Origin of the sequence: Campylobacter sp. BCW_6877, from assembly GCF_001762445.1 — a bacterium.
Taxonomy (GTDB): Bacteria; Campylobacterota; Campylobacteria; order Campylobacterales; family Campylobacteraceae; genus Campylobacter_D; species Campylobacter_D jejuni.
Window position 1 is genome coordinate 282,303 of the sequence record NZ_MJWW01000059.1, and the last position, 57,434, is coordinate 339,736.

The window sequence follows — 57,434 nt, forward strand, 5'->3', positions numbered from 1 at the left end:
CTTTATAAATAAGCTCATCAAAACTCAAAGCCCCTAAACTCACCAAACTTAAACCAAGCAATAAAATAATTTTTTTCATTATTTACCTTTAAAAATTTTTATTTTATTATAATGCGTTTTTATTTTTTATAAGGAACTTAAAATGCAAAATTACAAAAAAGCTCTTTTTGCACTAGCTCTTAGTGCTTTTTGTATGGGTGTAACCGAATTTGTTATGGCAGGAGTTTTGGTTGATGTTGAAGCGTATTTTAGCGTAGATGCAAAAACTGCGGGCTATCTTACAACCTTATATGCTATAGGTGTTGTTATAGGCGCTCCTCTTATTACTATACCTTTAAGTCGTTTTCACAGACATACACAACTTTTAATCAATCTTGGAATTTTTGCTTTAGCAAATTTCATTATCTTTTTTAGCCAAAATTTCTATCTTACAGCATTTGCGCGTTTTGTAGCAGGAACACAACATGGAGTATTTTTTGTCATTGCTACCTTAGCTGTAAGTGCTATAACCCCAGATGATAAAAAATCAAGCGCTCTGGCTATAATGGTCACAGGACTTACTGTAGCCTTGGTTACTGGAGTGCCGCTTGGAACTTTCATAGGGCATTATTTTGGCTTTAAATTTATCTTTTTACTTATTTTTATCATTACAAGCTTAGCATTTTTTGGAGTATGGCATATGATGCCCAAAAATTTACATCCTAGTCCAACAAGTCTTAAAAATTTAATCCCTGCTTTTTCACATCAAAATTTGTTAAAAACTTATACTATAACCATTTGTAGTTGTGGGGCTCAATTTGTTCTTTATACTTATTTGCAAAAATTACTTGTAGAAATAAGCGGTTTTAAAGTCCAAGATACAGCTTATATCTTACTTTTATATGGAATTTGTGCAATTTGTGGGAATTTATGGGGCGGAAAAATAGTAGATAAAAAAGGTGCTATTTTTTCCTTGCGTCTTATTTTAAGCATACAAGTTCTAGTATTTTTAAGCGTATTTCTCACCATGTATTCTAAAATTTTAATCATTTTTAGCATAGCCTTGATAGGATTTTTTGCCTTTTCAACCATACCTGCACTAAAAATGCTTAGCATTGCCAAAGCTAAACGCCATACTTATAAAGTCATAGACAGCACAGTAAGTGTAAATGAAGCAGCTTTTAATGTAGGCATAGCCTTAGCAAGTTTTTTAGGTGGGATTGTTTTAGCAGGATTGGGTATAGAATTTAATGCTTTATTTTCAGCACTTTTTGTAAGCCCTGCTTTGATTTTTGCCTTACTTTTTGCCAAAGATAAATTAAATTATAAAAAATTTCAAAGAAAAAGTTTTAAAAAGGTATAAATTGGAATAGAAATTGCTTGTTTGTTTAATGTAAAGTTAAATAAAGGAGGAGAAAATGGTAGTAGATATCACTCAAAAAACATCAAATGCTATCTTTAGCACCACAACTAAAGTTAAAGAGAAAAATACTTCGGCAGATGAATTTCAAGCCACATTAAATGAAGTAAAAAACAAAGAAGAAAAGGAAGAGAAAAAAACAAACTCAAGCAAATTTACTAATGAAGACATTGATCTTGGTGCTGTTAGAGAAGATTTTAGATCTTATGCTTGGCAAAAAATGAGAGAAGATCAATACAAAAAAAATGAGGAGACTTTGCTAAATAAGCTTTTTGCTACAATTGACGCAGGAAATGCTGCAAACAATACAAAGGCTTAATATACAAATCAAAACTCAAACTACACAAACGAGAATTCCAATAATTCTCGTAAATTTTCTAATAACTCCAGATAAAATGAAAAAATTTATTATTTCCTCCATATGAAGAAAATATAGAAAAATTGACCAATTTAATTTATCAAATTCTGTTATAATTTTGCTAAAAACAAAGGAAAATAATGATTTTTATTGATGCTTGCTTTAAAAAACCTACACCCTACACCCCTATTTGGATGATGCGTCAAGCAGGAAGATATTTGCCAGAATATATGGAAGTAAGAAAACAAGCGGGTGATTTTCTCTCTTTATGCAAAGACTATAAAAAAGCTTCTGAAGTTTCTTTACAGCCTATTGATATTTTAGATGTAGATGCAGCAATCATTTTTTCAGATATCTTAGTTGTTCCTCTTGAAATGGGTATGAATTTACGTTTTGAAAAAGGAGAAGGGCCTGTTTTTGATAATCCTATTTCAACCCTAGAAGACTTAGAAAAACTTGACGATCAAAATGCGCATAAAAAATTAAATTATGTCTATGATGCCTTAAAGCTTACAAGAGAAAAATTATCTCAAAACAAGGCTTTAATAGGATTTTGCGGAAGCCCTTGGACTATAGCTACCTATATGATAGAAGGAAGTGGAAGTAAAAATTATGCAAAGTGTAAAAAAATGCTTTATCAAAACCCAGAACTTTTACATAAAATTCTAAATAAACTAACTCAAGTTTTAAAACTTTATTTAGAAGAGCAAATTAAAGCAGGTGCTAATGCTATACAAATTTTTGATAGCTGGGCAAGTGCTTTAGAATACGATAAATTTTTTGAATTCTCTTTTAATTATATGCTTGAAATTTCAAATTTTATCAAAAGCAAATACCCAAATATACCTGTAATTTTATTCCCTAAAGGCATTAGCGGTTATTTGGATAGAATCGATGGTAATTTTGATGTTTTTGGGGTTGATTGGAGTACTCCGCTTGATTTAGCACGCGATAAACTATCACACAAATACACTCTTCAAGGCAACATGGAGCCTTGCAGACTTTATGATAAAAATGCCATCAAAGAAGGAGTGGAAAAAATACTAAAAACCATGCAAAATAAAGCTCATATTTTCAACTTAGGACATGGGATCTTGCCTGATATTCCTGTTGAAAATGCAAAATATTTTATCAAGCTTGTACAAGAAAGCTCAGCTAAATGAAAATACTCTTTGGTCCTGTTAGCTCAAGGCGTTTTGGAAGATCTTTGGGTATAGATTTAAGCCCTAGTAAAAAACAATGCAATTTTGATTGTGTTTATTGCGAGCTTGATCCAAAAAAAGCCCAAGAAAAACAAGATGAAATTATCAGCATAGATAAAATTATCTCCGAAGTTAAAGCTATGCTTGAAAAAAATGTTGAATTTGATTTTCTTACCCTTACTGCCAACGGGGAGCCTAGTCTTTATCCTTATTTAAATGAGCTTATTTTATCTTTACGCAGCATTGCTAAAGATAAAAAATTACTTATTTTAAGCAATGGTACAGCTGTATTAGATGAAGACAAATTTAATGCTTTGCTAAAACTAGATGTGGTCAAATTTAGCCTAGATAGCGCAGTTGCTAAAACTTTTTATCGTATTGATAGAGCTTTAAAAAACATTGACTTAGAAAAAATGATAGAAAAAATGGCAGATTTTAGAGCTAGGTTTAATGGAGATTTGATTATGGAAATTCTAGTTGTTAAAGATCTTAATGACAACGAAGAAGAATTTAAAGCACTCAATCAAGCTTTAAAAAAAATCATGCCTTTAAGAGTTGATCTAAGTACCATAGATAGACCTCCTGCTTATGCTGTTAAAAAAGTAAGCGAAGAAAAACTTTTAAAACTTTCTAAACTTATAGATTCTACTCCCGTACTCTTAGCCAAAAGGCATTACGAAGGTGAAAAACTAGGCTTCAATAAAGAAGAATTATTAAAAATGCTTCATTTACGCTCACAAAGCGAAATAGACATAGAAGCGAAATTTGATGAACAATCTAAAACTCTCTTAAGTCAACTTATCAAAGAAAAAAAGGTAAAAATTCTCGATTTAGCTGGAGTTAAATTTTATAAAGTTTAGGCCTTTGGCAAATACTTCCTAAGTAAAGTTATAAGATCATTTCTACTTACATCACTTAAAACTTCACTCACACAATCAAAATCCCTAACTTTTTCCTTTGAAAAAAAGATGATATGGCTTTGCGGATGCTGTTTTTTATAAGCACTTAGCAAATTTCTCATTTGCTCAAGATCAAATTTAATTAATTCATAATCAAGCAAAATCAAACGATAAGTCTCCTTGCTTAATTCTTGTTTTAATTGACTAAAAGAATTTATACATATATTTTTATCGCATTGTTTTTCTATTATATTAAAAAATAAGGTTGCATCAAAATCATTTTGTTTAAAAAGCAATACATTATTTTGATAAGGGGTTTTAAATTTTAAAGTGCAAACCTTATCAAGCTTGTTTTGCAAAATATTTTCAAGATCTTTTTTTTCAAAAGGTAAAGTTAAAAAATACTCATAATGTGTATTTTTATGCCGACCCATCACTATAAAATTATAGTTTTTCTTTACATTTTCATTTAAAATTTTATCCTTGATAAAAATCAAATGAAAGTCATTAACATCAAAACTTAAATTTTTAAAACAAGTACTTTCTATGCCAAAATACGAAAGTAAATTTGCAAGTAAAAAATTTTCAAGCTCATCATTATTAACTATAGCCACACTTGCTTCAAACTGCAAAACCTTTCCGTGAGATGTCCCTATAATGCTTTTATGATGCTCTAAAGCCTCATTTAATTCTAATCTAATTTGATCTTTTTGAGAATTTAAGGCATTTAAAATCAAAGAATTAATTTCTTTATTATACCCTTCATTTAAACAACGCATTGCATTAGATATATTTCCAAGCTGATATAAATTTTCTTCTAATAAATGCAAATATCTGTCTTTTTCATGGGATATTTTAGTTAAATTTTGTCCCGTAGTTTCAAATTTTTCCTTTAACAAATCAAGCGCACTATCAACATCAATCTTTTTTTGAAAATTTAAAAAATCATTTTGCATACAAAAAATTTTTTGATATATTTTGTTTATATTTCTATTTTGTCTAAAAGCAAAAATAAAAAGTGTTAAAGATAAAACAAAAATGCTAGAAAACATACCTATTTTCAGTTGTTCAGTAACACTATCAAGCTTTAAGATATCAATACTTAAATACGCTAAAATTAGATTAAAAATAAAAATTATCCCCGCTAATATCAAATCAATTTTCCTTTATCTTTTGCGCCGCTTTCTTGCCCACAAGCATTGCAAGATCTTTAAAATCAGCCTTATATATAGATTCAAAATTTCCATAATACGCTAAAAGTTTTTGTATAACCCCTGAACTAAGTCCTAAATTTACAAGCTTAGAACTTTTCAAGTCCTGTTTTTTCTTAGTATTTTGATGAAAGCTGATAGCAAAACGGTGCGCTTCATCTCTTAATTTCTGTAAGAATTGTAGTTTTTTATCGTTAATACTTAAGCTAAATTCTCCTTTTAAGGAATGAATTTTATCCTTAGCACCTCCTTTAGCCCTATGTGCTTTTGCATCGATTTTTTCTTTTGAAATAGCTAAAATATCGATATTAGCTCCACTACTTACAATGATTTCTTTAGCCAAATCAAGCAAAGCCTTTCCTCCATCTATAAGCCATAAATCAGGAGGGGGTATTTTATCAAAGTCCAAAGCCCTACGCGTTAAGACTTCACGCATTTGTTCGTAGTCATTTTTATGTTTTAAATGAAATTTTCGATATTTTGACTTATCCCAAGAATTCATTCTATAAGTTACCATAGCTCCAACATTTGCCACACCTTGCAAATGAGAATTATCAAAAATTTCTATATCATTTGGTAAATTTTCAAGTTCAAAATAAGACTTTAATTCTTTTTGCATAGTAAAATCATGATTTTTTTGCTCTTTTTCTATATTTAAAAGTGCATTTTGAAAAGCCAAATCACAAATTTTTCTTTTTTCTCCTATTTTAGGGATTTTAATACTAATTTTTTTATCAAACCTTTGGCTTAAAATTTCTTCCAAAAGCACTCTATCTTCAAATTCTTCATAAACATAAATAACATTTGCAAGCAAAGGAATGTCCATACTAAAATTTTCTAAAATCAATTGCTTATAAATTTCATTTTTATCCCATTGTATATCATTTTTTATAGGAGTAATCTTAGAATTTACACTGATAATTTTTCCATTTTGCACTACAAAACGCAAGGTTGAAAGCATAGAATCTTCAAAAGCTAAAGCAAACACTTCAAAATCTTCTAATTTTGCAATATCTATTTCAACTCTAACTTCCAAATCTTTAATCGTTGCAATCTGATCCCTTACTTTAGCTGCTTCTTCGTAATTTTCATTCTGTGCTAAAACAAGCATTTGTTTTTCTAAATTTTTTATTAAAATACTAGGATTTAAAAGTGCGTGCATAGCCTCATCTAAAATTTTAAGGTATTTTTCCCTGCTGATGCGTTTATCACAAGGTGCAAGACAACGAGAAATTTGATAAAAAATACAAGGGGATTTACAACTTGCTTTTTGCTTTAAAGGATAGTATAAATAAAGTGCATCTAAAAGCTCTCTAGCACCTTTAAAAAAAGGGCCAAAATATTTGATTTTGCTTTTTTTTACCAATTTTCTAGTAATCTCAAAACGTGGAAATTCTTCTTCAAAATCCACATAAATATAAGGATAAGTTTTATCATCTCTTAGTAAAATATTATATTTTGGATGCAGTTGTTTGATAAAAGAATTTTCTAAAATCAAAGCATCAGCCTCTGAATTAGTAGTGATAAATTCCAAATGCACTGTTTCTTCAATCATTTTTTGAATTCTTAAAGAATTTCTTGGATTTGCATGTAAATTTGGAGTAAAAGCAAAATAAGATTTGACACGATTTTTAAGATTTTTAGCCTTACCTACATATAAAAGCTTTCCTTCTTGATTGAAGTATTGATAAACTCCAGCGCTATTGGGAAGAGTTTTTAACTCATTTTCCAAATTCTCTTTAGTCAAGATTAGAACCTTTTTTTATAAGTTCTCTTAAATCTTCAAATTTCTTAAATAATTTTTTATCTTTAAAGCAATTTTTAAATTCACCCTTAGAAAGCTCCAAATAAGAATTTTTAGAGAGTTTTTCATCATTTTTGTTTTTATTTACTGCATAAGTGTATTTTTGGGAAAAGATTTTTATATCTTTTATATCAACAAATCCACTTAAAGGATATTTTTGTCCATATGCTTTTATGAGAAATTTAATATAAATTTTGCTATCATCATGATTTAATTCTTGATAAGCTGCTGGATGTAAGGTTATTATATTTAAAATATGATTTTTTACATAAATTTTAGCAATCAAACGTTGCTTAGCAAGCGGAAAAGAACTTAAAAAATCTTTGCAAAAAAATAAGGTTTTTAAAGGCTTATAATGAGGTTTATCCATCAATTCATTAATAACAGCACTAGCGTTTTTAGTCATCTTGATATTATTTCTTTTTCTCATAAGATGATTTTAGCATTTCTTTTCTTAATTTTCTTCTGTGCTTGCGGATATAAAGGCAACCCTCAATACACAAGCTATGAACAAAATGGCTCGGTAAAAACCATTAAAAAATACGAACAATTACATAGGTGGTAAATAATGAAAAAAGCAGATATTTTAGTTTTAGACTTTGGCTCTCAATACACTCAGCTTATAGCAAGACGCTTAAGGGAACAAGGAGTTTATGCAGAAATTTTACCTTTTAATGTAAGCTTAGCTGATATCAAAGCAAAAGAACCAAAAGGTATTATTTTAAGTGGAGGTCCAGCAAGCGTATATGCAACTGATGCGTATTTTTGCGATAAAGGCATATTTGACTTGGGTTTACCTGTTCTTGGAATTTGTTATGGTATGCAGCTTATGGCACATCATTACAAAGCTACAGTTGCACCTGCAGGACATAAAGAATACGGTAAAGCAAACATAGAAGTTAAAAAAGATAGTGCTTTATTTAAAAATCTTCCAAAAAAACAAACCGTTTGGATGAGTCATTCTGATAAAGTAGAAAATTTACCTCAAGGTTTTGAAGTTTTAGCCACAAGTGAAAATAGTCCTTTTTGTGTTTTTGGCAACGAAGATAAGAAATTTTTTGCTCTACAATTTCACCCAGAAGTACAACACAGTGAATTTGGCAAAAATATCTTAAAAAATTTTGCTAAATACGCTTGTAATTGTGAAAGCGTTTGGAATATGGGTTCTTTTGCAAAAACTCAAGCGGAAAAAATCCGTGAAGAAGTAGGCAGTGATAAAGTGCTTTGTGCTGTAAGTGGCGGAGTAGATAGTAGTGTAGTTGCTGCACTTTTAGCCAGTGCTATAAAAGAGCAAGTTATAGTAGTTTTTGTAGATAATGGACTTTTAAGAAGCGGAGAAAAAGAACAAGTTGAATTTATGTTTAAAAATACCTTAGGTATCGATCTTATCAGCATTGATGCAAGTGAAATTTTCTTAAGTCGCTTGGCTAATGTTAGAGATCCTGAGCAAAAAAGAAAAATTATAGGAAATACCTTTATAGAAGTTTTTGAAGAAGAAGCAAAAAAACATAAAGATGTAAAATATCTCGCTCAAGGCACACTTTATACTGATATCATAGAAAGTTCTGTTGTAGGTGCAAGCAAAACCATTAAAAGCCATCATAATGTAGGGGGCTTACCTGAAAAAATGAATTTTAAACTCATAGAGCCTTTAAAAGAAATTTTCAAAGATGAAGTGCGTGCCCTAGGACTTGAGCTTGGACTTAGCAAAGAAGTGGTTTATCGCCATCCTTTCCCTGGACCAGGGCTTGCTATACGCATTATGGGAGAAGTAAATCGCCCTAGCTTAGAACTATTGCGTAAAGCTGATGTAATTTTACTTGAAGAACTTAAAAGCACAGGTTGGTATGATAAAACTTGGCAAGCATTTTGTGTGCTTTTAAATGTTAAAAGTGTTGGGGTTATGGGGGATAACCGCACTTATGATAATGCAGTTTGCATACGCGTTGTAGATGCAAGTGATGGTATGACAGCTACTTTCTCGCATTTACCTTACGAAGTTTTAGAAAACATAAGTCGCCGTATCATCAATGAAGTAGAAGGCATAAACCGCGTTGTTTATGATATCTCAAGCAAACCACCCGCAACCATAGAATGGGAATGATCCATTTTTTCTAGCTCTTATTTTTATTATAAAATTTTTATAATAAAAATAAGGCTAGAATTTATTTAAGAAATTTCAAGGAAGAAATATGCATGGAAAAATAGCTATTTATATGGATTCTACAGGACGTGGAACCGTTACAAACTCAGCAAATACCTTTTTTGACTTCAATCGCCAAATTTGGAATGATAAAAAAAGTATGCCAAGTGTTGGTATGCTTGTGGAATTTAGAACTCTTTCTAGCGAAAAAAAAGCAGAAGACGGCAAGCCCGTTCAAACAAGCAAAACCATAACGGGTATAAAACCTTCAAAATTTCAAGAATTTAAAGAAGGGGATTTTATCACTGAGCATGATTTTTGGAAAACTGATAATGATGATGAATTAGAAGACTTGCAAAACTCAAGAAGAAGTGCTTATATAACAGAACTCTATAGAACAACAGACTTTGACAGTATAGAAAAAATTCCTCTTTCTTTTACTATACCTCAAGCTATACAAAAATATTTTGCCCATGAAATTTTATCCGTAGAAACGCTTCAAGCCAATCTACAAGATGAAAAGGAAATTCCTTGCATACTTGATTATCTTATACTTAAAAGATTTTTATTTAAAGCTTATGATACTTTAATTTTTATGGATAATAGCATAGACCAAACCCAATTTAGCGCGTTAAAAAGTATCATGATGCATTTAGAGAATTCATATAAGCAAATGATAGCTGATCAAAAACCAAATATCACTAAAATTTTTAACGAAACTTTTTTATCTTTGCAGTGTCATTACCAAGCTTTAGTAGCCACCATAGATACAAGAAAAAATCGTCTAGCCTCACTTGAAGCACAAATGAAAACTTTACAATCTGAAATAAATCTTAAAAGTAATGCGGCCAATGTAGACCCTGAAAAACTTAAAGCACGACAAGAAAGATTGGCTAAGCTACAAAAAGAAGCAGAATACTACAGAACAACACTAAAAAGACTTGATGCTATAAGGGAGGATTTTTATAAGAAAAATTACAATATTTTCGAAAATGCTTTTAAGCTTTCACGAGAAAAGCTCTTTAAAAAAATTGTCACAGGTTTAAATCTATGCGCAACCATAATGGATGTTAAAATTTGGCACTTATCTTTAAAATCATCAGGGGTTAAAAATTCTTATTTTACTATGAGCAATATAGAAAATTCTTTCTGTTCTCTTTCTTTTGCAGAACATTACTTAAGTCGCTTAAATAAATCCGCTCTAAATCCTTTTGACCAAAAACTTTTAGTGTATATTCAAAAAATTACAAAAGAACAAAGAAAAAAATTTTTAGTTGTCACATCGGATTTAGATTTATTATGCAAATTAAAAATTGAAAACTTTTCACAAAATCCATATTATTTAGTAAAATACGCACCTAAAAAAGTGAATTATCAGTCTTTAATGCGTGATAACACCTTTGATATAGTCTATATTGATGAAAAACATGTTTGGGAAAATGTTGCCGATATTATTTTACAAGGAAAGCATTTTGACAAATCAGGAAAAACCAAATTTAAACTGATTTAAGACATAGAAATTTAAGCTAAATTAAGTTATAATTTCCTTGCCTAAACAGTTTGTGGTATTTAAAGTGATCCAACACATTTTTATTAACTGCGATTGTGTGATTTACCGTGTTCTGTGGCATCGTTTGAGCTTTGAAAAAAGCGAGAAGTTGCAGCCTTTAAAAATTACCTAGCGGTTTTCTTTGACTTTTTGGGGTCAATCTTTGTTAAACGGCTGTTTGGGTTTAAAAGGAGATATAAATGAAAATAATGATTTTGGGTAGTGGTGCAAGAGAATATTCTATTGCTTTAGCCTTAAGAAGAGTAGACAAAAATTTAGAGTTTTATTTTGCTCCTGGAAATGGCGCTACCGAAAGTCTTGGAACAAATTTAAACCTAAAAGATCCAGTAGTTTTAGCAACCTATGCGAAAGAAAAAGGTTTTGATCTTTGTATAGTAGGAAGTGAAAGTTTTTTAGCTGAAGGTGTTGTAGATATTTTTAAACAACAAGGACTTGCTATTTTTGGGCCAAGTAAAGCTGCTGCAATGCTTGAAACCTCAAAATCTTTTATGAAAAGCTTTCTTAAAAAATACCGTATCAAAACAGCCAAATTTTTAAACACAAATGATATTGAAAAAGCAAAAAATTTTATACATAGTTTAACCCCTCCTATAGTAGTAAAAGCCGATGGACTTTGCGCAGGAAAAGGTGTTATCATAGCTAAGACTCATGAAGAAGCCATAGAAGAAACAGCTAAAATGCTGAGCGGAGAAAGCTTTGGAGATGCTGGAAAACTCGTTGTAATTGAAGAATTTTTAGATGGTTATGAATTAAGCATTTTTGCAGTATGTGATGGCAATGATTTTGTTTTACTTCCTGTAGCACAAGATCACAAAAAATTACTCGATAATGATCAAGGGCCAAATACTGGCGGAATGGGTGCTTACGCTCCTAGCTCTTTAGCGAATGAAAGCTTGCTTAGAAAAGTTCAAAAAGATATTATTTTACCGACTTTAGCAGGCATGAAAAAAGAAGGAGCGGAATTTTGTGGTGTTTTATTTATAGGCGCTATGATCGTTGGAAATAAACCTTATGTATTAGAATTTAATGTTCGCTTTGGAGATCCTGAATGTGAAGTTTTAATGCCTTTAATCGAAAATCCTTTGGAGCTTATTTTAGCTGCTACTCAAAGACGCTTAAGACACACAAAAATCAAAATCAAAAAAGAATTTGCAGTAGGGGTTGTATGCGCGAGTGAAAACTATCCTTACAAAAGTTCACCAAAAAGTGAAATTACTGTAAATAACATTCCTGAAAACTCTCATATCTCTTATGCTGGAGTAAGCCTAGAAGATGGCAAATTAATGGCTGATGGTGGAAGAGTTTTGGTTTGCGTTGGCACAGGAAAAAGTATAGAAGAAGCCCAAAAAAATGCTTATAAACTTTGCGATAATGTAAATTTCAAAGGAAAGCAATACAGAAAAGATATCGCTCATCAGGTTCTTAAATGAAAGAAAACTTACAAGACCGCTTAGAGCGTGAAAATCTAAAAATAGCAAGTTTTGGAAAAAGAGTTCTAGCTTTTTTAATCGATGATATGGTTATTTCTTTGATTGTGTTTATCATTTTTTATGATCGTCTAATCCAAGCAAAAGATTTATTTGAAACAACTCAAATTATAGGAAATTTTTATCTTGGCTTCATCTTGCTTCATTTTAGTTATCAAGCAATTTTTACTTATCTTTATGGGGCAAGTTTGGGAAAAATATTATGCAAAATTATCATCTTGGATGAAAATCTTCTTGACAAACCCAATCTCATCCAAAGTTGCATCAGATCTGCCATAAGACAGGTTAGTGCTATGGCATTTATGCTTGGATTTGCTTGGGCTTTAAGCAATGATTTACGTAAAGCTTGGGAGGATTATCTAGCAAGGACAATAGTAGTCGATGTGGCGTAAATTTTCCTTATTGCTAGGAACTAGCATAGCTTTAAGTGCAGCACAAGTTGATATTTACGCTCTTGATGCAAAAAAAGAAGGTGATATTCTTACTGCAAACAATGATGTTATTATTTTTTCTGATTTTTATTTCATCACTGCCAATAAAGCAATTTACAATGAAAAAACCGGAGATGTTGAGCTTTTTGGCGATGTTAACATCCTAAGGGGACAAAACGAAAGATCACATTCTGATTATGCTAAAATCAACCTAAATTCCAATCAAGCCGATTTTAGTAATTTTTTCTTTTCCAATAACAATCTTGAAGTATGGTTTCAAAGCAAAACAAGCCATCTAAATGATAAAGTCTTTGAAAGTAAAATTTCAGCAGTTTCAAGCTGCAATGTTGAAGATCCTGATTGGGAAATTCGTTTTTCAAAAGGCTGGCTTAACCGGGAAACCAATTTTGTTCATCTTTACAATGCAAGATTATATGTTAAAAATACCCCGGTTTTTTATCTACCTTATTTTGGATTTAGTGCTGATACTCATAGACAAAGCGGGCTTTTAATCCCAAAAATCGTTTTAAAAAGTAGCGAAGGCTTATACTATGAACAACCTATTTATATAGCCACTCAAGAAAATTGGGATTTAGAACTTGATCCACAAATTCGAACAAACCGTGGTTTTGGACTTTATTCTACTTTAAGATTTCTTGATTCTCCATATTCAACAGGAGAATTAAATTTTGGTGCTTTTAGGGAAAATAGCTCCTATTTTCACGATGAAAATTTGAAAAACCAAACCCACTATGGAATAGAACTAAAATACTCAAGAGATGATTTAATCAAATCTTTACTCAGTGATAATTTCCAAGAAGGCCTATGGATAGATGCAACCTATCTCAACGATGTGGATTATTTAAATTTAGGAAGTAGAGATTATCGAGATCTTAACTCGCTTGTAACCTCCAAAATCAATTATTTTTTAGCCGATGAAAACAATTTTTATGGAGCTTATGCAAGATATTATATCGACACATCTAAACTTAGCAACAATACAACCTTGCAAGAATATCCAAGCTTTCAATATCATAGATTTTTAAATAACCTTTTTGATGAACGCTTGCGTTATTCATTTGATGCTTCATTTCATAATTTTTATCGACCTGCTGGTTCTTATGCAAATGAGTTAAATTTAGACTTGCCTATCTCGTATCACAATGCTTTCTTTGGAGACTTTTTACACTTTACTTTTACAGAAAGATTTTATGCTTCTTTTGTAAATTATAGCAACGATCCCGAAAGAAACCATGAGCATTATTTTAGAAACACTCATGATTTTAATCTCTACACCGATCTTTCAAAAGCTTATGAAAATTTCTTTCATACTTTAAATTTAGGAGTGAATTACATTTTACCAGGAGCAAAATCAGGTAAAATCACGCAAGATTATCTTGAAGAATACGACAAAGAAAACGAACATACAAGTCTTTATGCTGTGCAATATTTCTATAACAACGAAGGACAAAAAAAACTCAAACACAGATTTTCACTTGACTATCTCAATAAACAAAATAAATTCTATGAACTTGAAAATCTTTTAACTTATTATTTTAATGAAAACATCAATCTCAACAGCGAAGTGCTTTACTCTTATGAGCAAAGTCGCTTTACCAATGTCATCAGCCAAATAGAAGTCAATACAAATTCAAAATTTAATTGGATGTTTTCTCATGCTTATCAAAACGATGAGTATGGAAAATATAGCTTTATTGGCACAAGAGCAAATTATATTGCCACACCTAATTACAATTTATTTGGTGGAATTTGGTTTGATACTCAAAGAGCTCATGCAAACATGTGGGAACTTGGCTATACCTACCAAAGAAAATGTTGGAACTATTCTTTAATGTATAGAGAAAGAATCGATCCACAACTCACAAGTGGTGGTATCACAGCTAAAAATCAAAGCGGAGTTTATTTTATTTTCAACTTCTATCCTTTAGGAGGGGTAAAATACGATTTCTCTTTAGCAGAAAGTGAAAACAAAATTTAAAAAGGATGAAATTTGCTAAATATTTTAAAAAATTTTACGAATTTATTATCTGGTAAAAAAGGAAAAATAATGCAATACAGCATAGAAATTAACAAAAATACAGAAATATTTGATATAGATAAAGTCGCCAAACAAGCTGCTGGTGCTGTTTTAATGAGACAAGGCAAAAGCGTTGTTCTAGCTACAGTTGCAAGAGAAGAAAAACAAGTTGAAGAAGATTTTTTACCTCTAACCGTCCAATACATCGAAAAAGCTTATGCCGCAGGAAAAATCCCTGGTGGCTATGTTAAAAGAGAAACCAAGCCAAGCGATGCAGAAACCTTAACAGCACGTATTATCGATAGAAGCTTACGCCCTCTTTTTCCAAAAGGCTATGCTTATCCAACTCAAATCGTTGTGATGGTTCTCTCAGCTGATCCTAAAGTAGATTTGCAAGTAATGAGCTTAAATGCCGCAAGCGTGGCACTTTATCTTAGTGATATACCTATGAAAGCTCCAGTATGTGGTGTTCGCATAGGAAAGATAGATGGAAATTTCATACTCAATCCAAACAATGAAGAGCTTCAAAATAGCACTCTAGATCTCTATGTAGCAGGTGTAAAAGATGAGCTTTTGATGATAGAAATGAGAGCCTTACCTGATCAAAAAGAAAATGAAATTTTTATCGAAGCTCCTTATGCTGATGTTTTAACTCAAACCACTTCACAAAATATGAATGAACTTAGCGAAGATGAAATTTTAGAAGCTCTAAATTTAGCTCAAAAAGCTATATTAAATGGTTCAAATGCTTATGAAGAAGCCTTTAGCAAACACAAAAAAAATTCTCAAATCGAACTAAAAAATGAGATTGAACATCCTGAAATTTTAGCTTTTATAGAAAATAATTTCCAAAAACAAATCAAAGAAGCCATCAACCAAATGGCAAAAAGTGAAAGAGCAAGCGAACTAAATAAAATCGCTAAAGAAATTTTAAATCTTGAAATCGCTAAAGACTGGAGCGAAGAAAGTATCTTAAATACCTTAGCTAAAGTCAAACGCAAACTTATTCGTGAGCAAATTTTAAATGAAGGCAAAAGAGCTGATGGTAGAAGTTTAAACGAGGTGCGTCCTATCAGTATAGAAACCAATATCTTGCCAAACGCTCATGGCTCTTGTCTTTTCACTCGTGGACAAACTCAAGCTCTAGTGGTTGCAACCTTAGGCGGAGAAAACGATGCTCAAATGATAGACTTGCTTACAGAAAAAAATCCTATAAGCGAACGCTTTATGGTAAATTATAATTTTCCAGGTTTTTCAGTAGGCGAAGCAAGTCCTATCAAAGCTCCAGGAAGAAGAGAGCTAGGACATGGAAATTTAGCCAAAAGAGCACTTTATCCAAGCATAGATGAAAACTATCCTTATGTAATCCGCTTAGTCAGTGAAATTTTAGAAAGCAATGGCTCAAGTTCTATGGCAACGGTTTGTGGCGGATCTTTAGCCCTAAAAGCAGCAGGAGTGCCAAGCTTAAAACTTGTTGCAGGAGTAGCCATGGGGCTTATCTTTGAAGATAGCAAATTTGCTGTTTTAACAGATATCATGGGACTTGAAGATCATGATGGGGATATGGACTTTAAAGTAGCAGGAAGCAAAGACGGCGTTACTGCTCTTCAAATGGATATAAAACTAGGCGGAATCGATCAAGAAACACTAAAACAAGCTTTATACCAAGCCAAAGAAGGAAGAATTCACATCCTAAATATCATGGAAGAAGCCGCCAAAGAAATCGTAGTCAATGAAGAAGTTTTACCTAAACTTGAGCTTTTTAGCGTTGATCCTTCAAAAATCGTTGATATCATAGGGCAAGCTGGAAAAACCATCAAAGAAATCATAGAAAAATTTGGCGTTTCTATAGACTTAGATCGCGAAAAAGGTGAAGTAAAAATAGCAGGTAATCAAAACGAACAAATCAAAGCCGCAAAAGACTACATCATAAACATCACAAGCTCTCAAAAAGGAACTAAAAAAGGCTCTAAAGACAAAGATATATCAGACTTTGAACTTGGGCAAGAATTTCAAGGTATTGTTAAAAAAATCGCTCCTTTTGGAGCCTTTGTGGAACTTAAAAATGGTGTTGATGGTTTATTGCATAGTTCAAAAAGCAAGCATCTTAATTTAAGCGAAAACCAAAGCTTAAAAGTTAAAATCAGCGAAATTAAAAACGGAAAAATTTCTGTGGATTTGTGCGAGTGAGTGAATTTCTAACTCATCCTTTTGAGCCTTTTTTTGACAAGGATTCTAAAATCTTAATTTTGGGCTCTTTTCCTTCTATTAAATCAAGACAAGACGGCTTTTATTATCAACACCCAAGAAATCGTTTTTGGCCTATACTAGAAACACTTTTTGATGTAAAATTAGAAAATATCACAGAACAACAAGCCTTTTTAAGAAAAAAACATATCGCTCTTTGGGATGTACTTCAAAGTTGCAAGATAAAAAATTCAGATGATAAAACCATAAGTTATGCAAAAGCTAATGATTTAAACCTGATCCTTTCTCAAGCCAAAATCCAAGCCATTTTTACCACCGGACAAAGTGCTTATAAATTTTTTACTAAATTTCACTCTCATTTAAAAGCCGTAGCCCTACCCTCAACTTCTCCTTCAAATTTAAATTTTTCTTTTGAACAGCTTTTACAAAACTATGAAATAATCAAAAAATTTACAAAATAACAAACTAAGCATCACTCAAGCAAGAAAAGAAAAAAGCTAGTTTACATCTAGCTTTTGCGTGTTATCCTTAAATTCAAATTCCACTCTCTTAGCCCCAAAACCTTTAGCAATAGCTTCTAAAGTATCCTTAGCACTTTTATGAATTTTGCTTTCTAAATTTTGGATAAGATTTAAAGACAAGTCTTTAACCTCATCTTTGGCTTCTTTTATGAGTTTGTTTTTATCACTTTCGCTAAAATTAATTCCCGTACTATTGATAGAATCAGGCAGTAAAAAAGGTAAAAATTTAGCATTTTTTTCATCATAAAATTTCATATCTATGATGCTGTGTTTGTATCTACACTCTGGCATGATGATCTTATAAGCATCGTCCCCTAAAGGCAAAATATCAAAGTTTTTATCCCTTAAATCATACAAGAAAGTGATCTCAAATTCAAAAATCAAAGCAATCTGTCTTTCACTCAAAGACCATCCTAAAAGATTTTTCCAAATTCCATTAAAAGCACTATCTTTTTTAGTGACAATCTCTTTACTAAAAACCTGAAAAACACTTAATTCTCCTATGGATTTAAGCTGCATGATATCGCTAAAACTTTGCGTGCTTTTTTCTTCTATTTTAGGGCTTTTATACTGCCTAAAAAGCACTACAAACAAAAGCACAAGCAAAATCATCACTAAAACAAATAAAATCATTTCCATTTTAAACCTTTCTAAATTTATAAACCTTGATTTGAAAAGATATATTTTTTCTCAAACGCTAAGAAAATAAAAGCATTAATGATAAAAATCAAACACACAAAAGTAAAAACAAATTCCACGCTAAAATGCGAAGCCATAAGCCCTCCACCAAAAGCACCACAAAAATTTCCCAAAAATTGACAAGTTTGATTAAAACCAAAAATCACACTTAAATTTTTAGCACTCACGCTTTTTTTAAGCAAGGCATTCACACAAGGCAAAAGCCCTCCAAGCCCTATACCTATAAGCAAACGCACAAAAATAAGCATATAAACATTACTTGCTACAGCCTGCAAATAAAAGCAAATTCCACAAAATATCAAAGCTCCAAAAATAATCTTACTAGGCCCTATCTTATCAGCGATTTTTCCAAGTTTTGGTGCGAAAAAAAGATTGCTAATCCCACTTGCAGCCACCACTATACCCGCCCAAAGAGCTAAAGTTCCACCTTGATGAATTTGCTCAACATAAATACTTAAAATCGGCATCACTCCAAAAGTACCAAATTGTATCACAAAAGTAGTGATAAAAAGAACGATGATAAGGGTTTTGTTTTCTTTTACTTTTTGGGTATTTTTCTTCGCCTCTTTTTGAATTTTTCTTTCATGGATGAAAAAATAAATCGTCACAAAAGAACAAGCGATCAAAAAAGCCACCACATCAAAAACCGCACTAATGCTAAAAAATTCAGCCACAAAGCCACCAAACAAAGGCCCAAGCAAACTTCCACTTATAGAAGCCGTAGAAAGAGTTCCTAAAGCATAAGCGACTTTTTCTTTAGGCGCTATTACAGCGATAAACACAACAGCAGCAGAAGTAAAACCTGAAATTACTCCTGTTAAACCCCGCACAAAAACCACTTCTAAAGCACTATGAGCAAAACTGAGCCATAAGGTTAAAACCGACATCCCAAAACTTGCACGAAGAAGCATATTTTTATAACCATACTTTGCACCCAAAAAAGCCCATAAAGGCGAAAAAACAGCCATAAAAAGCGGAGTGATCCCAAAAGCAAGTCCTGAATAAAACGCTATTTCACTCGTATTAACATGTCCTAGTTCTTTGATATAAAAAGGCAAAATCGGAGCGATTTGACTAAGCCCCATACTTGTGGTAAAAACACCAAACCAACACACAAGCAAAGTTCTATTGAAATTTTCCATGGATTTATTGTATGATATTTTTTATAATTTTTAATTAAAACTCAAGGATAAAAATGAAAAAAATACTCTTTATATGCTTAGGCAATATATGCCGTTCACCTATGGCAGAATTTATCATGAAAGATCTTGTCAAAAAAGCAAATTTAGAAAAAGAATTTTTTATAAGCAGTGCTGGAACTTCAGGAGAACACGATGGAGAAGGTATGCACTATGGTACCAAAAACAAGCTTGCCCAACTTAACATAGAACACAAAAATTTCATAAGCAAAAAACTCACTCAAAAGCTTTGCGATGAAAGCGATTTTTTAATCACTATGGACAATTCCAACTTCAAAAATGTTTTAAAAAACTTCACCAACACCCAAAACAAAGTTTTAAAAATCACTGATTTTAGTCCTAGTCTAAACTATAATGAAGTCCCTGATCCTTGGTATAGTGGGAATTTTGATGAAACTTATAAAATTTTATCCCTAGCTTGTAAAAATTTACTTGTTTTTTTATCAAAATAATTTAAAACAACTATATATTACTTCTCGTTTACTTTTTAGACTTATACTTCTAAACGAACCGAAAAACATTCATAAGAAAAACTCCTTAAAATTACACGCCTAGCTTAAATCCCTTTAGCTAGGCTTTTCTTTAGATGTTTTTATCCTTCAGATTTAAAATTTTTACTATTTTAAGTGCTTCTTAAGAAAAAACTCCAAATTTATGTGCTACAATTACGATGTTTTATTAATTTTTGACAAGGAGAATTCTCATGAAACTAGTTAAACTTAGTTTAGTTGCAGCTCTTGCTGCAGGTGCTTTTTCAGCAGCTAACGCTACTCCACTTGAAGAAGCAATCAAAGATGTTGATGTATCAGGTGTATTAAGATACAGATACGATACAGGTAATTTTGATAAAAATTTCCTTAACAACTCAAATTTAAATAACAGCAAACAAGATCACAAATATAGAGCACAAGTTAACTTCAGTGCTGCTATAGCTGATAACTTCAAAGCTTTTGTTCAATTTGACTATAATGCTGCTGATGGTGGTTATGGTGCTAATGGAATAAAAAATGATCAAAAAGGACTTTTTGTTCGTCAATTGTACTTAACTTATACAAACGAAGATGTTGCTACAAGCGTAATCGCTGGTAAACAACAACTAAACACTATCTGGACAGACAATGGTATCGATGGTTTAGTTGGAACAGGTGTTAAAGTAGTAAATAACAGCATCGATGGTTTAACTCTAGCTGCTTTTGCTGTAGATAGCTTCATGGCTGAAGAACAAGGTGCAGATTTATTAGGACACAGCAATGTTTCATCTGCTAATAATTCAGCTCCTTTTAAATTAGACTCAATTGGAAATCTTTACGGTGCTGCTGCTGTAGGTTCTTATGATCTTGCTGGCGGACAATTCAACCCACAATTATGGTTAGCTTACTGGGATCAAGTAGCATTCTTTTATGCTGTAGATGCAGCTTATAGCACAACTATCTTTGATGGAATCAACTGGACACTTGAAGGTGCTTACTTAGGAAATAGCCTTGATAGCGAACTTGATGATAAAGCACATGCTAATGGCAATTTATTTGCTTTAAAAGGTAGCATTGAAGTAAATGGTTGGGATGCTAGCCTTGGTGGTTTATACTACGGTGATAAAGAAAAAGCTTCTACAGTTGTAATCGAAGATCAAGGTAATCTTGGCTCTTTACTTGCAGGTGAGGAAATTTTCTATACTACTGGTTCAAGACTAAATGGTGACACTGGTAGAAATATCTTCGGTTATGTAACTGGTGGATATACTTTCAACGAAACAGTTCGCGTTGGTGCTGACTTCGTATACGGTGGAACAAAAACAGAAGCTGCTGGTCATTTAGGTGGTGGCAAAAAGCTTGAAGCTGTTGCAAGAGTAGATTACAAATACTCTCCAAAACTTAACTTCTCAGCGTTCTATTCTTATGTGAACCTAGATGAAGGTGTAAACGCTAAAGAAAATGCTGATCATAGCACTGTAAGACTTCAAGCTCTTTACAAATTCTAAGAAGCTTTTAAGTCTAACTTCAAGGCGGGGTTTTACTCCGCCTTTTTTTATGCATTATTTTTAAAACTTAAATTTATATAAAAGATTTTCCCAAGCTAAAAGCTTTAGGAAAATTAAGACTTAAACCAATTAGCGATTTTTTCAAAAAGCCCTTTTTGCTCTTGATGCATACCATCTTTGATACCAAAACTTTCACTTAGTTTTTCTAAAAGTTCTTTTTGTTCATCGTTTAAAGAAGTTGGGAATTTGATAGAAATTTGAACGATTTGATTTCCTATGCGAGAACTATGAACATCTTTTACTCCTTCTTTTTCAAGAACAAATCTTTGCCCATCTTTAGCACCCTTTGGTAAATTTAAGGTCGCTTCACCGCGTATGGTAGGTACTTTTATACTCTCTCCTAAGATAGCTTGAGTAAAAAACACTGGAAATTCTATATATATATCATCATCATCTCTGATAAAAGTATCATCTTCAGCAGCGATGATCTTAACATACATATCCCCTCTAGTGCCATTTTTTAAGATATTACCTTTAGCATTGACACGAAGTTTCATACCTGTATCTACACCTTCTGGGATATTAAGCTCGACACTATCTTTGCTTTCATTATAACCTAAACCTTTACAATCGCTACATTTTTCACTAGCTTTTTCTCCACTTCCTTGACAATCAGGGCAAGTTTGTGCAAAAGTGATAAAACCTTGAGAAATTCCAACTTGTCCTCTACCTTGACACTTTGGACAAGTTTGAAGTTTTCCATCTTTAGCCCCTGTTCCATTGCAAGTTTTACAAGAACATTTATAAGTAAAGTCTATATTTTTCTTGCAACCAAAAATCGCTTCTTTAAAACTTAATTTTAAATTAACGATAAAATCGGAAGGGATTTTCTCATCACTTGAACTCTTTCTACGACGCGATGATGAGCCAAAGCCTTCTCCAAAAAAACTAGAAAATATATCTCCTAAATCCTCAAAACCACCAAAACCTGAGCTATTAGAACCAAATCCACCGCCTTTTAAAGCATCTTTTCCATATCTATCATAAATAGCTCGCTTTTCATCATTACTTAAAACCTCATAGGCTTCATTAACAAGCTTAAATTTCTCTTCTGCTTCTTTATCGCCTTGGTTTCTATCGGGATGGTATTTTAAAGCCATTTTTCTATAGGCTTTTTTTATGGTTTCTTTATCAGCATTTTGCGTGATTTCAAGAATTTCATAATAACTTATTTCCACATTATTCCTTTAAAAAATTTAAAATTTTGCTAGAATTTTAATCTTAAAAATTCAAAAATCTAATTTTAGCAAAAATAAAATCAATAATTTATCAAATTTTAAATAAAATTATGCAAATATTATAAATCTTAGATAAAATTTAAAGGATACCAAAATGATTAATGTGTTGATGATAGAAGATGATCCTGATTTTGCGCAATTATTATCTGAGTATTTAGCGCAGTTTAATATTAAAATCACAAATTTTGAAAATCCTAAAAGTGCCTTAAATGTAGGCGTTCAAGGCTATGATTGTCTAATCTTGGATTTAACTTTACCAGGAATTGATGGTCTTGAAGTTTGTAGAGAAATCAGACAAAAAAGCAATATTCCCATTATCATCTCATCAGCTAGAGGCGACTTAAGCGATAAGGTTGTAGGGCTTCAAATTGGTGCTGATGATTACCTACCAAAGCCTTACGATCCAAAAGAAATGTATGCAAGGATTATGAGTCTTATTCGTCGCACAAAAAGAGTTGAACACGCAAATAATGAAAATATTAATTCCGCTTTCAAAATTGATGAGAGAAGGCATGAGATCACCTATGAAGATAAGGTTTTAACACTTACTCCTGCTGAGTTTGAAATTTTAGAATACCTTATCCAGCAGCACGGATATAGCGTTTCAAGAGAACAGCTTGTAAGTCGCTGTAAAAATCTAAAAGATAAAGATTCTAAAAGTCTTGATGTTATCATTGGTCGATTAAGAGTAAAAATAGGAGATAGTTCAAAATCCCCAAAACATATTTTTTCTGTTAGAGGTATAGGATATAAACTAATAGGATGACAAAAAATTATTCTATTTATACCAAGCTAATTATTTTATTTGTTGTTACTTTTTTCTTAGTTTGTGTGCTTTTTATCGTTCTTTTGAAAATAGAAGGAAGTGCTTACAACGAAGAAGAAAGTTTAAAACAAGAAAATCTTATAAAAAATTTACTCATCTCCTATGAAAACACTTCAGGTGCTAAAATAGGATCCTATCTTGAAAATAGCGGTTTTAATACTATACAAAACCCCTATCTTGTAAAAAGCATAAGAAATAATGGACAATCACTTTTTAAAGCAAATGGAGAATTTTGCACCCTTTCTTCTTTAAAATATCATAGCAATCTTTATTTTGATGTTCAATGTAAAGATTTTGATGGCTTATACGAAGAAAATACTAGCGATAGAGTTTATAATCTTTTATTAATAGGATTTTTTTCTTTTTCTTTGTTGGTTGTTTTTATGTATTTTTCGGTATTAAAATCTTTAGAACCTTTAAAAAAATTAAGAAGGCAAGTTGCTAAAGTTGCAAATGGGGAGCAACCTGATTTTTTAGATTATCAAGAAGATGAAGTAGGAAAAATCGCCTTTGAATTTCAAAAAGCTTTTAAAAAAAATCAAGAATTAATCCAATCAAGACAACTTTTCCTAAGAACAATCATGCATGAGTTAAAAACCCCTATAGGAAAAGGGAGAATTATTTCTGAAATGATCAAAGAAGACAGACAAAAAGAAAGACTTATCGCTATATTTTTACGTATGGATTCTTTGATCAATGAATTTGCCAAAATCGAAAATTTATTTTCAAAAAACTACAACTTACACTTTAAACCTAGTCGTTTTAGCACTATACTTGAGGAAGCTAAAGAACACCTTATGAGAGATGATTTTAATAAAGTTGTAAAAGTCGATATCAGAGATGATGCTTTAATCAATGTTGATATGGAAATTTTCTCTGTAATTTTAAAAAATCTTATCGATAATGCCTTAAAATACTCAAACAATGGCACTTGTGAGCTTTTTTGTTGTAAAGAATGTTTTACTATTAAAAATCCAGGCAAGCCTTTAGCAGAGCCTATAGAACATTATCTTGAAGCTTTCGCAAGAGAAAAACACAATCAGATCAAAGGTATGGGGCTAGGACTTTATATAGTTTCAGAGGTATGTAAACTGCATAATTTTGATTTGATTTATTTTTATGATGATGGAAAGCATTGTTTTAAAATTTTCTTTGGAGATAAAGAAAAATAATGGCAAAAGGCCTAGAAAAATTCAACGAACTTGTTGAAAGTTTTGCAAATTTACCTACCATAGGGAAAAAAACTGCCATAAGGCTTGCTTATCACCTTTGCATAAATAATCAAATCGATGGTATGAAACTCGCACACAATATAGAAAATGCTATCCGCTTTATAAAACCTTGTGAGCAATGCGGTGCTTTAAGTGAAAATGAGCTTTGCGAAATTTGCAGCGATGAAGAAAGAAATAAAAACATTTTATGTATAGTTGAAAGCCCAAAAGATATACTAACACTCGAAGAGAGTCAAAGCTACAATGGGCTATATTTTGTTTTAGATGAGTTAAATGAAGAAAAACTTGAAAAACTAAAGCAAATCATACTTAAGCTAAATATCTCTGAGCTCATTTTTGCATTGACACATAGCATTAATTCTGATGCAACTATCTTTTTTATAGAAGATAAATTTAAAGATTTAAACCTAACTTTTAGTAAAATCGCTCAAGGAATTCCAAGTGGTGTAAATTTAGAAAATGTGGATTTAATCTCTTTAAATAAAGCTATGAATTTTAGAACAAAAATTTAGAAATTTTTATAAGAAATATCGGCTAATTCTTGCAAGGAAAAATCTGCAATCTTTTCATAAACAAAACCTTCCTTGCTTAAAAAATCAAGTAAAGTTTTTTCCATGATTTTAGCCCCTTGTATAAGCTCATCTGAGAGCTTAAAACTCATCGCTTCAATACGCTTTGGCACACAAGCTAAGATGTGTGTTTTAGGCAAATCTCCTGCAAGTTCCATGTATTGTAAGGTTTGAAGCATTTCTATTTCATGAGCACTTCCACTCCAGCTAATTTTATTAGGCATAGCATCATAAGGAAAGAAAAATACATCTCCTATACTCGCATCTTGCGCTTCTATGCAGTCTAAAACGATAAGTCTATCGTACCTAGCGATGATATAGCTAAGTTGCAAAGCCAAAGTTCCACCATCAACAAAATCTAAAGTAAATTCAGGATGAGTGAATTTGTAGTTTTTTTCAAGTTGTTTGCAAAGATGAACGCCTAAGCCTTCATCTGCAAACATGATATTACCTATTCCAAGGACTAAGAATTTCAATGCTTTTCTTCTTTTACATATTTATATCCGCTAATAATAGCATCCATAGCACCATCTTTACCTTTTACTGCGTTAAAAATCGCCATGTAAATATGTACTGGTACAAAAATCATAATCACCCACATCAAAATTCTATGATAAGTTCTTACATCAGCCAAACCGCCCATTGCAGCTTCAAGTGGTCTTAAAATATGATATAAAAGCCCACCTAAGCCCTCATGATAAGTATGAGTATAAAGAATAAGCCCTGTAAGAATGATACCTAACATCACAAGATAAAAGAAAAAATAAGTTACAAATTGCAAAGGATTATAAACCCCTTTTAAATGCGGATGTTTTCCTAAGAAAATGTAAAATTTTACTTGTTCTATCCATAATTTGATATTAAAAATATCCCATACACTTCTGCGTTCTTTTGCACTTACCTTGTCACAAAAAAACAAATATACTTTAAAAATAATACAAGCGATTAAAACAAAACCCACCGCTTGATGTACTAAACGGTATTTTGCTTGCATAAAATTTACAGGTTCGCCGTTACTAATAGGACTTTGAAACACATAAGAAAGATAATACCCTGTGCCAATAAGAATCACTATAGCAATAGCTCTTACCCAGTGCGTTAAACGCAAACCTATGCTAAATTCATATTCAGCTTTTCTTTGCAATTTTTCTTCTTTGTTTTGCATGAAAGCCTCCTTATAAATTGACATTCACTTTATATTCGCTTAGATTATTGCCCTTAGTATCCATTACATGCACTGCACAAGCAATACAAGGATCATAAGAGTGAATTTTTCTAATGATTTCAAGCGGTTGTTTTACATCAGCGATTTTAAGTCCTATCAAACATTGCTCATAACTTCCACCTACGCCATTTGCGTCTTTTGGACTTGCATTCCAAGTAGAAGGCACCACAGCTTGCCAGTTTTCAATGACGCCATTTTTAATTCTACACCAATGGCTTAATGTTCCGCGTGGCACATGCCCCATATAGCGTCCTTTGTATTCTTTAGAATTATCGATCACATAAGGCGCACAAGTACTCTGATCTACTTTTAAATTTTCAACTAAATTATTAAACGCTTTTAAAGCATTATTTGCAACGATTTTTGCTTCAATACAACGCGCAGCTGTTCTTCCAAGTGTGCTAAATACAGCATTTAAAGGAAGTCCTGTTTCTTTTAAGAACTCATCTACCACAGGAACAACATTTTGACTACCTTTGGCATAATTTACAACGATATTTGCTAAAGGTCCTACTTGCATAGGGTTTCCTTCATAGCGTGGAGCTTTAATCCAGCTATATTTACCCTTAGTATCAAACACTTTAGAATGAACATTATTTCCATGATGATCTACACTTTCTCCATCTACAAGTCCTGTATAATTTGGATTTGTTTTGCCATCATAAGGATGTAAAGGTTCATTGTCTGCATACCAAGAATGAGTTGCCTCTTCAGTAATCTTATCTTCTTCTACTTCATAAACCTTGCTTAAATCTCCATTTTTGATAATACCACTTTCAAAAAGCCATTCATCTCTTCCGAGTTGGAATTCTTTAAAGGTGTAAAGATTATTTACCCCTATATCGTTTAAAACACTTGCTTCATGCGCATAAGCTTTTCCTGCCATCACAAGATCAGGATAATACGCACGATTAACAAAGTCTTGTACTTCTTGGAATTTAACCATATATTCACCCATTCTTGCAGGATCAAGTAAATCCATAACGCAAGTTACACCACCAACAGTTAAGCTTTGTGGATGTGGATTTTTAGCTCCAAAAATCGCCATACATTGAGCAATGATTCTTTGGATTCTTAAACATTCTAAATAGTGAGAAAGAACGATTAAATTTTGCTCAGGACTTAAACGATAAGTTGGGTGACCATAGTACGCATTAGCAAAAGGTCCTAAATTTCCTTTATCTACGAAAGTTTTAAGTCTTTGTTGCACTTCAAGAAGTTTATCCGCACCTGTTGCATAAGGATTTGGAGTGTATTTAAAAGCTTCATCGCTTGCTTTTTTAACATCAGCACTTAAAGCACTTACCACATCAGCCCAATCAAGCCCATGAAGTTGATAAAAATGTACAATATGATCGTGTAAGAATAAAGCCGCATTCATTAAAGTTCTTGTTAAAAGGGCATTTAAAGGCGGAGTAATACCTAAAGCATTTTCAACAGCAACTATACCTGCTTTATAATGTGAAAAAGTACAAACTCCACAAATTCTTTGTGTCATAAAACCCGCATCTCTTGGATCACGCCCTTTTACTATGGTTTCAATACCACGCCACAAAGTAGAGCCAGCATAAGCTTCTTTTACCACATTGTTATCATCAACAACAACTTCAACTCTTAAATGCCCTTCAATTCTTGTAATAGGATCTACGATTATTTTTTGACTCATTTTTATTCCTTATCTTTTTGCATGGAAGATATAACTGCGTGCGCTGCTATAGCAACACCTGTGAGCGTAAGCACGCCTATGCCGATTTTATCTGAAACACTATCCGCGCCCAAACCAAAAACAGTATCAAATTTACGACTAGCCATAGGCTCCTCAAAAGGTCCCATAGTATCCCAAAAATCAGGCTCGGAACAACCTATACAACCATGCCCTGCTTGGATAGGCCAAGAAGTGTGCTGGTTAAATCTCTCTCTTGAACAGTTATTGAAAGTATAAGGCCCTTTACAGCCTACTTTATAAAGACAAAAACCTTGTTTTGCTCCTTCATCTCCAAAGGCATGCACAAATTCACCCGCATCAAAATGTCCGCGTCTTTCACAAAGATCATGAATTCTTAAGCCATAAGCCCATTTTGGCCTATTATATACATCAAGTGCTGGTAACTCACCAAATAATAAATAATGAAGCACATTACCCACTATATTTTTTTCACTTGGAGGACAGCCTGGAACATTGATCACAGTTTTGCTTGTTACTTTACTTAAAGGCTGCGCATTACTAGGATTTGGTCTTGCTGCTTGGATTCCTCCAAAGCTAGAACAGGTTCCTATAGCAAAAATAGCCAAAGCATTTTCACTTGCCATTTTTGAAAGCTCATAGCCTGTTTTTCCATGTGCACCTATGGTTAAAAAATGCTCTGTATCACCCATAGGGATGCCACCTTCAACCATTAAAATGTATTTATTTTTATGTTTTTGAATGGCACTTTCTAAATTTTCTTCAGCTTGCCAACCTGCTGCAGCCATCACTGTTTCGTGATATTCTAAAGAAATATAATCAAAAATCAAACTATCAATCGTTGGAGTATCACTTCTTAACAAACTCTCACTACAGCCTGTACACTCAGCCATATGAAGCCACACAACAGGAAGTCTATCAGCAAGCTCAGCAGCTTTTGCTACCATAGGAGTAAAACTCGCTGGTAAAGCCAAAAATGCCGTCATAGCACCTGCCCATTTCATAAAATCCCTTCTAGAAAAACCTGACTTTTCTAATGCTTTTGCAATGCTATCATTGTCTTTTAAAGAAGGAAGCTTTTCAAGAGCCGATAAACGCGACTCTATTTGATGATAATCAATCATTATATTTCCTTTATAACATGAAATTTATTCTCTATAATAATAAAATAAAGGAAGTTAAAATAAAATTAAAAACTTACTCTCATAAGCAAATATTAGTATCAATCTTAATTAAAGTTTAATCATAAGCCTTTTTTGAGTTTGCGAATCAAAAATCTTGCAGGGTGAATAGCGTGGATGTATTTTTTTTCTAAACACAAGGGTTCATTATTTATCAATGCACACAAATACCTTGCCGCTAAAACACTTGTGCTAAAACCCCTTGATCCATGAGCAAAATTAAAATACAAATTACAAGACATTTTAGCTGGTTTTTGCTCCTTGTTTTTTGTCCATAATAAAGCTTTATATTCTTCTTTATAAAACACTTCATCATAAGCATTTCCAACTATCATAAAGCGATCACTCGAATAAGATCTAAAACCTACCTTAGAACCTATGATTTCTAATTTTGTATTTTTATCTATAAATTCGGCTATATTTTCTATATTTTGTTTATCATCTTCTTCTTTTGATTCTAAACTTGTATCAAGTCTATCATAACTTGCTCCAATCACTTGCAAATCACCTTTTATAGGACAAATATAAGCCTTAGAAGATAAAGGAAATGGAGAGTCTAAAAAAGGTTTTAGGTGTGTAACTTGACCTCTTACTTTACTTAATTTCATCTCATCATAAAAAACAAAATCTTTTGTATCTGCACCCATAGCATAAATCAAAACCGCATAATCACTTTTAACAATATTATTTTTAAATTTTAAAACAAAACACTCATTTTCAAATTTATAAGCTTGAAATTCATGATTAAAATATATACAAGCTTTACTTTTTTCAAAAAGATTTTTAACCAAATTTTTTGGAAAAATCACTCCACCATCTTCTAAAAAAGCTTGATTTTTTGAAATTTTAAGCAAAACATTTTCTCTTTGTGTGTCAAATCTTTCTTGCATCAAATCATTATGTGCAAACTCGACTACACCCTTAAATTCTAAATCTAAAATTTGTCTATAAAAACGACTTGCCTCTATAAAAGAAAGCTCTGAAAACTCCCCTAAATTTACCTTAGGCTTTAAGATTAAAGAGCTTAAAATTCCACTTTCATTTCCGCTTGCACCCTTGCCTAATTCTAAATGTTTTTCAAAAACATCTATTTCAAAACCCCTTAAACTAAGCTCATAAGCTAAAACAGCACTTGATATACCTGCACCAATAATAGCTACTTTTTTATTTTTTAAAGATGAAAATGTTCTTGAAAAATACGCTTCTTTATCTTTAAACTCAAGTTCATTTTCCAAATAAGCTTTAATCATTTCTCTTTTTCTAAAACCTTTGGTTTTTTCTACTCTAAAGCCATATTTTTTTAAATTTTTTTGTAAAAAACTTGCCGAAGAAAAGGTGCAAATTTGTGCATTTTTTTTAGAAAGTCTTGCCACTTCAAAAATTAATTTTTCATCAAACATTTGCGAGTTTTTATTTGGAGAAAATCCATCTAAATACCAAACATCAGCTTTAAAATCTAATTCTTTTAAAATAGCAATATCTTCAAAAACAAGATCTAAAAAACAATCTTCAAAATAAAAACGATAAATTCCTTCTTTAGCTTTAGGATAAAATTTTAAAAATTGCTCTAAAAGCTCTTTAAACTCTTCATAAAATCCTAGTTTTTGATAAATTTCTCTTAATTGTTCTTTTTCGATATAAAAAGCTTCTATACTGATATAAAAAAGTTTTTTGGGACGCTTAGAAGGAGTGGTTTCTAAAAAGCGTTTCAAAGTAAGAAAAAAATTTAAACCTATACCAAAACCACTCTCTGCGATAATGAAATTTTCTTGATTTTTCCATTCAAAAGAATGAGTGTAAACAAATTTGCTTTCATTTAAGCCATCTTTGGAATTAAAATAAAAATCATCAAAATCCAAAGAAAAAGGAGTATTATCCTTAAAAATTAGCTTAGCTTTTTTCATCGGTTGTTATAAAAATAACTCTCAACTCCATCAGCAATACCCTTAACCAATAAATCTTGAAAAGCTTTATTGGCGATTCTTTTACCTTCATTTGGATGTGTGATATAGCCAATTTCAATCAAAATTGCAGGCATTTGCGCACCCACTAAAACCCAAAAAGGTGCTTCTCTTACACCGCCGTCTACAATTTTATACTTTTTGCGTGTTTGAGTGAGTATATTTTTTTGTACATCAATGGCTAGTTTATTTGAAGCAACGATTTTTTCACGATTTAAGAAATTTAAAATACTTTGTTTTGAGAAATAATTAATCTCTTCAAAATCCCCTTGATTTTCTTTTTCTGCTGCTTTTTTACTTCTTTCGCTTCTTGCAGGACTTAAAAAGAAAGTTTCCACGCCTTCGCTACTTTTAGCCTTGGCAGCATTGGGTGCTGCATTAGCATGTATAGAGATAAACAAATCCGCTCTTTTATCATTAGCATATTTAGTTCTATCGCGAAGATTGATAAATTTATCCGAACTTCTAGTGTAAAGCACTTTATAACCGCGTTTTTTAAGTTCATTTCCAAGTTTTAAAGCCGCGCTTAAAACTATATCTTTTTCTTTTAAACTTCCTTTTTTATCACTTAGAGCACCGCTATCTTTTCCACCATGCCCAGCATCGATAACTATAAGTTTTCCTGATTTGTATCTCGTACTTAAGGTTTTATTAAAACTTTGAGTTGCTTTTTTATCTACATTTTGACTTGAAGTTTGCGCATGAAAACCTAAAGTGAGATTTTTATTATCCAATTTTTTTAAAAGTTTAAATTCTTTAGGAGCACTCAAAACCACACGAACAATTTTTGGATTATATTGCGTAACGACAATTGTATTTTGTCCAAAGGTAAAGCTTTTTCTATTACCTTCTAACACACCTTTAAAACTTACAACATACCGGAATTTTTGATCTTTGGTTTCAAATATTGCTATTTCTTTTTCATCCAAATCATCGCTCAAATTTAACACCACAGCGTTAGAAATTTTATCCACATCTAAAACATATAAAGGTCCTTGATCTTCTTTTTCGTTATTGGTTTTTTTATCTTGTTTTTTTATTTCTAAAACTTTGGTTTTAATTTCTGTTTTTTGATCTTGCTTTTTCTCTGAAATTTTACTAACTTGCTCAGTCTTTTTTTGGCTAGTAATTTCTTTTGAAAAAATTATTTTTTCTTCTTTAAAAGATATATCAATAGGAATTTTTTCTTTAGCATAAACCACTATGCGTATGGTTTTGGGATTAAATTGTGAAATCACTAAACGATAGTCATCAAATTTAAACTCTTTTTTACCTCCTTCTAAAACCCCATCAAAATCACTAATAAAACGATAGTTTCCTTTTTCATCTAAAGCAAAACTTTTTAATTGATTCTTATCTAAATTTGCATTTAATTCAAGCTCTACACCTTGGCTTGTTTTACTTGACTTTAAAACGTAAATTTTATCATCACTTTTTGTTTTAGAAACGATACTACTCTTTGGCTCTTGTGAAGTTTTAAAATCTATTTTTTCTATATTTTTTATTTGTTCATTAGGTGATTTTTTTTCACTTTTTTGAACTGTTTTTACAGGTTTAAAAGTTGACTTTTCAGTATCTTGAGAAATATTTTGAACCTTAATATCTTTAATAACAGCCTTTCTTAAAGCATTGATACTTGCTTCGCTTATACCACTTTCTTTTAACTCATTAGCATATGACTTGTCGTCTAAATTTAAAGTATTTGAACTGATGATCAATCTTTTTAAGATTTCAATTTTAGTTTTTTCATCTTCATTGATAACACTTTGTATATAAAGGCTTTTTAGCTGATGATGAAATTTTACTTGCACTTCGCTTTTAGAACCGATAAAATTTTTATCGAAATTTGCAAGTTCATTTTCATAAGCTCCAAAAAGAGTTGTGAAAACAAATACTAAAAATACAAAAATTTTAGCCATTATTCACCATTAACCAATTTTTCCATAAGTTCTTTAACGCTGATAAGTTTATCTAAACGATATCCATTTGCACCTGTAAAGAAAAGTCCTGTTTCTTTTTTACCTGACCATGCATCAAAAAGCCTATCTGCTATACAATACCCTACTTTAGTCGCCTCTTTTCCGCGTCCACAAGGTGCTACACAATTGCTTATACAATTGATCTTTGGACCCATTCTTTTATCTACCAAATTTAAAAGATTGGTTCTAACTCCACGAGCAGGATAGCCCACAGGAGATTTAATAAGCTCTATATCTTCTTCTTTAGAAGCTAGTAAAACGCTTTTAAACTCTTCACTTGCATCACATTCAAAAGTTCCTATGAAACGCGTCCCCATTTGAACACCACTAGCTCCTAAAGAAATAGCGTTTTCTATATCTTTTTTATCCCAAATTCCACCTGCGGCAATCACAGGAAAAGATCCCCAATTTTTAGCCTCTTCTACCACAGGAGCGATTAATTTTTCTAGCTGATAATTTGGATCTAAGCACTGCTCATAAGTAAAACCTTGATGACCTCCACTTTTTGGCCCTTCTAAAACCACTGCATCAGGTAGGCGGTTGTAACGGCTTTGCCATCTTTTGCAAATAATTTTTAAAGCCTTTGCAGATGAAATAATAGGCACTAAAGCCACATCAGGAAAATCTACAGTAAATTCAGGTAAATTTGTAGGAAGTCCAGCGCCTGAAACAATCACATTAAAACCAACCTCACAAGCATCGCGTGCTATTCTTGCATAATCATTACTTGCACATAAGATATTACACCCCAAAGGTGCATCGCCACAAACTTTTCTTGCATTATTAATTAAAGCTTGCAAACCCTTGCGTGAGTAAAAATTTTCACTTCCATAAGGCTTAGCGTTTAATTCTTTACTCGCATACTTTCTTTCTTCATAATATCCTGTTCCCACAGAAGAAATGATCCCAAGTCCACCATTTAAAGAAACTGCAGAAGCTAATCTATCCCAGCTTATGCCTAGTCCCATTCCCCCTTGAAAAATGGGATATTTTATAGTATGTTTTCCTATTTGTAAGGGTTGTAAATTCATTCTTTTACCTTTAATTTTGCAAATTTTCTTTTACCTATTTGTAAGATGTATTCTCCTCGTTCTAAATGCATTTGCTCGTCGCTAACTTTTTGAGAATTTACACTTACTGCATTAGCACTGATGCTTCTTCTTGCCGCAGAAGTAGAACTTTCCAAACCACATTCAACCAAAGCCTTAGCAAGCCAAATTTTTCCTTGTATTTCAAACTCAGCCATATCACTTGGTAAAGCATTTTGAGAATGAATCCTATCAAATTCAGACTTAGCATTATTAGCCTCTTCTTTGGAGTGAAAACGCTCCGTAATCTCTAAAGCTAAATTTTCTTTAGCTTTTTTAGGATGTAAATTGCCTTGTTCTATATCTTTTTTTATTTGCGCGATTTCTTCTAGGCTTTTTTGACTTAAAAGTTCATAATATCTAAACATCAATTCATCGCTAATACTTAAAATTTTAGCATACATATCATTAGCTTTTTCTGTAACACCAATGTAATTATTTAAACTCTTACTCATTTTGTTTACACCATCTAAACCTTCGAGTAAAGGCATCATAATCACAGCTTGTTCTTTCCCTATATTATAAACTCTTTGAAGCTGTCTTCCCATTAAAAGATTAAATTTTTGATCCGTTCCGCCCATTTCAATATCACTTTTTAAAGCCACGCTATCATATCCTTGAAGCAAAGGATATAAAAACTCGCAAATCGAAATAGGGCTTTGCTCTTTAAATCTCTTGGTAAAATCGTCACGCTCAAGCATTCTAGCTACACTAAAAGTTGAAGTAAGCTCTACTATACCCGCAGCTCCAAGTTCATTAAGCCAAGTAGAATTAAACTTAATCTGTGTTTTTTCTTTATCCAAAACCTTAAAAACCTGTGTTTCATAAGTTTTAGCATTGATTAAAACTTGCTCTTTATCCAGCTTTTTACGCGTTGCACTTTTTCCACTTGGATCACCAATTTGTCCCGTAAAATCTCCAATCAAAAACTGCACAATAGCTCCATGTTTTTGCAAAAAAGCCATTTTTGTTAAAACCACGCTATGACCTAAATGTAAATCAGGTGCTGTAGGATCAAATCCTGCCTTTATAAAGAAATTTTCACCCTTTTCATAATAATTTTTAATTAATTTTTCTATTCTTTCTTCATCAATAAGCTCTGCACAGCCACGCTTAACTTCTGCTAATATTTTTTTTATATCCATAATAAACCTTTTTAACCTTCTTTATAAGCATCATTTAAAGATGTAAAATCTAAAATCTTACAACGAGATTTTAACCTATCCTTGACACTATCTGGGTTGATATTATCAGGAATTTCCATTGTAATCTCAAAATAATCTACCGCCGAATTTAAATCACTTGATAAATTAATTGTTAATAAATTTATCTGCATTTTAGCTAAAAATGTCAAAAATTCCGCTAAAACACCTTTTTTATTTTCCAAAGAAAAAATCAATTTATAAGATTTAGGGATATTAGAATCCCATTTTATAAATACCATATCTTGATTATTATCTATCATTTTATCAGCTCTATCGCAAAGCTTATGATGGACAATAGCGTTACCACCTTTAACAAAAGCTAAAACAGCATCACCTCTTTTTGGATGGCAACAAAAATCAAAATCCACATTAGCAATTTTATGGTTACAATATAGAGTAAAATTTCCTATTTTTTGCTCTTTAATCTCATATTTATCAAACCAATATGACTTCTTGGCGTATTTTTTAAGACCATTGACTATATCTTTCAAATAAGCACTATCTGTTGCTACTTGTCTAATGCGTCTGACTAAATTTTCTTTTTCTATCCAAGTTTCAATTCTATTTTTATCAACTCCAAAAATAAAACTTAATATATTAATAGAACTTGCTAGATTAATCTCTCTGATTTTCTGCTTACAAAATTCCCTTATACTTGCTTTTGCTTTTCCTGTTTTAACACTATCTATCCAAGAACAGCGATAAAATTTATCATTGCTAGTAACCACTCGCACAATATCGCCATTTTTAAGCTCAGTTAACAAAGGCACTTTAATACGATTTACATAAGCACTTTTTGCATGAAGCCCTACTTTGGTATGCACTTCATAAGCAAAATCAAGAACCGTTGCACCACGAGGCAAAGTGAAAATTTCTCCCTTAGGAGAATAAACTGCAACATCTTCAACATAAAGACTATCTTTAGCATATTCATAAAGTTCAATAGCATTATAATCTTCTGCATTTTCAAGATTGTTTATACTTTGCATTGAAATATCTGTAAGCCAATCAAGACGAGGCGCAACCACGCTGCCATCTTCTTTATATTTCCAATGCGCTGCTATACCAAATTCCGCAATTTTATGCATATCAAAAGTTCGAATTTGTGCTTCTATAATACTTTTAGTATCAAAAAGTGTGGTATGTATGGTTTGATAACCATTTTGTTTAGGCAAGGCTATATAATCCTTAAAACGCGAAACCAAGGGATTAAAATGTGTATGTAAAATTCCCAAAGCCAAGTAACAATCACTTACTTTTTCAACCAAAATTCTTACCCCAAGTAAATCAAGAACTTCTTCAATACCAATGCCTTTTCTTTGCATTTTAAGATAAATAGAATAACTATGCTTAATGCGTTTTTGAATTTCAAAACTACCTTGTCTAAAGCCATTACTCAAAAATAAAAGTTCGATTTTGGAAATAAATTCATTTAAACCTAATTGCATTTCTTGATTATTGGAATTGATATAATTGTCAATAAGCTTATACTCATCTGGCATAAGATATTTAAAACTAAGATCTTCCAAATAATTTTTTATGCTTGAAATACCAAGTCTATGAGCTATTGGGGCATATACAACTAAAGTTTCTTCGCTGATTCTTTTTTGCTTATCTTCTCTTAGAATATCAAGAGTAAGCATATTATGCAGTCTATCGCATAACTTCACAATCAAAACCCCAACATCTTCAATGCTTGCTAAAAGCATATTTCTGAAAGTCAAGGCTGATTTAGTTAAACTTTTTTTAGATTTTGATGAAATGAGATTATCTTCTCTAATTTCTATAATTTTAGTAAGCCCTAAAACAAGTTTTAAAACCTCAGAACCAAACTGCTCTCTAAGTTCTTCTTCGGTGCAGTTTGTATCTTCGATCACATCATGCAATAAAGCAGCTAAAATATTGCTTTTATTTTCACTTAAAAATCCAACCAGTGTTGCTACTAAAATAGGATGTACCGCATAAGGCTCTCCACTTTTTCTAAACTGCCCTTCATGGCAAAATATACAGTAATCTACTGCTTTTTCAAGAATGGCATCGTGGCCACAAATTTCGAAAAGTAAAACCTTAGCAGCTTCTAAATCTTTACAATTTTTTACATTATCGATTAATTGTTCAAGTAATAATTCTTCATCGATTGGTTTCAACTAAACCCTCTAAAGTGATTTTATTTTCTGCAATTTCATATAAAGCTATATCTGCAAGTTTATTTTTATTTTTATCAAAATCCACTAAAGGAGTCGCACCATTTGCTAATTGCTCTGCTCTTTTTGCCACCACTAAAGAAAGACGATATCTATCATTGCCCATTTTTTCCAAAGCTTTTGCCGCTACTTCTTCTATTCTTTTATCCATAATTTTCTCCTTAATTATTTTTAACGATTGAACAAAGGCTAGTATCACCTTGTATAATTTTAAGCAAATTACCCTCTTCAAACATATTACAAACCACTATAGGAAGTTTGTTGTCTTTAGCTAAAGCTATCGCTGTATCATCCATCACTTTAATATTATCTTGCATAGCCTCATCATAACTTAAAGTATTTAAAAATACTGCATCATCAAATTTTTTTGGATCTTTATCATAAACTCCATTAACTTTTGTAGCTTTTATTACCATATCTGCATCAATTTCTACAGCTCTTAAAATAGCTGTTGTATCTGTAGTAAAATAAGGATTTCCAGTGCCTGCAGCAAAAACCACAACACGACCCTTTTCTAAGTGTCTTTGTGCTCTTCTCATAATATAAGTTTCACAAAATGCTTCCATCTGAATAGCACTTTGAACCCTCACTTCAAGCCCAGAGCTTTCCAAGGCTTCTTGAATGGCAATAGCATTGATAACCGTAGCAAGCATTCCCATATGATCGCCACTTGTCCTTTTAATCAATCCACCCTTAGCAGCACTTACTCCACGAATAATATTGCCACCACCTATAACTATGCCTACTTCTATTTGATTTTTTACAAGTTCTTTAATCTCTGAAGCTATGAATTTTAAAATAGAATTTTCTATGCCAAAGCCATTTTCACCTGCTAAAGCCTCTCCTGAAAATTTTACTAAAACTCTTTTTCTCTCTTGCATTATTTCTCCTTATTTAACTTGAAATTATATTTTAAATTCCATTAAATTTAGCTAATTTAAGCTAATGAGCTCCAAAGGATTGATATGAAAATTTTTTTGAGTTACTTCAAAAGTAAGATCATTTTTTATTCTACCCACTACGGCACCTTTTTTAATATTCTTACCAACTTTAATATTAGGAGCAATCTTATCTAAATGTGCATATATTGTATGTATGCCATTATCATGTTCAACAATAACAACTCGAGCTAGCATGCTAGTATCTTTGGCAAAAACTATTTTTCCATCTAGCACATTTTTAACAACTGCATCGCTTTTATTACTTCTTAAAACTACATTCTCGTTAAAAATTTTAAGATTATAAACAGGATCAACATAATTTCCAAATTTTTGCTTCACAGTAAAAGAATCTAATGGAGCTATGGTTTTTTTTCCTGTGTAACGCTTGACTGAACCTCCTTGATAGCTTGAACCTAATTGCCTTATTTGTTGATTATTTTTTACTATTTTAGTGTCATTTTTGCTTGAATTTACATTTTCTTTATCATTAATAATTTTTAATTGATTTAATGTTTTTCTAAGCTCTTCTTGCTGAGCTTGTAAGTCATCAAGTTTTTTTGCATATATGGTTCGATCTGTTTTTTGTTTGTTGATTTCGCTAATTTGTTTTTGTTTTAAACTTTGAAGTTTAGCTAATTGAGCGTTGTAATCCTTAAGACTATCATTGATTTTCTTAATCTGAGCTTGTTTATCATCAATAAGCCTATTTATTCCCTCATAATCTTTAGAAATTTTTAAAATTTCTTCATTTAAAACTTTGTTTAAACTTCCTAAAATTTCAAAAGCCATAAAACTTTCTTCACTTTCAATATAGCCTTGAGGGATAGGTAAATCATAAGCAAAATCTTTAGCCATTAAAGATATAAGCTTACTTTCCATATTTGATTTACTTTTAAGCAAATCTTCATTTTGGCTTGTAAGGGTGTTTAACTCTTGATTTTGAGTCTTAGCGCTTGCTTCAAGCTTAGAAGTTTGTGAATTTAAGCCTTCAATTTGTAAGCTTAAGTCTTTCAAACTTTTTTCACCATTTAAAATATCACTAGCCAAATCTTCAAGTTTTTTGTTTAGCTGTTCTTGTATACGTTTATTTTCTTCTAAACTTTTTGTTTTTTCATTTATAGCATTTGCTAAACTTATATCAACAAATAAAAAAAAACAAAAAAAGATAAGAATATTTTTTCTCATCTTTTAACCTTAAACATAACTGTATTTACACACAACAAGCAAATAAACAAAGTAGCTAAAAAAATTAAAGTCAAATGTAAAATAAAATTAATAGGTGGAAAAATAATATCTACAGCCTTTAAGCTTTCTTGGATAATAGAAAGATCAAAAATTTGGGTAAAAAAGGCAAGTAAAATAACAAAAGCAATAAAACAATCAACCACAACCACCTTATAAAGCATAAAAGATCTAAACCAAAACGGAGCTCCAAATAAACACATAATTTCAATACGATCGGTATGTTCATAAAGCCAAATTCTCATCTGTTTTAAAAACAAAACAAAGGCAAGTAAAATAATGATAAACAAAAATAACCAAAAAACAAATTTCATCAAAATAAGCAAAGAGTATATCTTATCATGGGTTTTGGAAAAAGTTTCAACCTTGCTAATGCCTACAATATTTAAAAGTTGATTTTTAATTGAATTTAGTTCATTTTGATCAGGTAAAGAATTTAATTTTAAAGTATAAAATTTTGGCAGAGAATCTTTTAAAACTTTCAAATTCTTTTCAGAAACATCATTTTTCAAACGATCGATTAAATCCTTAGGATCTAAAGATTCAAGTCCAGCAAAAAATGGCACTTTTGTTTTTACCACATTCTGATCAAGTTCAGTTTTGCTGACAACTATAATATTATAATCTTTATTAACAAGTTCTTCATAATGCTTTAAAGTTGCATTTGTAATCAAAATAAACTCAAAAGCAAACATCATAAACAATAAAGATAAAATTAAAGATAAATGTGTTTTAAAAAATTTCATTCATTTTTCCATTTTCTATATTAAAACGACGATAATCCACTCTTAAATTGCTAGGAATTCTATGTGTTACCACTATAACACAAGTTCCTAAAAGTTCTCTAGCAGACTTTAAAAGAGTCCATATAATATCAGAAGAATACTCGTCCAAATTTCCCGTTGGCTCATCGCAAAGCAAAAGCTTTGGATTATGAGCTAAAGCCCTAGCCATAGCGACGCGTTGTTGCTCACCACCACTAAGTTGATTAGGCAATTTATCTGCTTTAAAAGTTAAATTTACATGCTTTAAAAGCTTAGCAGCTTGATCATGGCATACTTTTTTACTATAACCTTTAATCATTAAAGGCAACATAACATTTTTTTCAACACTATATTCTTGTACAAGTTTATAATCTTGAAAAATAATCCCTATTCTTTGACGCAATTTTAAAAGTTCTAAATTTCCAATTTTATTCATCAAAGATCCACATACTTCAAGCTTGCCAGAAATAGGTTCTAAATCCCCATAAAAAGACTTTAAAAGCGTACTCTTGCCACTCCCACTTTTACCAGTAATAAAAACAAAATCATCATCCTTAAAAGCAAAACTCGCTTCTTTAATAACTAGTTCATCATAACCTAAAGTAAGTTTATTTGCTTGGATTAAATTAGGCATCCTTTTTCCTTAATTTCCCTTTTTAAATTTTTAAATTATGCTTTATTTTTGCTTAATTTTCAAGAAAAATTATATTTTAAACTGAACTTTTAAAATTTCTTTTAATTCATTTATCGCTTTAATATTTTCTTGAATTTTAAATGGCTCTTTAAAAGCAAAATCAATCGTTTTATCAAGATGCAAATAACAATGTTCAGGCTTATTAAAAGCTCCAAAAGCAACCTTTAAAAGCAAATTCTCATCTTGTTTATAGATGCTTTCAAAATGCAAGAAAAAATCATCTTTTTTTATAGTAATATTTTTAAAGTTCTGCTCTATTTTTTTCAAATCCTCTTTAGAAAATTCAACCGATGAGAGATTAAATTCATTTAACTCATAGTTTTTACACTCTTGGTTAAAATTCCACACCCAAAGATCATATATATTTTTTTCTTGCTTTTTCCATCTATCTTCATATTTGCTTGAAATTTCTAAATTTTCATTTTTTCTAAGACTAAATTTTGGCGCAGGAAAAGTCAAAAATTGCTCTAAAGTAAAATTAAAATACTCAAAGCTATCTGTTCTAAGCTCAAAACGACCATTTTGAACTAAAACCCTAGCACATTCTTTGCAAAAATCCTTCCCAATAACTCGCCTATGAGGCTTTTTGTCCCAAGGAACAGGAAAATGTAAAAAAATCTTTTCAACTGATTTTGATTTTAATACACTCAATAACAATCTCGCATCACTTTGGATTAGCAAAATATTATTTACATTTTGTGCCTTAGCAAGTTTAGCTACTTGAGTTAAAGCTGGATTGTAAATTTCCACCCCTAAAATTAAAACATTTGGATTTTCTTTTGCTTGATAAAGCAAATGTCTTCCTGATCCAAAGCCTATTTCTATATAAATTTTACCTTGAAGTCTAGATAAAAGTTCATCAAAGTTATCAACGATAAATGGTGTTTTTTCAATTAAAGCATTGTTTTTAAGTCCAAAAGCTTCATTGATAATATCCTCACAAAAACCTTCTTTAAAGATTTTTAAAGCCTTTTGTAGATAACCTATTTTAGAAGGTTTTGTATGTTTATCGCCTTTAATCACAAAACCATTTTGTGCTTTTTTAATCTGCAGAAAAAAACTCTCTTCTTGAACCTTTGTATAAATAAGACTAACATTATCATTCTTAGCAAGCCAAAGAAATTCAACATCATCCTTGCTATAAGGCAGATTCATTTCTTTGATCTTTTTGCTTCTAAAATTTGGCACTACTGAGCCGCCTTAACTTTGCTTGAAGGTTCTGAACGAAGCCCAGCCGAATCAATAGCAATAACTTCATAACTATATTCCACCCCTGGTAAAGCTTTTACATCTTTTAATCGCTTTTCTTTAATGCCTTTAAAAACTGCATTTTGCTCTCCACCATAGCGTCTTACTTCATATTCAACAGCTCTAGTATCATTATCACTCCATTCTAAATTTATCCCTTCGCTTGTGCTTTGAGCCAAAATAATACTAGGAGCCAAAGGATTATCTAAAGTTCTACCCTCTACACCATCTTTTGGCATAGGACTTTCAAGACCATCTTTATCCACTATTGTTACTTTATAATACTTGCTTTTACCTGCTCCTTCTACTATATCCTCATAAGAATTTTTATCAGTCTTTGCCAAAACACTAAAAGGAAGGAAGCTTGAGCTCGTAGAATAAACTTTATAATAAGAAAAATCTTCATATGTAGGAGCATCCCAAGTTAAAATGATTTTATTAGAACCATCTGTGCTAGCACTTAAATGCTCAACTTGAGGGGGTAAAGCCTTGCTTGTAGAACTTACAACTTGACTTGGCTCACTCTTTATCCCATTAAAACTCACAGCAATAATTCTATAACTTGAATTTTCATTAGGTTTTAAATCGCTATCGATGTATTCAGCGTTTAAGCGATTTTTTACTTCTGCAATTTTTTTAAATTCTTTATCATCACCTTTAGTTCTTTCAATAATATAAGAATCAACCCTAAAATCAGGATGCGGACGCCAAATAAGTTTAATACGATTAGGCAAATTGGTCACAGCTTGAATAAAAGGAACAGCTTCAAGTCTTGGAGCTGTGCTCACTTCTATAACCTTGCCATCTTCTGAAATTTGTCCTTGCTCATTAAAGCTTTTCATCATATAACGATACTTAGTACCAGGCTCTAATTTAGTATCTACATAATGAGTTTGAAACTTATCTTTAATAGTGCCTACAAGTTTAAAATCAGGATTTTCATCACTAGAACGATACAAATAAAATCCTTTGATATTTTCATTATATAAAGGCTCCCATTCAAAAGCAATATTACTCATATCACTAAGACTTTTTAAACTTTCAACCTTTGGTAAGCTTTCATTTACGGCAGGCTCTTTACTTGAAGCTAGCGAATTCATTTGCGAAACACTACAAGCGCTAAGCAAAAGAGTTAAAAAACTCAAGTAAAAACTCAAGCGAAATCTTTTCATCATTCTCTCCTAAATTAATTTGTTCAAACATAATGTTTTTAAAATCTTCCATCAAAGGTGCTTTAACAAAAATTTGCTCTTTAGTTTTTGGATGGATAAAATACAAAAAATAGGCATGCAACATTATCCTACAATCATACTTACCCTTATAACCATACAAACTATCGCCCAAAATATGGCGATTTAAACTAGCCAAATGCGCTCTAATTTGATGAGTTCTTCCTGTAAAAAGCTTAGCAGCCATCAGAGTTAAATTTTCAGTTTTTACTACATTTATAAAAGCTGATTTTGCATTTTTACTGAATTTATTTTCCTTATCTATGGCTATTTTTTTAATAGCATTAGAAGGCGAACGCATTAAAAATTTTTCTACTATAATTTTATCTTCTTTTAGTGGCAAATCAATTAACGCAAGATAAATTCTTCCCATGCTTTTATCTGCAAGCTGTTCGCTTAATCTTTGGTGGGTGAAATTATTTTTCGCTATTAGTATAGCCCCACTTGTATCTTTATCTAATCTATGAACAAGACCAGCTCTTATCTCTCCTCCTAAATTTGATAAAGTATATTTTTTTTCTATCAACCAATCCACCAAAGTGGCATTTTTAACACTACTTGCTCCATGAACGACTAAATTTGAAGGTTTATTTAAAACAAGCAAATCTTCATCTTCGTATAACACATCAATATCAAAATCCACTTCAAACTGAGGTTTTATCTCATCGTAAAGCTTTAAACTTACAATAGAAATAATATCACCATTTTTAAGCTTAAATGAATTTTTATCTTGAATTTTATCATTAACCTGTACGCAATCTTTTTCTATAAGTAAAGCAACTTGATTGCGACTTTGGTTTAATTTTTTAGCCAAAAACACATCAAGCCTTGAATTTTCATCTACTAAAAAAGTTTGCATTTTTTCCTTGGAGGTTTTGATAAATTTAAAATTTTAGTTTATAATTATAGCTTTATATTACTAACTGAAGGCAAATTTTGTTTAGATTAGATAGAAGAATTTTAACTCATTTTGACTATATGCAACCCATTTTATTTTTACCCATAATTCTTATTTCATTTTTCTTGATCTTTGAAGCTAATCCTTTTTTAGCAGAAAAACAGTTTGTTTATGCCTGTGTGGGATTGTTTGCTTTTATGGTTTTTTTCTTCTTTCCCATAAGGAAATTTATTTGGATTATTCCAGTTGCTTATTGGATTAATATTTTTTTATTGCTAAGCGTAGATATTTTTGGGGTTGAAAAATTAGGTGCTAAAAGATGGCTTGAAATTCCTTTTACTCACTTTACTATACAACCTTCTGAAATTTTTAAACCTAGTTTTATTTTAATGCTTGCTTATCTTATTTATCAAAATCCTCCTCCAAAAAATGGATACAAACTTAAACAATTCATCAAACTTAGCTTTTACATCATCTTACCTTTTTTGCTAATTGCAAAAGAACCTGATTTAGGAAGTGCTATGGTTTTACTACTTGTTGGTTTTGGAGTGCTTTTTATCATGGGAGTTCATTATAAAATTTGGTTAAGTATTGTTATAGCTATAAGTGTTAGTTCTCCTATTATTTATACACATCTTTTAAAGCCCTACCAAAAGCAAAGAATTCATGATTTTATTTCAGAAAAACCAAGCTATCAAGTAGCCCAATCAATGATAGCTATTGGAAATGGTGGTTTAACTGGAAAATCTCAAGATGAAGCTACGCAAACTCATTTTAAATTTTTACCTATTTCAACTAGTGATTTTATTTTCGCTTATATGATAGAAAGATTTGGATTTATTGGGGGATTGACATTAATTATATTTTATATTTTACTTATTTTTCATCTACTTAGTTTAAATTATAAACTTAAAGATGATTATTTTACTAGAGTTGCTATTAATTGTGTTGCATTATTTATTTTTATTTATGCGGCAGTAAATATCTCAATGACTATAGGTTTTGCACCAGTAGTTGGGATCCCTTTGCCTTTTTTTAGTTATGGTGGAAGTTCTTTTACTATTTTTATGATTTTTTTTGGAATTTTACAGCATTTAATCACTTTTAGATATTTTTGGATGGATATAAAGGCTAAATAAAATATTTTTAAGCATTAATAAGATATAATTTTATCTTTTAATTCAACTTAGGCGGATTTATAGCTCAGTTGGTTAGAGCAACCGGCTCATAACCGGTTGGTCGCAGGTTCGAGTCCTGCTAAATCCACCATTACTCTTTTTTATCAAATCCCTATTTTGCTTTAATATCTTAATCAAATGCCTATAATAAAATGTCTTAAAGCTTATTGTATATTGTTGTTTTTTGTTGTTTTTTGTGTTAAAATGTTGCGTAAAAAGTGGGTCACTTTTATAAAAATGGGTTACAAAATGGGCTACTTTTTACACCAAAATAGACACTAAAAAAGAGAGAAAATTAATGGCAAAAATTAACAAACTTACCGATAGTTTTTTAAAAAGCATTAAATGCGAAAGTGATAAAAAATTTATAAAATTTGCTGATCCGAGTTTAAAAGGCTTATATGTTTTTATTTATCCTAGTGGTAAAAAATTATTTAAAATAAGACAAGCAAATGATACTTATATAAAAATAGGAGAGTATCCTTTACTTTCCTTAGCAGAGCTTAGAGAAATCGCTTTAAATGCTTTTAAGCTAAAAGCAAAAGGACAAAACATAAAAAACGCTAAAAGACTTAAATTTGGCGATATATATGATGAAGTTTTAGAAAAATGTAAGGCTGATGGATTAAGCCTAAAAGAAATACAAAGAGGATTAAAATACAAAAATGGCGTTTTTAAGAATTTCAAAGATGTAGATATAGAAAGCATCAAGCGTTCACATATCATCGAAACACTTAAAACCATAGAGCATCAAATCCCTACACTTATAAAAGCTAAAGGCTGGATTAACAAAATCTTTAAATATGCTTTGCAACTTGAAATCGTAGAAAATAACCCTGTGACAAGTATTGATAATTCTATAGTTTTTAAAAAAGCTTCAAAAGTAATTCATCAGCCAACTTTACTAGAAAACGATAAAATTAAAGAATATATATTAGCCTTAAAAAAATCAGATCTTAAAAAAACACATAAAAATCTAATGCTTTTTAATCTTTTGACTGCACAACGCCCCGGTAATGTTATAAAAGCAACTTGGGATGAAATTGATTTAAAAAATGCTATATGGACTATTAAAGCTGAAAAAATGAAAATGAGAAAAGAACATATTATCACTTTAAATTCTCAAGCGCTTAAAATTTTAAAAGAACAAAAGAAAATGAAAGTCAATGATTATATATTTGCTGGAAGTTCAAAAAATGGGTGTAATAGCGAGAATATCACCTGTAATATCAATAAACGACTAGGATATAAAGGCATTCAAAGTGCACATGGCTTTCGTGCTATGTTTAGAAGTTTAGCCAACGAACATCAATTAGATCATGGTGTGAGTATGGATATAGCCGAGCAGTGCTTAGCACACGAGCAAAAAAACGCCATTTTAAAAGCTTATAATCGTAGTGAAAATATAGAATTAAAAAGAAAGTTAATGCAGTGGTGGGGAGATTATATCGAAAAACTTGCAGGGGATTTTTAAATCACCTTGCAAGTTTGCAACCATTTATCAATTTCGGCTTTTTCATATTTAAAAGTAGAGCCTATTTTAATCCCTTTAGGAAAATTAAATTTATTTTGATTTACTCGCATTCTCATTTTGCGAATTTTTAGCGGAGTAAATCCCAGATACTCCGCTACTTCTTTTGTTGATAATAATTTTTCTATCTTACCAAATTTTGCCATTTCATACTCCTTTCTCTAAATCAAAGCCTAATTTTGCAATAATTGCTTTTTGCTCTTCATAGCTTAAAAAATTGCTGATTAAAATCAAAACATCACCAAAACAAAAGCGATTATAGCTCGTGCTTTGTTCTAGCACTTTAATTTCTAATGTATCACTTAAACTCTCAAGCGAAGCTGTTATTTTCCAATTTTTATTAATAGCTTTTAACATCTCATCGTTTGCATTTTGATTAAAAGCATTGTCGTTTCTTAAAAGCAACATTTCTTTTATCGTTTGCTTTAACATTTCTTGCGTATTTTCTAGCTCTTTTTCTAATGCTATTTTAGCTTTTATGTATTCTTTGAATTCTTTCATTTTTTATCCTTTCTAACTTAAGCAAATAGACTTCTTTCTATATGTTTAAACATAATTTCATTAGCACTTTTAAAAAAGTCTTTTTTAATCTCAAAGCCATAAGCTTTGCGGTTTAAATTTGTAGCTGCTAAAAGAGTGCTTCCGCTTCCAGCACATGGATCTATAACAACATCGCCTGCGTCTGTAAAAATAGTGATTAATCTTTCTAGTAATTTAACAGGCTTTTGTGTGGGATGTACTTTAGGAATACCTTCATCTTTTTGCCAATCCATGCAGTTATAAATCATCTTGCCATCATTATTAAATTTTGGAAGTTTTTCACGATATAAGATTAAAGCATATTCACAATTTCCAACTATTTTCATATTTGCTTTTAAAACTTGAGATGAGCTTTGTTTTCTAAAAACCAAATTTATATAATGATTAAAGCCATATTTTTTAGCTACTTCAATTAACATTGTTTGTTGTTCAAAAGAGCAAAAAACAATCATGCAAGGACTTTTACCGCATTCTTTAGGTTCTTTTATAAGCATTTTTGAGCAAAAGTGCATAAATTCGCTAACTCTAAAATCATTATCTGTGTCAAAAAATGCCTTGTTTGCTTTTTTGCTTTCTCCATTTTTATTATCCCCATTTATATACCATTCAGGAGATGAAGCATAAGCATTGTTGCCTAAATTATAAGGAATATCAGCTATTACAAGCTGTGCTTTTGGTATATTATATCTTTTAAAATTTTGAAAGTGGTCGTTATAAAGCTGTGGGTGAAACATCATCACTTCCTTTTTGATTAAATAAATTAGGCTCTTTTAAAAAGGCTATTTTTTCCATTATTTCATTAAATTCGCTCTGATAGTCTTTGATATTCTGATTTAATATGCTTCTTTCATCTTTAACTCTTTGTATAGATCTATGAATTGCTAAAGCTCTTTTGGTTAAAACTTCTATCTCTTGGTTTAACTCACCTTGATTTAATTCCTTTAACTGCTCTAATTGCTGATTAGTATTTTTTTTCATTTTTTATCCTTTTAATTATATTTTCAAGTTTTAAAAGTCCGCGTTCTAAAACTTCTTGTTCTTCTTTACTTCTTGCTTTTAGCTCATTTATTCCTTTTGCTGCAATAGAATAAAACACCAAATCAATTCGTTTGTAAAACTCTAATTTCTTTTTGTATTCTTCTCTTAGTCTTTGTAAAATGTTTTCTTTTTCTTTTTCAAATAAAGCTAAAACAAAAGAATCTGAAAAATAAAAACAAAGTCTTCTTTCTTTATTTTCCCCTACAATCTTTGCATCTTTAAAAAAGTATTTAAGATCATTATTTAAAACAAGTTTTGCTAAATCGTAAGCTTCTAATTCTCTTGTAATATTCATTTAACACCTCATTGTATAAGTTTTATTAAATTCTCTTGTGATCTTTTCTACTTTAAAGCTAGTTTTTAATTTATTATCACATTCAGGACAAAAGCCATCTAAACTCACGCTTTTTACATCGCCTATAATTTCATCAAGACCTTTAAAAAATTTAGAATTTGGCACAAATTCTAAGTTGCATTTTGAACATTTTATTGTCCCTTTAAAAATAAAATTTACTTTCATATTCTCTCCTAACTTGCCAAAGCGTAAGGCTTAAATATCTTAGCCCAACGTGGATTGTTTAAATACTTTGTTTGCTCAAGTATCACTCTCATATTAAAATGCCAAATTCCTATCATTCTTAAATAATCTTGCATAAGATCTAATGCATCATTGATATCATTTTCTATTCTATCTAAGAACTTATCCTTTATCTTCAATGTAAGCTCTAATCTTTTCCATCGCACAAATTCCCTTTTAATGTTTTCTTTGTGATAGTGCTTTTGTTTTTCGTATTTATCATAAAGTAAAATGCGTTCTAATTTATAGTATTTACTTTGAGGATTGTTGATATACATACTTGTTTTATAAGTATGAAAATCGCCAAAGATTTTAAGTTTACTAAACCTTTCTTGGTGTTTAAATTCTCTTGGTTTAGATACTGCTAGTTCATCATCAAAATCACAGGCAATATCCACACTATAAGCTTTAAACCTTTTTATCATTTTGCTTAAAATTTTCCACACTTCAGCTTCTATTTGTTTACTAGGCTGATAAAGCCCATTAAATTGCACCTCTATGTAGTAATCTTTTGCTTTTTTATTCTTTTTAGAAAGCTCAAAGCAAGCCTTAGAATTATCTAATATAATGATAGTATTTGAAAGGCTTTTATTTCTAGGTTTTATATTGATATAACGCATTTTAAAAGGATAAAATTTATCATTGGTTTTTATGCCTTTGAATTTGTCTTTTGCAAATTCATCAATGCTTTTGTTTCTTGTTGTGCTTCGCATTTTTTCAAAAAGCCCCCATCTTTTAAGGTATTTGTAAAAGGTTTTTTTATTGATAACGAAACGGAAGCTGTCGTATCCTGTGCTATGATTTGTTTGCATAAAATATCCTTTTCAAAACCTTTTTTCATTAAAAAGCCATTGCTACTTATCTTTACAAGTGCATAGCCACGCATTGCTAAACTTTCTATTACCTTTGCTCTTTGTGCTTTTTTAAAAGCATCATTATCTTTTTGTATGGGTTTAAAACTCATTTTTTCCTTTTTTTAGACATTAAATGAGTGTTCAGGGTTTATTAAAATGTCCTAAACACTGTTAAACTGGTGATTTATTTAATAGTTGAAATTTTTTCTTCGTTTTTCTAATTTAAATACTAATATATCGCAAGCTTTTTTACTTAGCTCATCATTAGCGCTTAAAATTTTAGTTTTAAGTTCTCGCATTAAACTTTCCACCCAAAGAAAAAGCTCATCATCTCTAAATACAAAAAGCTGATTTTTGGCAAATTCTGCTTTTAGTTTCTCGTATTTTTCCCCTTGTATATTTTTAAGCTTAAAAACCTTTTCTTTAGTCTTTTTGTGCTTTTGTTTTTCGATTAAAAGCTGATATTTCAAAGCTTTTATTTCGTTTTCTAGATGTTGCATTTAACTTCCTTTTTTGGTTTATAGATACTTGATAAGCTTCTCAAATATGTTTTAATAATAAATTATAACTTATTTAAGAAATAAAGTCAATATATTTTTATATATTTTATAAGTTTTTAGTAGAAAATTTATTTATTAAAGAAGTGATTATTTAGAAATATCCTTTATAATCTCTTTCAATAGATTAAATTGCTTAAGCTGTTTCTTAAGCTCTAAGGTCTCTAAATATAAATTAATGGCTACTTCTATTGTTTTGCTTATTTCACCAGTAGAAGCATTTTTATTTAAAGTGGCTTCGCTATATCCGATCTTTTCCCCAAGTTGTTTATAAGTTAATCCTAACTCCTTGCAGGTTTTTCTGATAAGATTTTCATCATTTTTTGCCATTAATCATCCTTTTTTTAAAAAACAAATTCTACTAAAAATCACTTAAAACTTTAATAACTATGTGATTATTTCGTTTTCTAGGTATGGTTTGTTACTCATTTTTATTTCCTTTACTAATCATCAATGCTATATAAGCAAGTAAAACCACCTGCAAAACTTCTAAAATTTCACTCATTTTAAACTCCTTATGCTAAAATAAGAGTAGGCATAATGTTAAAGGTGGGGCAAAAGCCCCTTAGTTAAATCCAAGTTTGGATTATTTTTGAGATTAGATAAACAAGTATTGCGACTTTGATTAAAAAATCTAACCTTTGCATTATGCTTACTCCTTTCTTTATATATTTATAAATGCTAATTTTCTTAACATTTATAATTAAATTATACAAAGTATCTTATTAATTGATGCTTAAAATTGATAATTATTTTTGTGTTTTGGTAGAATTTTTGTTAAGTTATTTAACAATTAAATATTCTTGAAAATAGTTTTAATCGTTTCCCAATCTTTAAGTTGTTTTTTAAGTTCTATAGTTTCTTTTAATAAATTTATAGCAGCGGAAGTTTGCTCGCTAATCTTTCCACTTGCAATAGTAGCCCTTAAACTCGGCTCACTCCAGCCTAATTTTTGTGCTAAATCTTTATAAGTAAAATTATTTTCCTTGCAAAATTCCTTAATTTCCTGTGCTGTCATTTAAAACCTTTCTCAAAAAACAAATTCTACCAAAACATACTTAAGTTTTAACTATCATTTTAAAGCTTTTATTTCGTTTTCTAGGTATGGTTTGTTACTCATTTTTTAAGCTCCTTAAGTTCTTTTTCAAGCCTATAAACTTTTGCCGATAAAACACATAATAAAGTCGCTAATACTAAAACTATAATTTCTAAAATCATTTTTAACTCCTTTTTTGATATAATAGAAAAGGTAAAAGATGATAAGGGCTTTCGCCCTTTGCCTTAATGCTTTCTTGCGTTGATAATGGCTGTTATCAAGCAGATTAAAGCAGTGATTAACTCGAGCACATCACTAGCGTTCATCTTTTACTCCTTTCTTTTATTTCAAAACTAACATTTTATTAGTTTTGATATGATAATTATATAATAAAATATTATATTTGTCAATAGATAAAACAATATAATATTAATAATTTCTCTAAATAAACTAATAAAATATGTTGAAATGTATCAAAAAAAGTAATTTTAGTGTAGCCCTTAATTTTAAGGACTATTTTTTAAGTATTTTTTCTAGTAGATTTTTTAATTCTTCAAAGTCTTTTAAATCATTTTCAAGTTCTAAAATGCGTTGATACATTTTAAAGCTATGTTCTATACTTGCAGTAATTTTATCATTAGCTATTGCATTTGTTAAACCGCCCTCGCTTAATCCTAAATACTTTGCTAACTCTTTATAAGTTAAATTTCTTTCCTTGCAAAAATCCTTAATTTCTTGTGCTGTCATTTTTACCCCTTGATTAGAAAAACTTATTAGCCAAAGAAAAAGCTAAGCTTATACTTTGTTTTATAGCTTCTTCATCTGCTAATTTTATACTATCTCTAAGTTTATCACCTAAAGTTTTATTATTTTGTAATGTTTTTGGGATTGATTTTAAAATTTCTAAAGATTTAAGAGTTAATCTTACACCAAAAAAACACTCAAACCCTAAAGTTTTTACCTCTTCATTAAAACTAATAAAACCAAAATCTCTTAATGCTATAATCGTTTCATAGACAAATTTTACATCTTCTTTGGTTGCATCGCTATCCTTGATAATGTCTTTTAAAATGTAAATATCTTTTTTTATAGGAAAATTATCAAGCAAGATAGCTAATACTTTTGCGCTATAAAAATCAAATTTTTCTATATTGCTTTGCATTATATTACCTCTTTTCTTTTTCCTCACAAACAAAATAAACTTTTACATTCTTATTTTTATTGATTAAAAGAATTTGTTCGTGTAAATTTTCAAAAGGACTTTCTAAATTGTCATAAAATTTCAATCCACACACAGGACAATTTTTAATACTATTGTGAGTATCTATAATGATTTGCGTTTCACAATTTTTGCACTCTAGTTTAAACTTTTTTATCTTGGCGATTTCTTGTTCCATCACATTCCTTTTTACAAACAAAATAAAATTCTGCATTTTTATTTTTGCTAACACTTTTGAACAATTCAGTTAAAATTTCAAAGGGATTATATCCTAAATTTTCATCTATAAACTTTATTCCACATTGCGGACAAGTTTTAATAACATTACCTATTTTTGTAATGATTTTTGTATCGCAATTTTTACATTTTATTTTTAATTCTGTAATTTTTTTTAAATTCTTATCCATATTTAAACCTTATTTTATTAGTTCAAAAAGCAAAACCACCTATGCCACTAAATAAATCAAGATGGTTTATTTTCATTTAATAATTCCGCATTTTCGTGGATATTGCCTAATATTTCGGTATCATATCCTTCATCTTTAACTAAATAAATTAAAGAGCCTATGTAATCTCTACTTTTACTCTCAAGATAAAAAGTCCCTTCTTTATGAATGCTAACTTTTGCCAAAAAGCAATCGTATGGACTTTTAGTTTTAACAATATCCCCTTCATAAATCTTTTTGCCATTTTTATCACAATAACCAGTCCATAGCTCGATTTCAATTTCATCATCATAATTTTCAATAAAATCATAATTTCCATATTCACCAAGTAATAATCCAGCCTTTATTTCTCCAGGATTATGATTAAACTCAACGAGACATAGATTATTTGTTATATAATGTTTTTCTCGACTGTTCCAAAGTCTAAAACTAAAGTCTCCTAATTTCATTCTTTTTATCCTTTTGTACTTCTTTCAACTTCTTGCCATTCTTTGTCACTTTTAAATTCTCTATCAACTTGCTTTCAAAATCGCTTTTAAAATGGCTATTTGCCCTTTACCTGTTATTTTTGTCGTGCTTACAAGTCTATCGCCGTTGATGGTGCTAACAGTCGTTTCACTTACCTTAAAAAGTCCTTGTTCGATGTATTTTTGATAAGGTTTGTTATCGCTCATTAAAAATCCTTTTTCACGCAAGATCTTAAAAAGTCTTTTCTCGCCAATTTCAAGATTATTTTTTTCGTGTAAGATTTTTGCGTAATCTCTTATCAAAATAGCATCATTTGTGTTTTGAATGCGATTTGCAAAATGAATTAAAGGTGCATTTTGTTCGGCTTCGTTTTTTAGGCTTTGATTTTCTACTTGAAGTTTTTCATTTTTTTCTAAAAGCTCTAATTGCATTTGCAAACTTTCTTTTAATGAAAGCGGTTTATAACTTTGTTTTTTAAGCTCATTTTCTAAGTATTCTAATCTATCAATTATCTTTGCTCTTAGCTCAACACTATATCCACTCACTAAAATCAATACTTCTCTTTTTGGTAAGCGATAATACTTGTAAGATTGCTTATTTTGTGTGTTTTGGTAGGTGTCTCCAAATTTGGAGACACCCCCTTCAACCACTTTTTCTAAGTAAGTTTCTATATCTCTTATAACATGAAAATGCTCCTTGCCTGTAAGCTCTGCTATTTCCAAAGAAGTTAAGCTTATTTCTTTGTTTTCATCTTTTTTAAAAAGTTCTAAATTCATTTATTCTCCTTAAAATTTTTTAGTGTTTAAATGAAGACTTAAGAGCCATCTTAAAAGATGGCTTAATTTAAGAAGAAATAAATAAATTTGAGGACTTTAAAAGAATTCTCATTAGTCCTCATTTAAACACTAACCAAAACATAGGACCTGCATTCAAAGTCTAAAAGACTTTTGGTATTTTGGTAAATTAACAAAGCTTTAAAAAAGCCCACTTTCCACGCCGTCGCCCGTGAGTGTAATGAATGTAAGAACACACTAGCCATAAAAGGCTAGTGAAGCAATCTAAAAAATATCAAACCTTTAAAGTTCGCAATTGTAGGCGTTTATCCACTTAACGCAACTTTTGCAAAAACCCTTTAAGCACACTTTTTGCTATCACTTTAAAAAATGCGATTTTAAAGTGCTTAGATAAATGTGCTTAATGAGGCTTTTAAGCCGCCTCAATCTCTTCTAATAAAACTTTAATTTCTTTCATAGATTTTTCATAGGCTTGCTTACGGATTTCGTTCTTTTTATACTCGCTTTTTAGCTTTTCTATGCGTTTTATTAGTCTTTCATCCTCTCTTAAACCCAGTTTTAAAAGGGCTATTTCAACCTTTGCATTTGTAAGATTATTTGAAAGCCAACTATTTAAGACATTGTGAGCTAAATTTAGTTTTAACCCTGCTTCTGTTATGCTACTAACACCTAATTTTTGCTTTATCGCTTTTTTCATTTTGAAACCTTTATGCTAATAATAGTTTTTTCAAAAAGTCCATCACACACAGCTTCTATGCTTATCTCATCATTTTCATGTAAAAAATTCAGCGCTTTCTCAAACACCTCATCGCTAAAATTAAAACACTTTCTAAGCTCTTCCTTTTCTTCACTTTTTCTAAAACTTAAAACATCTAAAATTGATCTTGCTATCATTTTTTGCTCCTAAAAACTTTCTAAGTTAAAACTTGGCATACTTTATGCTTTGATTAAATAATTATTTTGTATTATAAAATTAATTATGTGTAGAATTATAATTCATTTTGAATTATTTGTCAAGTCAAAATACAAAAATTGACTTAAAAATTCTTATAAATTAATTCAATTTGATTTAATTTATAAAGTCAAATTATATTTTAAGGTATTAATTATGGATTATGAAGAAATTATTAAAATATTGAAAAAAATTGCTCATGTAGATACTATAAAAGAACTAAGCGATGTGCTTAATATAAATTACGCTACTTTTAATACTTGGGCTACAAGGGGAGAAATTCCATTCAAAAGAATTAAAGAATTTTCAGAAAAATTAGGCGTCAATATCGATACTATAATTAACGGAAATATTAATACAAAAGGAAATGAAAATGTCATAGTGCAAGGAAAAGATAATGTTGTAAATTTTCAAAAAAACAGTAAATATAATGATAAATTTCAAGAATTTTTAGCCTTGTATGAAAAATATGGCAACGAAGCTTTACTAGATCAATTTATCAATAAATTAGAAAATTTAAAAAAAATAATAGAGGAGTAAAAAATGGAAATTATAAATACTTTGATCGAATTTTTTAATTCGTTTGGCGGTTTTGTTTTAATAGGAATCGCAATAATCGTTTTATGAATTTTATCCATAAGAGAAAAAAGTAGAAAAGAAAGAGAGGTGTACGAAGCTATACGACGCGAAGAAGTTTCTAGGATAAGCGATGGCGTAGCCAGTGGAATAGTAAGAATTTTTAATGATAAGAATTTTATACAAGCTCTAAATAATGGAGTTTCCATAGAAGTTAAAATTAATGTTGATGGAAGCCAAAATATCATTATTAACGGCAATGGCAATCAAATCCAAAGAGTGTGAAATGGAAAATTATGACATTGATATCTATGGAAATCCTATTAAAGTTAAAAAGCCAAGTAGAGAGTTTAAAGGACAAAGTTTAATCTATTTCCCAAAATCTTATGTAGTTATTGATTTGGAAACTACAGGATTTGATCCAAAATGTGATGAAATTTTAGAAATTGTTGCCTTGCGTTATGAAAACAATGAAAAAATAGCTGAGTTTTCAAAACTTATCAAAGTTTCTTTTTTACCTAGTTTTATCACAGAATTAACAGGCATTAACGAAGACATGATTAAAAATTGCAATGATATATCTCAAACATTAAAAGAATTTGATGATTTTTTAAAAAGTGGTGATATTTTAGTCGCTCACAATGCACATTTTGACGTTAATTTTTTATATGATAATTTTATGTGCTATTTAAACAAGCCCTTTAGCTTTGATTTTGTTGATACTATGCGCTTATCAAAACTTATTAATCAAGAGTTAGCACATCATCGCTTAAAAGATTTGTGTAATCAATATAACATTTGTTATGAAAATGCTCATCGTGGGGAGAAAGACTGCGAATTAACACATTTGTGTCTTATGGAGTTAAAAAAGACAGCTTTTGATAACTCACTTATCAAAAATGATGTTCTTGTTAATAATGGATTGAAAACACAAATTAGGCAAACCCAAACTAAAGCTAAAGATATACAAGCTAAAATACAAGAATTTGATATTTCACATCCACTTTATAATCAAAATTGTGTAATCACTGGTATACTTGGGCGATTTACAAG

The 57,434-nt window shown here is 30.7% G+C and carries 63 protein-coding genes, 1 tRNA gene and 1 pseudogene (2 of these 65 cut by a window edge); 22 read left to right on the forward strand and 43 right to left on the reverse strand.

Translation table 11 applies throughout. From position 1 onward, the window contains the following. Positions 1–79, reverse strand: a pseudogene (locus AJ936_RS08705) (hypothetical protein); it reaches 523 nt to the left of the window's first position. 63 nt (positions 80–142) lie between these two features. Between AJ936_RS08705 and AJ936_RS08710 the strand changes: the two are divergent. The 4 genes from AJ936_RS08710 (at position 143) to AJ936_RS08725 (ending at position 3,819) form a co-directional block, all read left to right on the forward strand. Then, the gene (locus tag AJ936_RS08710) at positions 143–1,342 is read left to right on the forward strand and encodes an MFS transporter (protein WP_070274390.1); all 1,200 of its coding nucleotides are present in this window, start codon (positions 143–145) and stop codon (positions 1,340–1,342) included. A gap of 55 nt (positions 1,343–1,397) precedes the next feature. Further along, complete coding sequence (gene ciaC / locus AJ936_RS08715; protein ID WP_002871002.1) at positions 1,398–1,718, forward strand: invasion antigen CiaC; 321 nt, start codon at positions 1,398–1,400, stop codon at positions 1,716–1,718. 179 nt (positions 1,719–1,897) lie between these two features. After that, a complete protein-coding gene (hemE, locus tag AJ936_RS08720) occupies positions 1,898–2,920 on the forward strand; it encodes a uroporphyrinogen decarboxylase (RefSeq protein WP_002866238.1) in 1,023 nt (340 codons plus the stop codon). After that, positions 2,917–3,819 carry a radical SAM protein gene (locus AJ936_RS08725; RefSeq protein ID WP_052857449.1) on the forward strand — a complete coding sequence of 301 codons (903 nt, stop codon included), beginning with the start codon at positions 2,917–2,919 and terminating at the stop codon, positions 3,817–3,819. The genes hemE and AJ936_RS08725 overlap by 4 nt, the downstream gene beginning before the upstream one ends. Here the strand turns inward: AJ936_RS08725 and AJ936_RS08730 are convergent. Genes AJ936_RS08730 through AJ936_RS08740 form a run of 3 tightly spaced genes read right to left on the reverse strand, consistent with a single transcriptional unit; the run spans position 3,816 to position 7,303 of the window. Continuing rightward, a complete protein-coding gene (locus AJ936_RS08730) occupies positions 3,816–5,012 on the reverse strand; it encodes a hypothetical protein (RefSeq protein ID WP_070274392.1) in 1,197 nt (398 codons plus the stop codon). The genes AJ936_RS08725 and AJ936_RS08730 overlap by 4 nt on opposite strands. 1 nt (position 5,013) lies before the next feature. After that, positions 5,014–6,816, reverse strand: coding sequence for an excinuclease ABC subunit UvrC (gene uvrC / locus AJ936_RS08735; RefSeq protein ID WP_070274394.1), 1,803 nt, complete (start codon positions 6,814–6,816; stop codon positions 5,014–5,016). Next, entirely contained in the window at positions 6,809–7,303 is a 495-nt protein-coding gene (locus AJ936_RS08740; protein WP_070242773.1) for a hypothetical protein, read from the reverse strand. Before AJ936_RS08740 ends, uvrC begins: the two co-directional genes overlap by 8 nt. Before the next feature lie 138 nt (positions 7,304–7,441). Between AJ936_RS08740 and guaA the strand changes: the two genes are divergently transcribed. The 7 genes from guaA to AJ936_RS08775 all read left to right on the forward strand — a co-directional run bounded on the left by guaA (position 7,442) and on the right by AJ936_RS08775 (position 17,211). After that, a complete protein-coding gene (gene guaA, locus AJ936_RS08745; protein WP_070240385.1) occupies positions 7,442–8,977 on the forward strand; it encodes a glutamine-hydrolyzing GMP synthase in 1,536 nt (511 codons plus the stop codon). Positions 8,978–9,065: 88 nt separating this feature from the next. Then, the gene (locus AJ936_RS08750) at positions 9,066–10,526 is read left to right on the forward strand and encodes a hypothetical protein (protein WP_070240383.1); all 1,461 of its coding nucleotides are present in this window, start codon (positions 9,066–9,068) and stop codon (positions 10,524–10,526) included. A gap of 239 nt (positions 10,527–10,765) precedes the next feature. Then, the gene (purD, locus tag AJ936_RS08755) at positions 10,766–12,016 is read left to right on the forward strand and encodes a phosphoribosylamine--glycine ligase (protein WP_002861945.1); all 1,251 of its coding nucleotides are present in this window, start codon (positions 10,766–10,768) and stop codon (positions 12,014–12,016) included. After that, a complete protein-coding gene (locus tag AJ936_RS08760) occupies positions 12,013–12,465 on the forward strand; it encodes an RDD family protein (protein WP_002855813.1) in 453 nt (150 codons plus the stop codon). Before purD ends, AJ936_RS08760 begins: the two co-directional genes overlap by 4 nt. Further along, positions 12,455–14,503, forward strand: coding sequence for an LPS-assembly protein LptD (locus AJ936_RS08765; RefSeq protein ID WP_070240381.1), 2,049 nt, complete (start codon positions 12,455–12,457; stop codon positions 14,501–14,503). Before AJ936_RS08760 ends, AJ936_RS08765 begins: the two co-directional genes overlap by 11 nt. 69 nt (positions 14,504–14,572) lie before the next feature. Further along, positions 14,573–16,732: a polyribonucleotide nucleotidyltransferase gene (locus AJ936_RS08770; protein ID WP_052949410.1), complete on the forward strand. Its 2,160-nt coding sequence runs from the start codon at positions 14,573–14,575 to the stop codon at positions 16,730–16,732. Continuing rightward, on the forward strand, positions 16,729–17,211 hold the full coding sequence (locus AJ936_RS08775; RefSeq protein WP_070274396.1) for a DNA-deoxyinosine glycosylase: 483 nt from the start codon (positions 16,729–16,731) through the stop codon (positions 17,209–17,211). The genes AJ936_RS08770 and AJ936_RS08775 overlap by 4 nt, the downstream gene beginning before the upstream one ends. 36 nt (positions 17,212–17,247) lie before the next feature. Here the strand turns inward: AJ936_RS08775 and AJ936_RS08780 are convergent, their stop codons facing one another. Together AJ936_RS08780 and AJ936_RS08785 are read right to left on the reverse strand one after the other, a co-directional pair. After that, a complete protein-coding gene (locus AJ936_RS08780) occupies positions 17,248–17,910 on the reverse strand; it encodes a DUF4230 domain-containing protein (RefSeq protein WP_070240377.1) in 663 nt (220 codons plus the stop codon). A 17-nt stretch (positions 17,911–17,927) separates the two neighbouring features. Next, complete coding sequence (locus tag AJ936_RS08785; protein ID WP_070240375.1) at positions 17,928–19,112, reverse strand: MFS transporter; 1,185 nt, start codon at positions 19,110–19,112, stop codon at positions 17,928–17,930. A 53-nt stretch (positions 19,113–19,165) separates the two neighbouring features. On the opposite strand from AJ936_RS08785, the gene AJ936_RS08790 reads away from it, so the two are divergent. After that, positions 19,166–19,621 (forward strand): low molecular weight protein-tyrosine-phosphatase, encoded by a 456-nt coding sequence (locus tag AJ936_RS08790; RefSeq protein ID WP_002861952.1) that lies wholly within the window; start codon positions 19,166–19,168, stop codon positions 19,619–19,621. 251 nt (positions 19,622–19,872) lie between these two features. Then, positions 19,873–21,147 (forward strand): group 1 major outer membrane porin protein PorA, encoded by a 1,275-nt coding sequence (gene porA, locus AJ936_RS08795; RefSeq protein ID WP_070240374.1) that lies wholly within the window; start codon positions 19,873–19,875, stop codon positions 21,145–21,147. Between the two features lie 113 nt (positions 21,148–21,260). Here the strand turns inward: porA and dnaJ are convergent, their stop codons facing one another. Further along, the gene (gene dnaJ, locus AJ936_RS08800; protein ID WP_070240372.1) at positions 21,261–22,385 is read right to left on the reverse strand and encodes a molecular chaperone DnaJ; all 1,125 of its coding nucleotides are present in this window, start codon (positions 22,383–22,385) and stop codon (positions 21,261–21,263) included. Positions 22,386–22,539: 154 nt separating this feature from the next. Here dnaJ and AJ936_RS08805 point away from each other — a divergent pair, with 154 nt between their 5' ends. From AJ936_RS08805 to recR, 3 genes are read left to right on the forward strand one after another with little or no spacing between them, the layout of a single operon-like run. After that, positions 22,540–23,211, forward strand: a complete 672-nt coding sequence (locus tag AJ936_RS08805) for a response regulator transcription factor (RefSeq protein WP_002861955.1) — start codon at positions 22,540–22,542, stop codon at positions 23,209–23,211. Then, entirely contained in the window at positions 23,208–24,443 is a 1,236-nt protein-coding gene (locus tag AJ936_RS08810; RefSeq protein ID WP_070274398.1) for an ArsS family sensor histidine kinase, read from the forward strand. The genes AJ936_RS08805 and AJ936_RS08810 overlap by 4 nt, the downstream gene beginning before the upstream one ends. Continuing rightward, positions 24,443–25,015, forward strand: a complete 573-nt coding sequence (gene recR, locus AJ936_RS08815) for a recombination mediator RecR (protein WP_002861957.1) — start codon at positions 24,443–24,445, stop codon at positions 25,013–25,015. Before AJ936_RS08810 ends, recR begins: the two co-directional genes overlap by 1 nt. Here recR and AJ936_RS08820 read toward each other — a convergent pair. From AJ936_RS08820 to AJ936_RS08900, 17 genes are all read right to left on the reverse strand, one after another. After that, positions 25,012–25,548 (reverse strand): HyaD/HybD family hydrogenase maturation endopeptidase, encoded by a 537-nt coding sequence (locus AJ936_RS08820; RefSeq protein WP_070274401.1) that lies wholly within the window; start codon positions 25,546–25,548, stop codon positions 25,012–25,014. The two genes, recR and AJ936_RS08820, sit on opposite strands and share 4 nt — an antisense overlap. Beyond that, positions 25,545–26,237: a Ni/Fe-hydrogenase, b-type cytochrome subunit gene (gene cybH, locus AJ936_RS08825; protein WP_052802634.1), complete on the reverse strand. Its 693-nt coding sequence runs from the start codon at positions 26,235–26,237 to the stop codon at positions 25,545–25,547. The genes AJ936_RS08820 and cybH overlap by 4 nt, the downstream gene beginning before the upstream one ends. A gap of 10 nt (positions 26,238–26,247) precedes the next feature. After that, positions 26,248–27,963: a nickel-dependent hydrogenase large subunit gene (locus AJ936_RS08830; protein ID WP_070274404.1), complete on the reverse strand. Its 1,716-nt coding sequence runs from the start codon at positions 27,961–27,963 to the stop codon at positions 26,248–26,250. 2 nt (positions 27,964–27,965) lie between these two features. Then, positions 27,966–29,105, reverse strand: coding sequence for a hydrogenase small subunit (locus AJ936_RS08835; RefSeq protein ID WP_002861961.1), 1,140 nt, complete (start codon positions 29,103–29,105; stop codon positions 27,966–27,968). 119 nt (positions 29,106–29,224) lie between these two features. Further along, entirely contained in the window at positions 29,225–31,066 is a 1,842-nt protein-coding gene (mnmC, locus tag AJ936_RS08840) for a bifunctional tRNA (5-methylaminomethyl-2-thiouridine)(34)-methyltransferase MnmD/FAD-dependent 5-carboxymethylaminomethyl-2-thiouridine(34) oxidoreductase MnmC (protein ID WP_070274406.1), read from the reverse strand. After that, the gene (locus AJ936_RS08845) at positions 31,063–33,042 is read right to left on the reverse strand and encodes an N-acetylmuramoyl-L-alanine amidase (protein ID WP_070240365.1); all 1,980 of its coding nucleotides are present in this window, start codon (positions 33,040–33,042) and stop codon (positions 31,063–31,065) included. Before AJ936_RS08845 ends, mnmC begins: the two co-directional genes overlap by 4 nt. Continuing rightward, positions 33,042–34,133: a nitronate monooxygenase gene (locus tag AJ936_RS08850; protein ID WP_002861964.1), complete on the reverse strand. Its 1,092-nt coding sequence runs from the start codon at positions 34,131–34,133 to the stop codon at positions 33,042–33,044. Before AJ936_RS08850 ends, AJ936_RS08845 begins: the two co-directional genes overlap by 1 nt. Beyond that, positions 34,130–35,335, reverse strand: coding sequence for a tyrosine--tRNA ligase (tyrS, locus tag AJ936_RS08855; RefSeq protein ID WP_070274408.1), 1,206 nt, complete (start codon positions 35,333–35,335; stop codon positions 34,130–34,132). The genes AJ936_RS08850 and tyrS overlap by 4 nt, the downstream gene beginning before the upstream one ends. A gap of 11 nt (positions 35,336–35,346) precedes the next feature. Then, positions 35,347–37,542: a bifunctional (p)ppGpp synthetase/guanosine-3',5'-bis(diphosphate) 3'-pyrophosphohydrolase gene (locus tag AJ936_RS08860; protein WP_070274410.1), complete on the reverse strand. Its 2,196-nt coding sequence runs from the start codon at positions 37,540–37,542 to the stop codon at positions 35,347–35,349. Next, the gene (locus AJ936_RS08865) at positions 37,526–37,750 is read right to left on the reverse strand and encodes a DNA-directed RNA polymerase subunit omega (RefSeq protein ID WP_002853464.1); all 225 of its coding nucleotides are present in this window, start codon (positions 37,748–37,750) and stop codon (positions 37,526–37,528) included. Before AJ936_RS08865 ends, AJ936_RS08860 begins: the two co-directional genes overlap by 17 nt. A 10-nt stretch (positions 37,751–37,760) precedes the next feature. Next, positions 37,761–38,480, reverse strand: a complete 720-nt coding sequence (gene pyrH, locus AJ936_RS08870) for a UMP kinase (RefSeq protein ID WP_002871033.1) — start codon at positions 38,478–38,480, stop codon at positions 37,761–37,763. Between the two features lie 51 nt (positions 38,481–38,531). Then, positions 38,532–39,725 (reverse strand): murein hydrolase activator EnvC, encoded by a 1,194-nt coding sequence (locus tag AJ936_RS08875; RefSeq protein ID WP_044779024.1) that lies wholly within the window; start codon positions 39,723–39,725, stop codon positions 38,532–38,534. Next, positions 39,722–40,528: an FtsX-like permease family protein gene (locus AJ936_RS08880; protein ID WP_053872703.1), complete on the reverse strand. Its 807-nt coding sequence runs from the start codon at positions 40,526–40,528 to the stop codon at positions 39,722–39,724. Before AJ936_RS08880 ends, AJ936_RS08875 begins: the two co-directional genes overlap by 4 nt. Further along, a complete protein-coding gene (locus tag AJ936_RS08885) occupies positions 40,515–41,180 on the reverse strand; it encodes a cell division ATP-binding protein FtsE (RefSeq protein ID WP_002856386.1) in 666 nt (221 codons plus the stop codon). Before AJ936_RS08885 ends, AJ936_RS08880 begins: the two co-directional genes overlap by 14 nt. 69 nt (positions 41,181–41,249) lie before the next feature. Further along, on the reverse strand, positions 41,250–42,428 hold the full coding sequence (trmB, locus tag AJ936_RS08890) for a tRNA (guanosine(46)-N7)-methyltransferase TrmB (RefSeq protein WP_053872704.1): 1,179 nt from the start codon (positions 42,426–42,428) through the stop codon (positions 41,250–41,252). Further along, complete coding sequence (locus AJ936_RS08895) at positions 42,428–43,663, reverse strand: fibronectin type III domain-containing protein (RefSeq protein ID WP_074470159.1); 1,236 nt, start codon at positions 43,661–43,663, stop codon at positions 42,428–42,430. The genes trmB and AJ936_RS08895 overlap by 1 nt, the downstream gene beginning before the upstream one ends. After that, positions 43,608–44,576 carry an RluA family pseudouridine synthase gene (locus AJ936_RS08900; RefSeq protein ID WP_044780130.1) on the reverse strand — a complete coding sequence of 323 codons (969 nt, stop codon included), beginning with the start codon at positions 44,574–44,576 and terminating at the stop codon, positions 43,608–43,610. Before AJ936_RS08900 ends, AJ936_RS08895 begins: the two co-directional genes overlap by 56 nt. Before the next feature lie 77 nt (positions 44,577–44,653). Between AJ936_RS08900 and AJ936_RS08905 the strand changes: the two genes are divergently transcribed. From AJ936_RS08905 to AJ936_RS08915, 3 genes are all read left to right on the forward strand, one after another. Beyond that, the gene (locus AJ936_RS08905; RefSeq protein ID WP_044780131.1) at positions 44,654–45,754 is read left to right on the forward strand and encodes an FtsW/RodA/SpoVE family cell cycle protein; all 1,101 of its coding nucleotides are present in this window, start codon (positions 44,654–44,656) and stop codon (positions 45,752–45,754) included. Positions 45,755–45,807: 53 nt separating this feature from the next. Beyond that, positions 45,808–45,884, forward strand: a tRNA-Ile gene (locus AJ936_RS08910). A 207-nt stretch (positions 45,885–46,091) separates the two neighbouring features. Further along, positions 46,092–47,267: a site-specific integrase gene (locus AJ936_RS08915; RefSeq protein ID WP_070274412.1), complete on the forward strand. Its 1,176-nt coding sequence runs from the start codon at positions 46,092–46,094 to the stop codon at positions 47,265–47,267. Here AJ936_RS08915 and AJ936_RS08920 read toward each other — a convergent pair. The 19 genes from AJ936_RS08920 to AJ936_RS09010 all read right to left on the reverse strand — a co-directional run bounded on the left by AJ936_RS08920 (position 47,264) and on the right by AJ936_RS09010 (position 55,747). Next, a complete protein-coding gene (locus tag AJ936_RS08920) occupies positions 47,264–47,470 on the reverse strand; it encodes an AlpA family transcriptional regulator (RefSeq protein ID WP_002787309.1) in 207 nt (68 codons plus the stop codon). The two genes, AJ936_RS08915 and AJ936_RS08920, sit on opposite strands and share 4 nt — an antisense overlap. Before the next feature lies 1 nt (position 47,471). After that, on the reverse strand, positions 47,472–47,825 hold the full coding sequence (locus tag AJ936_RS08925; protein WP_002787307.1) for a hypothetical protein: 354 nt from the start codon (positions 47,823–47,825) through the stop codon (positions 47,472–47,474). Positions 47,826–47,842: 17 nt separating this feature from the next. Continuing rightward, the gene (locus AJ936_RS08930) at positions 47,843–48,598 is read right to left on the reverse strand and encodes a site-specific DNA-methyltransferase (RefSeq protein WP_002787306.1); all 756 of its coding nucleotides are present in this window, start codon (positions 48,596–48,598) and stop codon (positions 47,843–47,845) included. Next, positions 48,576–48,842: a hypothetical protein gene (locus tag AJ936_RS08935; RefSeq protein ID WP_002787304.1), complete on the reverse strand. Its 267-nt coding sequence runs from the start codon at positions 48,840–48,842 to the stop codon at positions 48,576–48,578. The genes AJ936_RS08930 and AJ936_RS08935 overlap by 23 nt, the downstream gene beginning before the upstream one ends. Next, positions 48,826–49,197 (reverse strand): hypothetical protein, encoded by a 372-nt coding sequence (locus AJ936_RS08940; RefSeq protein WP_002858334.1) that lies wholly within the window; start codon positions 49,195–49,197, stop codon positions 48,826–48,828. Before AJ936_RS08940 ends, AJ936_RS08935 begins: the two co-directional genes overlap by 17 nt. Further along, positions 49,198–49,422: a hypothetical protein gene (locus tag AJ936_RS08945; protein WP_002787300.1), complete on the reverse strand. Its 225-nt coding sequence runs from the start codon at positions 49,420–49,422 to the stop codon at positions 49,198–49,200. It abuts the gene before it with no gap. An 8-nt stretch (positions 49,423–49,430) separates the two neighbouring features. Next, a complete protein-coding gene (locus AJ936_RS08950) occupies positions 49,431–50,192 on the reverse strand; it encodes a hypothetical protein (protein ID WP_070274414.1) in 762 nt (253 codons plus the stop codon). Further along, complete coding sequence (locus AJ936_RS08955; protein WP_044261580.1) at positions 50,129–50,443, reverse strand: hypothetical protein; 315 nt, start codon at positions 50,441–50,443, stop codon at positions 50,129–50,131. Before AJ936_RS08955 ends, AJ936_RS08950 begins: the two co-directional genes overlap by 64 nt. 78 nt (positions 50,444–50,521) lie before the next feature. Further along, entirely contained in the window at positions 50,522–50,833 is a 312-nt protein-coding gene (locus AJ936_RS08960) for a hypothetical protein (RefSeq protein ID WP_057041301.1), read from the reverse strand. Positions 50,834–50,980: 147 nt separating this feature from the next. Then, on the reverse strand, positions 50,981–51,220 hold the full coding sequence (locus AJ936_RS08965) for a helix-turn-helix transcriptional regulator (RefSeq protein WP_052776566.1): 240 nt from the start codon (positions 51,218–51,220) through the stop codon (positions 50,981–50,983). A 463-nt stretch (positions 51,221–51,683) separates the two neighbouring features. Then, positions 51,684–51,908 carry a hypothetical protein gene (locus AJ936_RS08970; protein WP_044261582.1) on the reverse strand — a complete coding sequence of 75 codons (225 nt, stop codon included), beginning with the start codon at positions 51,906–51,908 and terminating at the stop codon, positions 51,684–51,686. A gap of 531 nt (positions 51,909–52,439) precedes the next feature. Then, positions 52,440–52,673 (reverse strand): helix-turn-helix transcriptional regulator, encoded by a 234-nt coding sequence (locus tag AJ936_RS08975; protein ID WP_070210185.1) that lies wholly within the window; start codon positions 52,671–52,673, stop codon positions 52,440–52,442. Positions 52,674–52,686: 13 nt separating this feature from the next. Next, entirely contained in the window at positions 52,687–53,088 is a 402-nt protein-coding gene (locus AJ936_RS08980) for a hypothetical protein (RefSeq protein ID WP_044261584.1), read from the reverse strand. 4 nt (positions 53,089–53,092) lie between these two features. Further along, entirely contained in the window at positions 53,093–53,323 is a 231-nt protein-coding gene (locus AJ936_RS08985) for a hypothetical protein (protein WP_002787283.1), read from the reverse strand. Next, a complete protein-coding gene (locus tag AJ936_RS08990; RefSeq protein WP_044779014.1) occupies positions 53,289–53,552 on the reverse strand; it encodes a hypothetical protein in 264 nt (87 codons plus the stop codon). The genes AJ936_RS08985 and AJ936_RS08990 overlap by 35 nt, the downstream gene beginning before the upstream one ends. 56 nt (positions 53,553–53,608) lie before the next feature. Beyond that, the gene (locus tag AJ936_RS08995) at positions 53,609–54,040 is read right to left on the reverse strand and encodes a YopX family protein (protein WP_070274416.1); all 432 of its coding nucleotides are present in this window, start codon (positions 54,038–54,040) and stop codon (positions 53,609–53,611) included. Between the two features lie 63 nt (positions 54,041–54,103). Beyond that, the gene (locus AJ936_RS09000) at positions 54,104–54,835 is read right to left on the reverse strand and encodes a phage regulatory protein/antirepressor Ant (RefSeq protein WP_044601013.1); all 732 of its coding nucleotides are present in this window, start codon (positions 54,833–54,835) and stop codon (positions 54,104–54,106) included. A gap of 430 nt (positions 54,836–55,265) precedes the next feature. Continuing rightward, positions 55,266–55,550 (reverse strand): hypothetical protein, encoded by a 285-nt coding sequence (locus tag AJ936_RS09005; RefSeq protein ID WP_070274418.1) that lies wholly within the window; start codon positions 55,548–55,550, stop codon positions 55,266–55,268. Then, complete coding sequence (locus AJ936_RS09010; protein ID WP_070274420.1) at positions 55,547–55,747, reverse strand: hypothetical protein; 201 nt, start codon at positions 55,745–55,747, stop codon at positions 55,547–55,549. Before AJ936_RS09010 ends, AJ936_RS09005 begins: the two co-directional genes overlap by 4 nt. Positions 55,748–55,961: 214 nt before the next feature. Between AJ936_RS09010 and AJ936_RS09015 the strand changes: the two genes are divergently transcribed. The 3 genes from AJ936_RS09015 to AJ936_RS09025 form a co-directional block, all read left to right on the forward strand. Beyond that, positions 55,962–56,345, forward strand: coding sequence for a helix-turn-helix domain-containing protein (locus tag AJ936_RS09015; RefSeq protein WP_060786370.1), 384 nt, complete (start codon positions 55,962–55,964; stop codon positions 56,343–56,345). Positions 56,346–56,471: 126 nt separating this feature from the next. Further along, positions 56,472–56,666, forward strand: a complete 195-nt coding sequence (locus AJ936_RS10415; protein WP_180365775.1) for a hypothetical protein — start codon at positions 56,472–56,474, stop codon at positions 56,664–56,666. Between the two features lies 1 nt (position 56,667). After that, on the forward strand, positions 56,668–57,434 hold the 5' portion of the coding sequence (locus AJ936_RS09025) for an exonuclease domain-containing protein (protein ID WP_070274422.1). It continues 214 nt past the right edge of the window; the window shows 767 of its 981 coding nt (coding positions 1–767); it begins with the start codon at positions 56,668–56,670; its stop codon lies beyond the right edge, outside the window.

Bases quoted from the DNA above. Each gene is read 5' to 3' on its own strand.
- AJ936_RS08875 (WP_044779024.1), bottom strand. From the start codon at position 39,725: ATGAGAAAAAATATTCTTATCTTTTTTTGTTTTTTTTTATTTGTTGAT.
- AJ936_RS08770 (WP_052949410.1), top strand. From the start codon at position 14,573: ATGCAATACAGCATAGAAATTAACAAAAATACAGAAATATTTGATATA.
- AJ936_RS08740 (WP_070242773.1), bottom strand. From the start codon at position 7,303: ATGAGAAAAAGAAATAATATCAAGATGACTAAAAACGCTAGTGCTGTT.
- AJ936_RS08930 (WP_002787306.1), bottom strand. From the start codon at position 48,598: ATGTTTCACCCACAGCTTTATAACGACCACTTTCAAAATTTTAAAAGA.
- mnmC (WP_070274406.1), bottom strand. From the start codon at position 31,066: ATGAAAAAAGCTAAGCTAATTTTTAAGGATAATACTCCTTTTTCTTTG.
- AJ936_RS08865 (WP_002853464.1), bottom strand. From the start codon at position 37,750: ATGGATAAAAGAATAGAAGAAGTAGCGGCAAAAGCTTTGGAAAAAATG.
- hemE (WP_002866238.1), top strand. From the start codon at position 1,898: ATGATTTTTATTGATGCTTGCTTTAAAAAACCTACACCCTACACCCCT.
- AJ936_RS08810 (WP_070274398.1), top strand. From the start codon at position 23,208: ATGACAAAAAATTATTCTATTTATACCAAGCTAATTATTTTATTTGTT.
- AJ936_RS08955 (WP_044261580.1), bottom strand. From the start codon at position 50,443: ATGAGTTTTAAACCCATACAAAAAGATAATGATGCTTTTAAAAAAGCA.
- AJ936_RS08970 (WP_044261582.1), bottom strand. From the start codon at position 51,908: ATGACAGCACAGGAAATTAAGGAATTTTGCAAGGAAAATAATTTTACT.
- AJ936_RS08850 (WP_002861964.1), bottom strand. From the start codon at position 34,133: ATGAATTTACAACCCTTACAAATAGGAAAACATACTATAAAATATCCC.
- AJ936_RS09005 (WP_070274418.1), bottom strand. From the start codon at position 55,550: ATGAAAAAAGCGATAAAGCAAAAATTAGGTGTTAGTAGCATAACAGAA.
- pyrH (WP_002871033.1), bottom strand. From the start codon at position 38,480: ATGCAAGAGAGAAAAAGAGTTTTAGTAAAATTTTCAGGAGAGGCTTTA.
- AJ936_RS08975 (WP_070210185.1), bottom strand. From the start codon at position 52,673: ATGACAGCACAAGAAATTAAGGATTTTTGCAAGGAAAGAAATTTAACT.
- AJ936_RS08885 (WP_002856386.1), bottom strand. From the start codon at position 41,180: ATGCCTAATTTAATCCAAGCAAATAAACTTACTTTAGGTTATGATGAA.
- purD (WP_002861945.1), top strand. From the start codon at position 10,766: ATGAAAATAATGATTTTGGGTAGTGGTGCAAGAGAATATTCTATTGCT.
- ciaC (WP_002871002.1), top strand. From the start codon at position 1,398: ATGGTAGTAGATATCACTCAAAAAACATCAAATGCTATCTTTAGCACC.
- AJ936_RS08750 (WP_070240383.1), top strand. From the start codon at position 9,066: ATGCATGGAAAAATAGCTATTTATATGGATTCTACAGGACGTGGAACC.
- AJ936_RS09000 (WP_044601013.1), bottom strand. From the start codon at position 54,835: ATGAATTTAGAACTTTTTAAAAAAGATGAAAACAAAGAAATAAGCTTA.
- AJ936_RS08710 (WP_070274390.1), top strand. From the start codon at position 143: ATGCAAAATTACAAAAAAGCTCTTTTTGCACTAGCTCTTAGTGCTTTT.
- AJ936_RS08990 (WP_044779014.1), bottom strand. From the start codon at position 53,552: ATGGATAAGAATTTAAAAAAAATTACAGAATTAAAAATAAAATGTAAA.
- AJ936_RS09015 (WP_060786370.1), top strand. From the start codon at position 55,962: ATGGATTATGAAGAAATTATTAAAATATTGAAAAAAATTGCTCATGTA.
- AJ936_RS08785 (WP_070240375.1), bottom strand. From the start codon at position 19,112: ATGGAAAATTTCAATAGAACTTTGCTTGTGTGTTGGTTTGGTGTTTTT.
- AJ936_RS08835 (WP_002861961.1), bottom strand. From the start codon at position 29,105: ATGATTGATTATCATCAAATAGAGTCGCGTTTATCGGCTCTTGAAAAG.
- AJ936_RS08760 (WP_002855813.1), top strand. From the start codon at position 12,013: ATGAAAGAAAACTTACAAGACCGCTTAGAGCGTGAAAATCTAAAAATA.
- AJ936_RS08915 (WP_070274412.1), top strand. From the start codon at position 46,092: ATGGCAAAAATTAACAAACTTACCGATAGTTTTTTAAAAAGCATTAAA.
- AJ936_RS08845 (WP_070240365.1), bottom strand. From the start codon at position 33,042: ATGGCTAAAATTTTTGTATTTTTAGTATTTGTTTTCACAACTCTTTTT.
- AJ936_RS08830 (WP_070274404.1), bottom strand. From the start codon at position 27,963: ATGAGTCAAAAAATAATCGTAGATCCTATTACAAGAATTGAAGGGCAT.
- AJ936_RS08805 (WP_002861955.1), top strand. From the start codon at position 22,540: ATGATTAATGTGTTGATGATAGAAGATGATCCTGATTTTGCGCAATTA.
- AJ936_RS08925 (WP_002787307.1), bottom strand. From the start codon at position 47,825: ATGAAAGAATTCAAAGAATACATAAAAGCTAAAATAGCATTAGAAAAA.
- AJ936_RS08995 (WP_070274416.1), bottom strand. From the start codon at position 54,040: ATGAAATTAGGAGACTTTAGTTTTAGACTTTGGAACAGTCGAGAAAAA.
- porA (WP_070240374.1), top strand. From the start codon at position 19,873: ATGAAACTAGTTAAACTTAGTTTAGTTGCAGCTCTTGCTGCAGGTGCT.
- AJ936_RS08985 (WP_002787283.1), bottom strand. From the start codon at position 53,323: ATGGAACAAGAAATCGCCAAGATAAAAAAGTTTAAACTAGAGTGCAAA.
- AJ936_RS09010 (WP_070274420.1), bottom strand. From the start codon at position 55,747: ATGATAGCAAGATCAATTTTAGATGTTTTAAGTTTTAGAAAAAGTGAA.
- AJ936_RS08960 (WP_057041301.1), bottom strand. From the start codon at position 50,833: ATGCAACATCTAGAAAACGAAATAAAAGCTTTGAAATATCAGCTTTTA.
- guaA (WP_070240385.1), top strand. From the start codon at position 7,442: ATGAAAAAAGCAGATATTTTAGTTTTAGACTTTGGCTCTCAATACACT.
- cybH (WP_052802634.1), bottom strand. From the start codon at position 26,237: ATGCAAAACAAAGAAGAAAAATTGCAAAGAAAAGCTGAATATGAATTT.
- AJ936_RS08725 (WP_052857449.1), top strand. From the start codon at position 2,917: ATGAAAATACTCTTTGGTCCTGTTAGCTCAAGGCGTTTTGGAAGATCT.
- AJ936_RS08980 (WP_044261584.1), bottom strand. From the start codon at position 53,088: ATGCAAAGCAATATAGAAAAATTTGATTTTTATAGCGCAAAAGTATTA.
- AJ936_RS08920 (WP_002787309.1), bottom strand. From the start codon at position 47,470: ATGGCAAAATTTGGTAAGATAGAAAAATTATTATCAACAAAAGAAGTA.
- AJ936_RS08935 (WP_002787304.1), bottom strand. From the start codon at position 48,842: ATGAAAAAAAATACTAATCAGCAATTAGAGCAGTTAAAGGAATTAAAT.
- tyrS (WP_070274408.1), bottom strand. From the start codon at position 35,335: ATGGATATAAAAAAAATATTAGCAGAAGTTAAGCGTGGCTGTGCAGAG.
- AJ936_RS08790 (WP_002861952.1), top strand. From the start codon at position 19,166: ATGAAAAAAATACTCTTTATATGCTTAGGCAATATATGCCGTTCACCT.
- AJ936_RS08965 (WP_052776566.1), bottom strand. From the start codon at position 51,220: ATGGCAAAAAATGATGAAAATCTTATCAGAAAAACCTGCAAGGAGTTA.
- recR (WP_002861957.1), top strand. From the start codon at position 24,443: ATGGCAAAAGGCCTAGAAAAATTCAACGAACTTGTTGAAAGTTTTGCA.
- AJ936_RS08780 (WP_070240377.1), bottom strand. From the start codon at position 17,910: ATGGAAATGATTTTATTTGTTTTAGTGATGATTTTGCTTGTGCTTTTG.
- AJ936_RS08895 (WP_074470159.1), bottom strand. From the start codon at position 43,663: ATGATGAAAAGATTTCGCTTGAGTTTTTACTTGAGTTTTTTAACTCTT.
- AJ936_RS08900 (WP_044780130.1), bottom strand. From the start codon at position 44,576: ATGCAAACTTTTTTAGTAGATGAAAATTCAAGGCTTGATGTGTTTTTG.
- AJ936_RS08880 (WP_053872703.1), bottom strand. From the start codon at position 40,528: ATGAAATTTTTTAAAACACATTTATCTTTAATTTTATCTTTATTGTTT.
- AJ936_RS08945 (WP_002787300.1), bottom strand. From the start codon at position 49,422: ATGAAAGTAAATTTTATTTTTAAAGGGACAATAAAATGTTCAAAATGC.
- AJ936_RS08950 (WP_070274414.1), bottom strand. From the start codon at position 50,192: ATGCGAAGCACAACAAGAAACAAAAGCATTGATGAATTTGCAAAAGAC.
- AJ936_RS08940 (WP_002858334.1), bottom strand. From the start codon at position 49,197: ATGAATATTACAAGAGAATTAGAAGCTTACGATTTAGCAAAACTTGTT.
- AJ936_RS08765 (WP_070240381.1), top strand. From the start codon at position 12,455: ATGTGGCGTAAATTTTCCTTATTGCTAGGAACTAGCATAGCTTTAAGT.